The sequence below is a fragment of the Microbispora sp. GKU 823 genome, from assembly GCF_002027145.1.
GTDB classification, from domain to species: Bacteria; Actinomycetota; Actinomycetes; order Streptosporangiales; family Streptosporangiaceae; genus Microbispora; species Microbispora siamensis.
In genome coordinates, this window is the sequence record NZ_MWJN01000041.1 from 1 (window position 1) to 56,773 (window position 56,773).

The 56,773-nt window shown below is 72.1% G+C and carries 51 protein-coding genes and 5 pseudogenes (1 of these 56 cut by a window edge); 17 read left to right on the top strand and 39 right to left on the bottom strand.

What is annotated here, in order from left to right:
• The 4 genes and pseudogenes from B1L11_RS21870 to B1L11_RS21885 form a co-directional block, all read right to left on the bottom strand.
• Positions 1–410 (bottom strand): annotated as a pseudogene (locus B1L11_RS21870) (glycosyltransferase family 2 protein); the annotation flags it as partial.
• Between the two features lie 76 nt (positions 411–486).
• Positions 487–1,482, bottom strand: a complete 996-nt coding sequence (locus B1L11_RS21875; RefSeq protein ID WP_179155268.1) for a glycosyltransferase family 2 protein — start codon at positions 1,480–1,482, stop codon at positions 487–489.
• Complete coding sequence (locus B1L11_RS21880) at positions 1,479–2,423, bottom strand: glycosyltransferase family 2 protein (protein ID WP_079316208.1); 945 nt, start codon at positions 2,421–2,423, stop codon at positions 1,479–1,481. Before B1L11_RS21880 ends, B1L11_RS21875 begins: the two co-directional genes overlap by 4 nt.
• Before the next feature lie 13 nt (positions 2,424–2,436).
• Positions 2,437–3,339, bottom strand: coding sequence for a hypothetical protein (locus B1L11_RS21885; protein ID WP_079316209.1), 903 nt, complete (start codon positions 3,337–3,339; stop codon positions 2,437–2,439).
• A gap of 185 nt (positions 3,340–3,524) precedes the next feature.
• On the opposite strand from B1L11_RS21885, the gene B1L11_RS21890 reads away from it, so the two are divergent.
• Positions 3,525–4,295, top strand: coding sequence for a polysaccharide deacetylase family protein (locus B1L11_RS21890; protein WP_079316210.1), 771 nt, complete (start codon positions 3,525–3,527; stop codon positions 4,293–4,295).
• Here B1L11_RS21890 and B1L11_RS21895 read toward each other — a convergent pair.
• On the bottom strand, positions 4,234–5,454 hold the full coding sequence (locus B1L11_RS21895) for an acyltransferase (RefSeq protein WP_239108587.1): 1,221 nt from the start codon (positions 5,452–5,454) through the stop codon (positions 4,234–4,236). The genes B1L11_RS21890 and B1L11_RS21895 overlap by 62 nt on opposite strands.
• A 78-nt stretch (positions 5,455–5,532) precedes the next feature.
• Positions 5,533–7,080 carry a glutamine-hydrolyzing GMP synthase gene (guaA, locus tag B1L11_RS21900; protein ID WP_143737445.1) on the bottom strand — a complete coding sequence of 516 codons (1,548 nt, stop codon included), beginning with the start codon at positions 7,078–7,080 and terminating at the stop codon, positions 5,533–5,535.
• Between the two features lie 147 nt (positions 7,081–7,227).
• Here guaA and B1L11_RS21905 point away from each other — a divergent pair, with 147 nt between their 5' ends.
• Complete coding sequence (locus B1L11_RS21905) at positions 7,228–7,758, top strand: MarR family winged helix-turn-helix transcriptional regulator (protein WP_079316213.1); 531 nt, start codon at positions 7,228–7,230, stop codon at positions 7,756–7,758.
• A 5-nt stretch (positions 7,759–7,763) separates the two neighbouring features.
• Here the strand turns inward: B1L11_RS21905 and B1L11_RS21910 are convergent, their stop codons facing one another.
• Positions 7,764–8,621, bottom strand: coding sequence for an SAM-dependent methyltransferase (locus tag B1L11_RS21910; RefSeq protein ID WP_079316214.1), 858 nt, complete (start codon positions 8,619–8,621; stop codon positions 7,764–7,766).
• 39 nt (positions 8,622–8,660) lie between these two features.
• Positions 8,661–9,029: a hypothetical protein gene (locus B1L11_RS48510; RefSeq protein WP_218671248.1), complete on the bottom strand. Its 369-nt coding sequence runs from the start codon at positions 9,027–9,029 to the stop codon at positions 8,661–8,663.
• A 190-nt stretch (positions 9,030–9,219) separates the two neighbouring features.
• Here B1L11_RS48510 and B1L11_RS21920 point away from each other — a divergent pair, with 190 nt between their 5' ends.
• A complete protein-coding gene (locus B1L11_RS21920) occupies positions 9,220–10,893 on the top strand; it encodes an ATP-binding domain-containing protein (protein WP_179155267.1) in 1,674 nt (557 codons plus the stop codon).
• Here the strand turns inward: B1L11_RS21920 and B1L11_RS21925 are convergent.
• The 9 genes and pseudogenes from B1L11_RS21925 to B1L11_RS21960 all read right to left on the bottom strand — a co-directional run bounded on the left by B1L11_RS21925 (position 10,829) and on the right by B1L11_RS21960 (position 21,204).
• The gene (locus tag B1L11_RS21925) at positions 10,829–11,611 is read right to left on the bottom strand and encodes a tyrosine-protein phosphatase (RefSeq protein ID WP_306291689.1); all 783 of its coding nucleotides are present in this window, start codon (positions 11,609–11,611) and stop codon (positions 10,829–10,831) included. The genes B1L11_RS21920 and B1L11_RS21925 overlap by 65 nt on opposite strands.
• Positions 11,608–13,221: a beta-N-acetylhexosaminidase gene (locus B1L11_RS21930; protein WP_079316216.1), complete on the bottom strand. Its 1,614-nt coding sequence runs from the start codon at positions 13,219–13,221 to the stop codon at positions 11,608–11,610. Before B1L11_RS21930 ends, B1L11_RS21925 begins: the two co-directional genes overlap by 4 nt.
• Before the next feature lie 34 nt (positions 13,222–13,255).
• Positions 13,256–15,253, bottom strand: coding sequence for an NPCBM/NEW2 domain-containing protein (locus B1L11_RS21935; protein WP_079316217.1), 1,998 nt, complete (start codon positions 15,251–15,253; stop codon positions 13,256–13,258).
• A gap of 11 nt (positions 15,254–15,264) precedes the next feature.
• Positions 15,265–16,302 carry an alkaline phosphatase gene (locus tag B1L11_RS21940; protein WP_256862778.1) on the bottom strand — a complete coding sequence of 346 codons (1,038 nt, stop codon included), beginning with the start codon at positions 16,300–16,302 and terminating at the stop codon, positions 15,265–15,267.
• 154 nt (positions 16,303–16,456) lie between these two features.
• Positions 16,457–16,813 (bottom strand): annotated as a pseudogene (locus tag B1L11_RS48515) (PhoD-like phosphatase N-terminal domain-containing protein); the annotation flags it as partial.
• A gap of 4 nt (positions 16,814–16,817) precedes the next feature.
• Positions 16,818–18,152: a sugar ABC transporter substrate-binding protein gene (locus B1L11_RS21945; protein ID WP_079316218.1), complete on the bottom strand. Its 1,335-nt coding sequence runs from the start codon at positions 18,150–18,152 to the stop codon at positions 16,818–16,820.
• A gap of 15 nt (positions 18,153–18,167) precedes the next feature.
• Complete coding sequence (locus B1L11_RS21950) at positions 18,168–18,977, bottom strand: carbohydrate ABC transporter permease (RefSeq protein WP_079316219.1); 810 nt, start codon at positions 18,975–18,977, stop codon at positions 18,168–18,170.
• 8 nt (positions 18,978–18,985) lie between these two features.
• A complete protein-coding gene (locus tag B1L11_RS21955) occupies positions 18,986–19,894 on the bottom strand; it encodes a carbohydrate ABC transporter permease (RefSeq protein WP_218671249.1) in 909 nt (302 codons plus the stop codon).
• Entirely contained in the window at positions 19,891–21,204 is a 1,314-nt protein-coding gene (locus tag B1L11_RS21960; protein WP_079316220.1) for a glycoside hydrolase family 36 protein, read from the bottom strand. The genes B1L11_RS21955 and B1L11_RS21960 overlap by 4 nt, the downstream gene beginning before the upstream one ends.
• 171 nt (positions 21,205–21,375) lie before the next feature.
• Here B1L11_RS21960 and B1L11_RS21965 point away from each other — a divergent pair, with 171 nt between their 5' ends.
• On the top strand, positions 21,376–22,560 hold the full coding sequence (locus B1L11_RS21965; RefSeq protein WP_079316221.1) for an ROK family transcriptional regulator: 1,185 nt from the start codon (positions 21,376–21,378) through the stop codon (positions 22,558–22,560).
• Here the strand turns inward: B1L11_RS21965 and B1L11_RS21970 are convergent.
• Together B1L11_RS21970 and B1L11_RS21975 are read right to left on the bottom strand one after the other, a co-directional pair.
• Entirely contained in the window at positions 22,557–24,269 is a 1,713-nt protein-coding gene (locus B1L11_RS21970; protein ID WP_079316222.1) for a GMC oxidoreductase, read from the bottom strand. The two genes, B1L11_RS21965 and B1L11_RS21970, sit on opposite strands and share 4 nt — an antisense overlap.
• Positions 24,270–24,282: 13 nt before the next feature.
• On the bottom strand, positions 24,283–25,839 hold the full coding sequence (locus B1L11_RS21975) for a succinic semialdehyde dehydrogenase (RefSeq protein ID WP_079316223.1): 1,557 nt from the start codon (positions 25,837–25,839) through the stop codon (positions 24,283–24,285).
• A 108-nt stretch (positions 25,840–25,947) separates the two neighbouring features.
• On the opposite strand from B1L11_RS21975, the gene B1L11_RS21980 reads away from it, so the two are divergent.
• Positions 25,948–27,894 (top strand): beta-propeller domain-containing protein, encoded by a 1,947-nt coding sequence (locus B1L11_RS21980; protein WP_079316224.1) that lies wholly within the window; start codon positions 25,948–25,950, stop codon positions 27,892–27,894.
• Positions 27,895–27,897: 3 nt separating this feature from the next.
• On the opposite strand, the gene B1L11_RS21985 is transcribed toward B1L11_RS21980, so the two are convergent.
• Positions 27,898–29,658 (bottom strand): glycerol-3-phosphate dehydrogenase/oxidase, encoded by a 1,761-nt coding sequence (locus B1L11_RS21985; RefSeq protein WP_079316225.1) that lies wholly within the window; start codon positions 29,656–29,658, stop codon positions 27,898–27,900.
• A 193-nt stretch (positions 29,659–29,851) separates the two neighbouring features.
• Between B1L11_RS21985 and nagA the strand changes: the two genes are divergently transcribed.
• Positions 29,852–30,997 (top strand): N-acetylglucosamine-6-phosphate deacetylase, encoded by a 1,146-nt coding sequence (gene nagA / locus B1L11_RS21990; protein WP_079316226.1) that lies wholly within the window; start codon positions 29,852–29,854, stop codon positions 30,995–30,997.
• Between the two features lie 56 nt (positions 30,998–31,053).
• Here nagA and B1L11_RS21995 read toward each other — a convergent pair whose 3' ends face one another.
• From B1L11_RS21995 to B1L11_RS55050, 3 genes and pseudogenes are all read right to left on the bottom strand, one after another.
• Positions 31,054–32,172 (bottom strand): GuaB3 family IMP dehydrogenase-related protein, encoded by a 1,119-nt coding sequence (locus B1L11_RS21995; protein ID WP_179155270.1) that lies wholly within the window; start codon positions 32,170–32,172, stop codon positions 31,054–31,056.
• Positions 32,173–32,205: 33 nt separating this feature from the next.
• Positions 32,206–32,781: an IMP dehydrogenase gene (locus tag B1L11_RS55045; protein ID WP_372974709.1), complete on the bottom strand. Its 576-nt coding sequence runs from the start codon at positions 32,779–32,781 to the stop codon at positions 32,206–32,208.
• Positions 32,769–33,686 (bottom strand): annotated as a pseudogene (locus tag B1L11_RS55050) (IMP dehydrogenase); the annotation flags it as partial. The gene B1L11_RS55045 and the pseudogene B1L11_RS55050, both read right to left, overlap by 13 nt.
• A gap of 573 nt (positions 33,687–34,259) precedes the next feature.
• On the opposite strand from B1L11_RS55050, the gene B1L11_RS22005 reads away from it, so the two are divergent.
• Together B1L11_RS22005 and B1L11_RS22010 are read left to right on the top strand one after the other, a co-directional pair.
• Positions 34,260–35,264, top strand: coding sequence for a helix-turn-helix transcriptional regulator (locus B1L11_RS22005; RefSeq protein ID WP_079316257.1), 1,005 nt, complete (start codon positions 34,260–34,262; stop codon positions 35,262–35,264).
• 84 nt (positions 35,265–35,348) lie between these two features.
• Positions 35,349–35,726 (top strand): DUF5319 domain-containing protein, encoded by a 378-nt coding sequence (locus tag B1L11_RS22010; RefSeq protein ID WP_030508386.1) that lies wholly within the window; start codon positions 35,349–35,351, stop codon positions 35,724–35,726.
• Here B1L11_RS22010 and B1L11_RS45470 read toward each other — a convergent pair.
• The 6 genes from B1L11_RS45470 to B1L11_RS22035 form a co-directional block, all read right to left on the bottom strand.
• Entirely contained in the window at positions 35,687–35,902 is a 216-nt protein-coding gene (locus B1L11_RS45470; protein WP_143737446.1) for an anti-sigma-D factor RsdA, read from the bottom strand. The genes B1L11_RS22010 and B1L11_RS45470 overlap by 40 nt on opposite strands.
• Positions 35,899–36,525, bottom strand: coding sequence for a sigma-70 family RNA polymerase sigma factor (locus B1L11_RS22015; RefSeq protein WP_139573620.1), 627 nt, complete (start codon positions 36,523–36,525; stop codon positions 35,899–35,901). The genes B1L11_RS45470 and B1L11_RS22015 overlap by 4 nt, the downstream gene beginning before the upstream one ends.
• 311 nt (positions 36,526–36,836) lie before the next feature.
• On the bottom strand, positions 36,837–38,462 hold the full coding sequence (gene groL, locus B1L11_RS22020) for a chaperonin GroEL (RefSeq protein ID WP_079316228.1): 1,626 nt from the start codon (positions 38,460–38,462) through the stop codon (positions 36,837–36,839).
• A 67-nt stretch (positions 38,463–38,529) separates the two neighbouring features.
• Positions 38,530–38,844, bottom strand: a complete 315-nt coding sequence (groES, locus tag B1L11_RS22025) for a co-chaperone GroES (RefSeq protein WP_111699864.1) — start codon at positions 38,842–38,844, stop codon at positions 38,530–38,532.
• Between the two features lie 264 nt (positions 38,845–39,108).
• Positions 39,109–39,702 carry a hypothetical protein gene (locus B1L11_RS22030; RefSeq protein WP_079316229.1) on the bottom strand — a complete coding sequence of 198 codons (594 nt, stop codon included), beginning with the start codon at positions 39,700–39,702 and terminating at the stop codon, positions 39,109–39,111.
• Positions 39,703–39,866: 164 nt separating this feature from the next.
• On the bottom strand, positions 39,867–40,709 hold the full coding sequence (locus tag B1L11_RS22035) for an NAD-dependent epimerase/dehydratase family protein (RefSeq protein ID WP_079316230.1): 843 nt from the start codon (positions 40,707–40,709) through the stop codon (positions 39,867–39,869).
• Between the two features lie 138 nt (positions 40,710–40,847).
• Between B1L11_RS22035 and B1L11_RS22040 the strand changes: the two genes are divergently transcribed.
• The 4 genes from B1L11_RS22040 to B1L11_RS22055 all read left to right on the top strand — a co-directional run bounded on the left by B1L11_RS22040 (position 40,848) and on the right by B1L11_RS22055 (position 43,647).
• Entirely contained in the window at positions 40,848–41,393 is a 546-nt protein-coding gene (locus tag B1L11_RS22040) for a MarR family winged helix-turn-helix transcriptional regulator (protein WP_079316231.1), read from the top strand.
• 44 nt (positions 41,394–41,437) lie between these two features.
• Positions 41,438–42,631 (top strand): class I SAM-dependent methyltransferase, encoded by a 1,194-nt coding sequence (locus tag B1L11_RS22045; RefSeq protein ID WP_218671250.1) that lies wholly within the window; start codon positions 41,438–41,440, stop codon positions 42,629–42,631.
• 156 nt (positions 42,632–42,787) lie between these two features.
• Positions 42,788–43,141 (top strand): hypothetical protein, encoded by a 354-nt coding sequence (locus B1L11_RS22050; protein WP_079316232.1) that lies wholly within the window; start codon positions 42,788–42,790, stop codon positions 43,139–43,141.
• Complete coding sequence (locus tag B1L11_RS22055; RefSeq protein WP_143737447.1) at positions 43,075–43,647, top strand: hypothetical protein; 573 nt, start codon at positions 43,075–43,077, stop codon at positions 43,645–43,647. The genes B1L11_RS22050 and B1L11_RS22055 overlap by 67 nt, the downstream gene beginning before the upstream one ends.
• Before the next feature lie 40 nt (positions 43,648–43,687).
• On the opposite strand, the pseudogene tsaD reads toward B1L11_RS22055, so the two are convergent.
• The 10 genes and pseudogenes from tsaD to B1L11_RS22105 form a co-directional block, all read right to left on the bottom strand.
• Positions 43,688–44,726, bottom strand: a pseudogene (gene tsaD / locus B1L11_RS22060) (tRNA (adenosine(37)-N6)-threonylcarbamoyltransferase complex transferase subunit TsaD).
• Positions 44,723–45,211 (bottom strand): ribosomal protein S18-alanine N-acetyltransferase, encoded by a 489-nt coding sequence (rimI, locus tag B1L11_RS22065; RefSeq protein ID WP_256862779.1) that lies wholly within the window; start codon positions 45,209–45,211, stop codon positions 44,723–44,725. The pseudogene tsaD and the gene rimI overlap by 4 nt, the downstream one beginning before the upstream one ends.
• Positions 45,212–45,230: 19 nt before the next feature.
• Positions 45,231–45,954: pseudogene (gene tsaB / locus B1L11_RS22070) on the bottom strand (tRNA (adenosine(37)-N6)-threonylcarbamoyltransferase complex dimerization subunit type 1 TsaB).
• A gap of 133 nt (positions 45,955–46,087) precedes the next feature.
• Positions 46,088–46,642, bottom strand: coding sequence for a class F sortase (locus tag B1L11_RS22075; protein ID WP_079316234.1), 555 nt, complete (start codon positions 46,640–46,642; stop codon positions 46,088–46,090).
• Between the two features lie 2 nt (positions 46,643–46,644).
• Positions 46,645–47,283 (bottom strand): hypothetical protein, encoded by a 639-nt coding sequence (locus B1L11_RS22080; RefSeq protein WP_143737448.1) that lies wholly within the window; start codon positions 47,281–47,283, stop codon positions 46,645–46,647.
• A 234-nt stretch (positions 47,284–47,517) separates the two neighbouring features.
• Positions 47,518–47,979, bottom strand: a complete 462-nt coding sequence (gene tsaE, locus B1L11_RS22085; RefSeq protein WP_079316236.1) for a tRNA (adenosine(37)-N6)-threonylcarbamoyltransferase complex ATPase subunit type 1 TsaE — start codon at positions 47,977–47,979, stop codon at positions 47,518–47,520.
• Positions 47,976–49,028, bottom strand: coding sequence for an alpha/beta fold hydrolase (locus B1L11_RS22090; RefSeq protein WP_079316237.1), 1,053 nt, complete (start codon positions 49,026–49,028; stop codon positions 47,976–47,978). Before B1L11_RS22090 ends, tsaE begins: the two co-directional genes overlap by 4 nt.
• A 24-nt stretch (positions 49,029–49,052) precedes the next feature.
• Complete coding sequence (alr, locus tag B1L11_RS22095) at positions 49,053–50,198, bottom strand: alanine racemase (protein ID WP_079316238.1); 1,146 nt, start codon at positions 50,196–50,198, stop codon at positions 49,053–49,055.
• Positions 50,199–50,252: 54 nt separating this feature from the next.
• Positions 50,253–51,755, bottom strand: coding sequence for an NAD(P)H-hydrate dehydratase (locus B1L11_RS22100; protein ID WP_079316239.1), 1,503 nt, complete (start codon positions 51,753–51,755; stop codon positions 50,253–50,255).
• 61 nt (positions 51,756–51,816) lie between these two features.
• The gene (locus B1L11_RS22105) at positions 51,817–52,197 is read right to left on the bottom strand and encodes a holo-ACP synthase (RefSeq protein WP_256862780.1); all 381 of its coding nucleotides are present in this window, start codon (positions 52,195–52,197) and stop codon (positions 51,817–51,819) included.
• Positions 52,198–52,290: 93 nt separating this feature from the next.
• Between B1L11_RS22105 and coaA the strand changes: the two genes are divergently transcribed.
• From coaA to B1L11_RS22130, 5 genes are all read left to right on the top strand, one after another.
• Positions 52,291–53,232: a type I pantothenate kinase gene (gene coaA / locus B1L11_RS22110; RefSeq protein ID WP_079316240.1), complete on the top strand. Its 942-nt coding sequence runs from the start codon at positions 52,291–52,293 to the stop codon at positions 53,230–53,232.
• Positions 53,233–53,241: 9 nt separating this feature from the next.
• Positions 53,242–54,177, top strand: coding sequence for a DUF389 domain-containing protein (locus B1L11_RS22115; protein WP_079316241.1), 936 nt, complete (start codon positions 53,242–53,244; stop codon positions 54,175–54,177).
• Positions 54,178–54,254: 77 nt separating this feature from the next.
• Complete coding sequence (locus tag B1L11_RS22120) at positions 54,255–55,181, top strand: ABC transporter ATP-binding protein (RefSeq protein ID WP_079316242.1); 927 nt, start codon at positions 54,255–54,257, stop codon at positions 55,179–55,181.
• The gene (locus B1L11_RS22125) at positions 55,178–56,044 is read left to right on the top strand and encodes an ABC transporter permease (protein ID WP_079316243.1); all 867 of its coding nucleotides are present in this window, start codon (positions 55,178–55,180) and stop codon (positions 56,042–56,044) included. Before B1L11_RS22120 ends, B1L11_RS22125 begins: the two co-directional genes overlap by 4 nt.
• On the top strand, positions 56,041–56,773 hold the 5' portion of the coding sequence (locus tag B1L11_RS22130) for an ABC transporter ATP-binding protein (RefSeq protein ID WP_256862781.1). 221 nt of this gene lie beyond the right edge of the window; 733 of the gene's 954 nt are visible here — the first part of the coding sequence; it begins with the start codon at positions 56,041–56,043; its stop codon lies beyond the right edge, outside the window. The genes B1L11_RS22125 and B1L11_RS22130 overlap by 4 nt, the downstream gene beginning before the upstream one ends.

A 56,773-nucleotide genomic window follows, 5' to 3' on the forward strand; every position in this document is an offset into this window, starting at 1 on the left:
GCCTCGCCGGAAGCGCCCGTCCAGGCGCGGCCGGGCACCGGCGGGGCGGTCGTCGCGGCGAGCGCCGCGGGCAGGAACCCCCATTTGTCGCCCGCGTCCCACACCGTGCCGTACATCTCGTGGACCAGGTCATCGAGGTCGTCCCCCGGCCCGGCGCACCGGCGGGCCCGGCTCATCGCGGCGGTGCGCTCCAGCCGGGCGTGCACGACGCGGCCGTCCTCGCGCTCGTCAAGCGCGAGCGAGACGATCCCGAGCCGCTGCCGGTCGGCGTGCTTGATCACCGAGCCGATGGTGCCGCGCGACGGCACCCACCCCGGCGGGCAGTGGAAGCGGAACGGCACGGGGAAGCAGTCGTCCGGCACGGCCTCGCGGAACCGCACGCGCGGCTCGCCCTGATAGCAGGCGAGCACCAGGCGCAGGTCGAGCGAGGGGTCGCGAGCGGGTCGCGGCCGCCCGCCGCCGAGCCGTCCCCAGGGCCCGACGACCTCACCCGCACGTCGGCAGCCGTCCGGCGAGCACGGCGTCGACGGTCGCCCTGACCTCCTCGAACGACGCGTCCCCCACCTCGACCACGACATCGACGTACGGCACGAGGTAGGTGCGGTGGGGGTGCCTGCGCAGCCAGCGGAAGCTCGGGACGCGCTCGGCGAGGTGGGGCCAGTTGTGCCGCTTCACGTCGGGCTCGCGGCGCATGACCGTGGACCGGCCGAGGTGCCAGCACCGGCTGCGGCGGTCGGGCACGAACACCGCTCCCGCCTGGGCCAGCCGGTAGCCGAGCTCGGTGTCCTCGCCGAGCACCAGCGAGGCGTCCAGCCCCCCGGCGGCGCGCAGCAGGCGGGCCGGCAGCGACGCGGTGGCCCCGACCATGACGGAGAACGCGCCGAAACCGGCCGTCCGCAGGTCGTCGGTCTGGTCCCAGCGGCGCTCGGTCCACTGCGGCGTGGCGTCCTCCTCGGCGAAGAGCTTGTGTACCGCACCCGCCTCGACGGCCGCGAGCACCTCGCTCGCCGGCACCTCGTCGAGGCCGGGCACGAACCGCAGGTGCCCGAGCACGACCAGGTAGTCGGCCAGGTGGTGCCAGCGCATCTGGGCCTCCACGTGCTCGGGGAACACCACGAGGTCGGCATCCAGGTAGAGGATCACCTCACCCTCCGCCGCCTCGGCCCCCGCCGCGCAGGCGCTCGCCCTCCCCCACGCACCGCCGCGCGGGCGGACCACCCGCAGCCGCTCCGGGAGCGGCCCCGCCGACGACTCGGGCGGCGGCTCCATGGGCCGCTCGCCGTCGTCCACCACCACGACCTCCATGAGATGGGCCGGGTAGGTCTGCCGGGCCAGGCCGGCCAGCGTCAGCGGCAGCGTGCGCTCCGCGCGGTAGGCGGGGATCACCACGCTCACCGTGAGCGTGGGGGTCCACTCCCCCGGCGCGGGCGGCTCTCCGAGCACCCCGTAGTCGTTGAGCGGGATGCGCGCAGCCCCCGTCACGTCCTCACCTCCGCCCGCCATCGGGCACCGTCCTCCATCAGTTCGTTGAAGACCAGCCCGCGCCACTGCTCCTGATAGGAAGCGAGGAACGACTGCACGGGCTGGCGCCAGGTGTGGCCGTACGCGCTGCGGCGGCGCAGCACGTAGCCGAGGCCGTGTGTGCGGTAGATCCGGCCGCCGACGGCCTCCACCGCCTGCAGCAGCTGGCCGTCCACGGTCCGCGCCAGGGGCCGGAAGCCGCCGGCCGCCTCGAACGCCGCCCGGGTGACCAGCATCGTGCCGCCGGCCACCAGCGGCGCGAACCGCTCGGTGCCGATGCACCTCCTGATCGTCACGTCGAGCGGCTCCAGGTAGACGAACTCCGCGGCCGACCCGACGAGGTCGGCGCCGCTGTAGCGCCGGGCGAGCAGGAGGTCGGCGAGGTGGTCGGGCCCATACCAGTCGTCGTCGTCCACCTTGGCGAGGTACGACCCGGAGGCGACGGCCGCCATGCGGTTCAGGACCTCCCCGAACGGCGTCGCGGCGGAGGCCTCGATCACGGTGACCGGCAGCCGCGTGCGGGGGATGGCCGCCTCCCGCGCGGTGAAGCCGTGGAGGCCCACGATCAGCTCGGCGGTCACGCCGCGCTGGCGCTCCATCTGCTCGACCGCGAACGGCACCATCTCCGGGCGGCGCGTGCACAGCAGGATCGAGACCCTCGGGTGCGGCGGCACCGGCAGGCCGGCGGCCAGGGCCAGGCCCCGCCAGCGGGCGGCGGCCCCGTGCTCGCGCAGCGCGGCCCTGCGCAGCCGGATGCTCAGCTCCTCACGGCGCAGGTCGGACGCGAGCGCCTCGCCGGTCACGGCGGCCAGCGCGGCGGCGAGGCCAGGACCCAGCGCCCGGTCGCGGGCGGGGTCGGGCGCGGCGAGCACCGGGATCCCGGCGGCCGAGAAGGCGGCCACGACGCGGGCGACCTCACTCGCCCGCCCCGCTCTGCCTGTGGGTCGAGCGCGGGCACCTCGATCCCGCGCACGTCCCGCAGCCGGGCGACGTCCACGTCCGTGACCCGCCCGCAAGCCGGGAGCCGTACGAGCCTGTCGCCGCCGAGGGTGACGACGAACCAGTCCCGGTGCGCGGCGAGCGCCGCCAGCCCCTGCGCGGGATGCTGGCGGAATCCGATGGGGTTGACCACGGCCTCGTCGAGCGGCGGCAGCAGGCCGTCCGCACCCGCGCCGTCCACCTCCACTCGCCGCAGTGGCAGGTCGCAGCCGGGGGGCGTCGCGGCGGTCCGGCATGGGGCCCGCCGGGCGGCGACAGCGTCACGTTGGGGTCGCCGGGCCGCCAGTCGGCCGTGCCGCCGCCCTCGATCCCCGCGACGGGAGTGGTCGCCGCGCATCCGCCGAACAGGCCGTTCGCGACGTGGGCCACGACGTCGCCGGCCGGCACCGGCTCGGTGAAGGCGGCGTCCAGGTGCCAGCCGCGGCCCCGGCGTACGATCCGCATCTCGGTCAGGTGCCGCCAGCAGGCGCCGGGTGCGGCGACCGGCAGCGGCTGGGCCGCCCAGGACGGCGCGTCGGCGAGGGCGATCCGCACCCGCGTCGCGATGGGCAGCAGGCCGCGCAGCGGTACCGCCCTGCGCAGGTCGGCCGGCGATCGCGCGGCGAGCACGACGCATCCGATCGCGCCGGCCGTCTCCCGCGCCGCGTCCGGGCTCGCGTCCGCGTCGCCCACCGGAGCTGTGGCGGGATCGGGGACGGGAACGTCCTGCAGCGGGGTCCAGGGACCGGCGAAGCCCTCGACGAGGCGGCCGAGCAGCGTGGGGCAGGACTCGAACCCGATCCACGTCCCCCACGCCGACCGGGTGGCGGTTCGCGTCACCCGCCCTCCTCATGCTGCCCGGTTCCTCTTCCGACGGGCCCAGCATCGCGAACCCCACTCGTGAGGGGGCAGCCTTAGTCCCTTCCTTGGCCGAAGGTTTAATCGCTCCCGTCCCAGGTGGACGGAGGTTTCCGGTCGGTACCAAAACGGACTGACGAGGAGGAAGTGACGCGAAGCACGTTACGATGCCGCGTTATAGATCCCCCCGAGGAGTACCCCATGGCTGTACGTCGTCTGATCCCTCTGGCCGTCGCGTGCGCCCTCGCCGCGGCCGCCGCCACCCCTGCGCAGCTCGCGGGACCGATGAACCGTACTGCGCGACCCACAAATGCATCGCCCTGACCTTCGACGACGGTCCGGGGCCGTACGCCCAGACGTTGCTGAAGACCCTCTCCGAATACAAGGCGAAGGCGACGTTCTTCGTCATCGGGACGGAGGTGAAGAAGCATCCGAAGCTCACCGCCCAGATCGCGAAGGCGGGTCACGAGATCGGCAACCACTCGTGGGACGCCAGCTATCTGACCGAGCTCACCTACGCCCAGATCAACAAGAAGATCGGCGACACCCAGCGGCTGATCCAGAAGACGACCGGGAAGGCGCCGAAGCTCTTCCGCGCGCCCGGCGGGCTGCGCAACGGCGGCGTGGAGGAGATCACCGCCAAGTTCGGCCTCATCCAGGTGCCCGGCACGACCGCCACGAAGGACTACATCAAGAGCTACCGGCACGTGGACCTTCTCACCACCCGGGCCCTCGACGTGGCCGGGGAGGGCGAGGTCGTCCTGATGCACGAGACCGTCAAGGAGACCGTGCAGTCGATGCCCGAGGTGCTCCAGACGCTGACCGCGGAGGGCTACAGCTTCGTGACGGTGTCCACTCTGCTGGAGGGCCAGGAGCTCACCCCGGGACAGGTATATCCCGACCGGTCGGGGACGGAGACGACGACCGACGTCTACTGATCCTGCGGCCCAGCGCCTGGGCCGGCGCCTCCACGAAGCGGTAGGTGAGCCAGCTCAGCGTGAGCAGCGCCACGAGGTAGCCGAGCGCGACGGCCACCTGGCCGGTCGGCGTGAGCGACCGCAGGTCGCCGGCGAGCGCGTTCAGATACTTGAGCAGCGGGTGGTGCACCAGGTAGACCGAGTAGCTGATCAGGCCGAGCCAGGTCAGCACGCCGGGGACGCGCCGCCCGCGCAGCGCCATGCCGAGCGCGAACGTCCCGCCGGCGAGGACGATCGTGACGATCCACACGTCGGGCTGCACCCACCACCAGCCCGCCTGGATCGACCACACCGGCGCGGCGGCCACCAGGGCCGCCGCGGCCACGACCGGGCCGAGCCCGGCCGTGCCCCGCTCCCAGCGGTACAGGGCCGTCCCCGTGAACATCACCGCGAGGATCGCCGCACCGAACCACGGCACGAAGCTGCCGAACACGAGCAGCACCAGCGCCATCAGGCCCAGCGCGTACGCCGCGACCGCGCGGAACCGGCCGGTGATCAGGCAGGCCAGGCCCGCGACGAACAGCACGCAGGCGGCGATGGCGGGCCACGGCCCCGGCAGCAGCGGCGCCGACAGCACCAGCCCGGCGGCGACCGCCACGACGCCGAAGGCGATCGCCAGCGTCCCGCTGCGCCGGTGCACCCCGCCCACGAACAGCGCGGTCACCAGCAGGTAGAACACCATCTCGTACGACAGCGTCCACATCGGGTCGGCGAGGGCGCCGGTGTGGACGACGTCGAGCAGCATGCTCACGTGCGCGGCCACGGCCGACGGGTGCCGGGGCACCTCCTGGCGCACCGGAACCCAGAACGCCATGACGAGCACGACGGCGATCACCAGCAGGTAGAGCGGGTACAGCCGGAAGACCCGGCTGACCCAGAACGCTCCGACGTCACCCCTGTTCTCCAGGGACGCGGGGATGATGTAGCCGCTGACCAGGAAGAAGACCAGCACGCCGTACATGCCGAGGCTGAACCAGTAGGGACGCAGCGACGGCATGAGCCAGGGCAGCGCGTGCTCGGCGACCACCGCCATCGCGCCGATCCCCCGCAGTGCGTCGAGCCACGCGAGGCGGCTGACTTTCGCACCTGACCGATCGGCGACGGGGTGAGTGGCAATCACACCGCGCCACTCTATCCGGCACGGCCGGGATCATTCCGATTGATCCCCACTCATTGATCCCCGCTCACAGATCCCGGGTCACTCCCACTCGATGGTGCCCGGCGGCTTGCTCGTCACGTCGAGGACCACCCGGTTGACCTCCCGGACCTCGTTGGTGATCCGGGTGGAGATGCGCGACAGCACGTCGTACGGCACCCGCGCCCAGTCGGCGGTCATGGCGTCCTCGGAGGTCACCGGCCGCAGGACGACGGGGTGGCCGTAGGTGCGGCCGTCACCCTGCACGCCGACGGAGCGGACGTCGGCGAGCAGCACGACCGGGCACTGCCAGATGTCGCGGTCGAGACCGGCGCGGGTGAGCTCCTCACGGGCGATGGCGTCGGCCTCGCGCAGCAGGTCGAGGCGCTCGCGGGTGACCTCGCCGATGATCCGGATGCCGAGGCCGGGACCGGGGAACGGCTGGCGCCACACCATCGCCGCGGGCAGGCCCAGCTGCTCGCCGGCCCGCCGCACCTCGTCCTTGAACAGCGTGCGCAGCGGCTCGACCAGTTCGAACTTGAGGTCCTCGGGCAGCCCGCCCACGTTGTGGTGCGACTTGATGTTGGCGGTGCCGGTGCCGCCGCCGGACTCGACCACGTCGGGGTAGAGCGTGCCCTGCACGAGGAAGTCCACCGGCCCGTCGGCGAGGATCGCGCGCTGCTCGTCCTCGAAGACCCGGATGAACTCGCGGCCGATGATCTTGCGCTTCTCCTCGGGGTCGGTGACGCCCGACAGCGCCTTGAGGAAGCGCTCCGAGGCGTCCACGACGCGCAGCTTGACGCCGGTCACCTCGACGAAGTCGCGCTCGACCTGCTCGGCCTCGCCCTTGCGCAGCAGCCCGTGGTCGACGAAGACGCAGGTCAGCCGGTCGCCGATGGCCCGCTGCACGATCGCGGCGGCGACCGCGGAGTCGACGCCGCCCGACAGCGCGCAGATCGCCCGGCCGTCGCCCACCTGGGCGCGCACGGCCTCCACGGCGTCCTCGACGATGTTGAGCATGGTCCACGAGGGGCGGCAGCCGGCCGCCTCCAGGAAGTGCTTGAGCACCTGCTGCCCGTGCTCGGAGTGGAGCACCTCGGGGTGGAACTGCACGCCGTACAGGCCGCGCGAGGGGTCCTCCATCGCGGCGACCGGGGTGGCGTCGGTGGCCGCGGTGACGGCGAACCCGGCCGGGGCGCCGACCACGGAGTCGCCGTGGGACATCCAGACGGTCTGCGCGACGGGCAGGCCGGCGAACAGCAGGCCCTCTTGGAGGACCTTGAGCGCGGTCCCGCCGAACTCGGCGGAGTCGGTCCTGGCGACCTCGCCCCCGAGCGCCCGGGCCATGGCCTGGAAGCCGTAGCAGATGCCGAAGGTCGGCACCCCGGTCTCGAACAGGCCCTCGGGAACCGGCGGCGCGCCCTCGGCGTACACCGACGAGGGGCCGCCGGACAGGATGATCGCCTTGGGCTTCCTGGCCAGCATCTCCGACACCGGCATCGATGACGGGACGATCTCGGAGTAGACGTGGCACTCACGCACCCGTCGCGCGATCAGCTGCGCGTACTGCGCGCCGAAGTCCACGACGAGGACCGTGTCGAACTCAGACACTGGAAAGGACCCCCATGAAGGCAGCGAGGCGGTAACGCCAGTCTATCGGCGCGGTGATGCTGCCCGCCCGGACCTGCCGCAGCAGCCGGCGCTCGAAACTTGGCCGACCAATTACAGCGGGTACGATGACCGGGTAAGGAGGTCCCCATGGTGGAGAGGGTGGAGTCGCCGGCCCAGGACGCCCCGGCGTGCCCCGCGGACGCCCCGGCATGTCCCGCGCTGCCCACGGACGTCGAGGACTCGCTGGGCTGCCTGATGGCCAGGGCCTCGCTGGGGCACCGGAGCCTGCTGGGCGCTCTGCTGGCGGAGATCGATCTCTATCCGGGACAGGACCGCGTGCTCAACGTGCTGTGGACGCACGGCCCGCAGTATCAGAACAAGCTCGCGGCGAAGCTGGGCATCGACATGTCCACGATGACCAAGAGCCTCCAGCGCCTGGAGCGCAGCGGCCTGGTGAGCCGTTCGCCCTGCCCCACCAACCGGCGCCTCAGCATCGTGAGCACGACGCCGAAGGGCGACGCCCTGCGCCCGCGGCTGCGCGGCATCGAGGAGGAGGTCCACCGGAGACTGGCACGCGGCCTGACGCCGGAGCAGGTGGAGACGCTCTGCTCGCTGCTCGCCGTGGTCCGGGACAACACCTGCCGCGAGGACCTGCGCTCACCCGGCGCCGGGGGCTGACCCCGTCAGGCCCTCCGGCGGGCGTGTGTGATCACCGAGATCCCGCTCCCGGCCAGGGCGTCCGCACGCTCCCGGAGGGCGGGGCCGGCGGCGTCGCACTCCGGCACCTGCTCGACCACCTCGAAGCCGTGCTCCTCCAGCAGGTCCGCCACCTCTCGCGGGCCGAGGAACGTCAGCCACGGCTCACCGCCCTCCGCCACCAGCGGCATCAGGGTCTCGGCGTACGCCCGGGCACGCGGGCCGCGCAGGGCCTCGGGCAGCAGGTGGTCCACGACGATCTCGCTGCCGGGGGCGAGGCGGCCGAGCCCGGCCAGTGTGCGCGCGACGGCCTCGCGGGTGAGGTAGACGGTCACGCCGAGCCAGCTCACGAACGCGGGCCGGGCGAGGTCGAACCCGTGCGCGGCCAGCCGGTCGACGGGGCACTCCCCCGTCTCCATGTCCGCGGGGACGTACGTGAGGCGGGGCGGCGGCGGGAGGCCCGCGCGCGCCATCGCCCGCCGCTTCCAGCGCTGGGTGCCCGGATGGTCCACCTCGAAGACCTCCACGGGCCCGGAGGCCGACCGCCAGGCATAGGTGTCGAGACCCGCGCCGAGGATCACGTACTGGCGGACGCCCCGCCGTACGGCGCCGGCCAGGCGGTCCTCGGCGTAGCGGCCTCGGGTGACGACGGCCGCGCGCAGCCCGGCGAGTACGGGGTGGTCCGCCATCTCGCGGTGCGGGCGCACGTATTCCTCGGCGCACTCGCCCAGCAGGGCGTACGCGAACGGGTCGCGGAAGACGATCGGCTCCCCGTCGACGATCAGGTGGGCGGCACGCGCCGCCGCCGTGTGGAGCGCGGTCCCGCTGGGCCCCTCGGTCTGCACCCGTCGAGCGTAAACCGCCTCGGCGATCTTGACGATGGGTCAGAGGCCGTGCGCCCGCGCGCCCTGCCGCAGCAGGTCGAAGGCGATGCCGGCGGCGGCGACGGCCTCGCCGTACACCTCGCCTGCCGTCCGGCCGGACGCCAGCGCCGCGTAGTTGTCCCTGGCCAGGATCTGCCGGACGGCGACGTACTGCGCGGCCACCAGGCGCGACGTCAGGCGCGGCACGGGCCGGGAGGCGGAGTTCGCCGCCTCGCTCATCGCCTCCGCCAGGGCCTCCGTCTCCGCCGCGGCGTACTCGGCCACCCGGGACGCCAGGCTTGGGGTGTCGAAGACGAGGCGGTGGTAGGCCATCACCGCCGGATGGTCGCACAGGCCGGTGGTCGGCTCGCGGGCGTCCAGTCCGGCCATGAAGGCGTCGTGCAGCGCGTCCAGCGGCGTGCGCCCGGCCGGGCGGGCGCACCACGGCCGCCGCCTCTCCCCTGTGGTCGGCGATCCGATCCAGGACCAGATCCTCCTTGGAGGGGAAATACCGGAACAGCGTGGGCTTGGAGACCTCCGCCGCGGCCGCGATCTCGGCCACGCTCACCCGGTCGAAGCCGTGCTCCAGGAACGGACGTTCTACCAGGCGTCGGCGCGCGACCCGCGGGGCGTGTCCGTACGGCGGCGCTTCGGCTGGGCCGGCGGGGAACTGACCGGCTTCGAGGACGAGCGCCTCGACCTCGGCGTGGATCTGGGCGGCGCGGGCCAGATCCTGACGGCCGAGATCGAACGCCCCCGGGTCGGGCCGATGCGCGACATCGTCGCCACCATCCAGCCTGAGCAGGACGACCTGGTCCGCGCCGACCTGGAGGACTCCCTGTGCGTGCAGGGCGGGCCGGGCACCGGCAAGACCGCCGTCGGCCTGCACCGCGCCGCCTACCTGCTCTTCACCCACCGCAAGCGGCTGTCGCGCGGCGGTGTGCTCGTGCTCGGCCCGAACCGGGCCTTCCTCGGCTACATCTCCGCGGTGCTGCCGGTCCTGGGCGAGGCCGACGTCGAGCAGACCACGCTGGACGCGCTCCTCGCCCGGGTGCCGGTCAGGGGGACCGACGGCACGGACGCCGCCGTGGTCAAGCACGACCTGCGCATGGCCGAGGTGCTGCGCAGGGCGCTCCACGGGCGCGTCCGCGAGCCTGCCGAGCCGCTCGCCGTGGCCGACGGCTCCTCCCGCTGGCGCGTCTCCGAGAACGAACTGCGCCGCGTGGTCGAGGAGACCCGCCGCGAGGCGATGCCGTACGGCGTGGGCCGTGAGCGCGTCATCGCCCGCGTGGTGTCACTCGTGCGGAGCCGGGCGGAGGCCCGCGGCCGGACGATCGACACGGCGTGGACGCGCCGGGCCACCCGGGCCGTCACCTCCGCCGTGGACGCCTTCTGGCCGGCCGTACGCCCCGAGGAGGTGCTGTTCGAGGTGCTCCGCGACCCCTCGGAGGCCGCCGGGGGCGTGCTCACGGCGGCCGAGCGGGGGGCGATCACCTGGGCGAGACCGCCGCGCACCTACCGGAGCGCCGCCTGGACGGCCGCCGACCTGATCCTGCTCGACGAGCTCGCCGGTCTGATCGAGCGCCCGCAGGGATACGGCCACGTGATCGTCGACGAGGCGCAGGACCTGGCGCCGATGCAGTGCAGGGCCGTCGCCCGGCGCAGCGAGCACGGCTCGCTGACCGTGCTCGGCGACCTGGCGCAGGGCACGACCCCGTGGGCCGCCCGCGACTGGGGCGAGCAGATGGCGCACCTGGGCAAGCCGCACGCCAAGGTCATGGCGCTCACCACCGGCTTCCGCACGCCCGCCGCCGTCGTGGAACTCGCCAACCGCCTGCTGGCGGAGCTCGCGGTGAACGTGCCGCCCTCCCGCTCCTTCCGGCGGGACGGCCGGCTGCGCACGCTGCGCGGGGACGACCCGGTGGTCGTGACGGCGGTGCGCGAGGCGCTGGACCACGAGGGCTCGATCGGCGTCATCGCCGCCGACGTGTCGGCCGGCCGCCTGCGCGCCGCGCTCACGGACGCTGGGCTTGCCGTCGCCGGCGGCCCCACGCCCGACCCGTCCGCACGGATCTCCGTGGTGCCCGCCACCCTGTGCAAGGGCCTGGAGTACGACCACGTCGTGCTGGCCGAGCCCGCCGAGATCGTCGAGGCCGAGGAGCGCGGGCGCCACCGGCTCTACGTGGCGCTCACCCGCGCGGTGTCCCATCTCGACGTGGTGCACCGCCGTCCGCTGCCGTCCCCCCTGACGTGATGCCCCACGACCAGGTCGAGGTCAGCCGGGCGCGCAGCGCGGCGACGCCCGTGAACCCCGCCCGCGTGAGGTACGACTCCGGCCCGCCGTACCGGGCGTCGAGGTAGGCGAGGGTGCGCAGCATGGTGGCGGGGGTGACCTCGGCGAACAGGCGGCGTGACCGCAGCCGCGCCGCCTCGTCGGGAAGAGCGGCGAGGTGGTCGTCGAGGCTCAGGCAGCGGGCCGTCTCGGCGTAGTCGGCGGCGATATGGCGGGCAGGAACACCGGCCAGTGCGAGCGCGAGGGCGGCCACCACACCGGTGCGGTCCTTTCCCGAGTGACAGTGCAGCAGCACGGGACCGGGAGGCGCGGCGGCGACGGCGGTCAGGACGGCGGAGATCCGGGCCGTCCCCCGGTCGAGCATGGCGCGGTAGATGCCCGTCAGTGTGTCAGCCATGCGCTCCAGCACCGGGTCGCCGGGCCCGAGAACGGAGATGTTGCGGTAGGCGGGATGGGCGGAAAGCGGGCTGGGCAGCGTCTCGCACTCCGCGGGGAGCCGGAGATCGACGATCAGACCCGGCCGGAGCGCCGAGATCGCCTCCGCCGCCGAGGCCGGGGGAAGCTCCGAGCGCAGCAGGGCGCCCGGGCGGATCCGGCGGCCCCCGGCGGCCGGAAGCCCGCCCAGGTCGCGTGCGTTGACGCAGCCGGGCCAGGACGGGCCGGGGATCGCCCGGCTCACACCCGCCCCCTCAGGTTTCTGGTCCAGCCGGCCACCGTGGCCCGCCATTCGTCGGGATCCTCGGGCCGTCCGGGTACGCCGGGCCGGGTCTGCCACGGCCGCGGACCGTCCTCACGGCGGTACTCCACCCCGATGGCGTCGAGACGGGGCAGGTGGGCCTGCAACCTGTCGCGGAACTCCGCGAAGTCCCGCTCGGGCGGGCTCCAGACGGTCTCCGCGAAGGCACACAGTCGAGGGAACGTCATGTAGTCCACCTGGCGGTTCGAGTCGATCAGCTCGGTCCACACGGCGCACTGGGATCCGATGACATGCGCTTCCGCCGGATCGCCGCGCAGGCCGGCGGGGACGGGCTCGAAGGCGTACACGTCCGCCAGCGTGAGGACGGTGCCGAACGGGACGGGCTCGCGCGGGCCCTCGTCCTGCCGGTAGTCGAAGTAGACCGAGGTGTTCGGGCAGGTGACAACCTCGTGCCCGGCCCTGGCGGCGATCACGGCGGCGAGGTCGCCTCGCCAGGAGGCGACGATCGCGCCGGAGACGTGGCCGCCCTCGAGGATCTCGTCCCAGCCGACCAGACGGCGTCCGCGCGCCGTGAGGTAGTCGTCGAACTGTTTGATGAACCAGCTCTGCAGCTCGTCCTCATCGCGCAGGCCCAGCGCGGCGATCCTGGCCTGTGCGGCGGAGCTGGTCTTCCACTGGTCCTTGCGGCACTCGTCCCCGCCCACGCAGACGTAGGGACCGGGGAACAGTTCGAGCACCTCGTCGAAGACGTCCTTGAAGAACGCGATCGTGGCGTCCTCCACGTTGAGCACGTTGTCGCCGATCCCCCAGGTGGTGCGGACCTCCAGCCGTGTGCCGACGTTGCCGAGCTCGGGATAGGCGGCGATGGCGGCCTGGGTGTGGCCGGGCAGGTCGATCTCGGGGACGACGGTGATGTACCGCCGCGCCGCGTATGCGACGATCTCGCGAATGTCGTCGTGGGTGTAGTAGCCGCCGTGCGGGCGGCCGTCCATGGCGCCGTTCCAACCGGTCTGGCTCTCCCGGCGCCAGGCTCCGACCTCGGTGAGGCGCGGGTGGCGCTTGATCTCGATCCGCCATCCCTGATCGTCGGTGAGGTGGAGGTGCAGGACGTTCAGCTTGTGCATCGCCAGAAGGTCGATGAAACGCAGCACGTCGGCCTTGGTCATGAAGTGCCGTGCGACGTCGAGCAGGCAGCCGCGCCAGGCGAAGCGCGGCCGGTCCTCGACCCGTACGGCGGGCAGCGACAAGGGGACGCCGGTCGCCGCCCGCCGGAACGCCGCGGCGGGAAGGAGCTGCCGGAGGGTCTGTGCGGCGTAGAAGGCCCCGGCCGCTCCGCCCGCTTCGACGCGCACTCCGTCGGCGCCGACGGTGAGCAGGTAGCCCTCGGGATGCATGCCGTCGCGCAGGGCAAGGGTGATCGTTCCCGGGCCGGTCCGGCCTGGCAGCAGAGCGCCGCCGGTGACCGGGCTCAGCTCCCCCCGTAGCCAGGCGGCCACCTCGCCGAGCTCGGGATCGGCGGCGAGCGCGGTGTTCCGGTCGAGGACGAAGCGGCCCTGTCGGGCCTCAACCCGGACAGGCCTCGGGATGATCATGGGGGTTCCTCCTGGTTAGGGTGGTGATCCTCGGCTAGTCGCAGGTGATCGTCGCGTCCGCGAGGTCGGCGTGGTCGAAGTAGGCGTTGTCACCGGCGTTCGTGACGACCAGGCGGACATAGCGGGCGCCCCGTACCGCGGCGCTGACCCTGACGGCCGGCTGGGAGCCGGTGATCACGCCGGAGCGGGCCACCCGCTCGCCGTCGGCCCAGACCTCGAACTGAACCGAGCCGTTCGCCCCGACCTCGTCGTCGACACCGCCGAGGAACCGCACCTCGGAACAGCGCCGTGCCACGTAGAACTCGATGTCCGCCGGCGCGTGCGCGCCGAGGCCCTGGGCGTAACGGACGCCCTCGATCGTGATCGGGCGGCCGTCGCCCGCCGCCGCGTCGCCGTTGCTGGTGTCCCGCTCGACCGGGCCGAGATGGCTGGTCGCCCGGGTCCAGCCGAGGTCGCTGAGCGCGGTGGTGCCGCGAGCGGGCGCCTCCGCCACCTGGACCACCGCGTGGCCGCTCACCTTTGCCGTACGCCCGCGCCAGCCGAAGGCGGCCCTGCCGCCGATCTCGAACGCGGTGCGCGGGGCGCCGGCGGGCGGGGTGACCGCCCAGCGCACGGTGAAGATCTCACCCGCGCCGAGGCGGCCGGACGACCGGGCGGGAGTGAGCGCCCTGGCCTGCCATCCCTCGGGCACGTCGAGCGTCACCTCGACGTCGTCGAGCCGGTCGGTGCCGCCGGTGTCGGTCACCCGGGTGACCAGCTCGTTCTCCCGCCCGGGCTCCAGGGCCGAGGGCCGGTCGTCGCCGAGGAACGTCGCGGGGTCCACCTCGAACGTCACAGCGGGCGGCGCCTGTTCACGCCCGGCGCCGATCCGGTACATCACCACCCCGTGCGCGGGCACGGCCGCGGCCAGCCGGCCCTCGGTGAGGGTGACCTCGCCCGTCCACAGATCCTCGACCCGATAGGCCGACGCGTGGGGCAGCTTCAGCCGGGAGGCCGTCGTGGAGATCGTCGTCTGCCGGTCGCTCTCGTTGAACAGCGCGACGGCGCGGTCGCCGTTCTCCAGCGGTTTGACCAGCACGTGGTACCAGCCGTCCGTGGCGGCGAAGTGGGCCTGCACCCCCAGCGGGTCCTGGTCGACCGCGATCACCTTGGGGTTGGCGACGATCGCGGCGGGCGCCTTGACCGGGTCGGCCATGAGGACCAGCGGCGCGGCGCCCATCGCCCACAGGCTGAACTGGCTGCGGTATTCGGCCTCGGTCATCCCGCCCCCACCGGCCAGGATCAGGTCGGGGTCGGCCCAACTGCGCGGACCGGGGTAGTCGGCGCGCAGCATGTCGGTCTCCCAGATGCCGACCATCGCCGCGTAGTTGTCGGTGATGGGCCGGTTGTAGACGTTGGTCCGCCACGTGGTGGCGACCTGGGCCCCCCAGAGCCAGGGGACGCTGTTGCCGTCCTCGTTGTTCATGGCGAACGCGATCGTGTCGCCGAGGGCCTGCCGCATGCGGGGGTAGAGCGTCTGGGCGATGGCCTGGGAGTTCTTGCCGGGGAAGTCGGCCGTGGGGATGGAGCACCAGTCGTACTTGAGATAGTCGACGCCCCAGGACCGGATCAGCGCGCCGTCGGCCGCCTCGTTGTCGTAGGAGCCGGGGCCGCCGCCGGCGCAGGCCTTGGTGCCGGCCGACAGGGCGAGGCCCAGCTTGAGCCCCTTGTCGTGGACGTAGTCGGCCAGTGCCGTGATCCCGGAGGGGAAACGGGTGCGGTCGGCGACGAGGGCCCCACCGTCGCGCTGCGGCGCCAGCCAGCAGCCATCGATGATCACGTAGCGGTAGCCGACCGCGGCCAGCGCGGCGAGGCCGTCGGCGGCCTGCCGCACCGAGGTCTCGGAGACCGAGCAGCCCTGGCTGCGGCTGCTCCAGCCCATGGGCGGGGCGTCGATCGCGGGGGGCGACGTGGCGCGGGCCGCGGCGCCCGCGGCGGGTATGGCGAGCATGCCGAGGAGGACCGCCGTGAGGGCGGCCGAGCGTATGCGCATGGGTGGTCCCGTCAGGCTGAGTGGAGGCGCGGGTCTCCGCGCTCGATGGCGAACGAGCCCGAGGTGTAGGCGGGGGCGTAGGGCTCGGTGACCCGGCTGAGCGAGCGGAAGTCGACCTGCATCTCGTCCTGCGTCAGCCGCGCCCGCACGTAGCCACGGCGTCCGTTGAAGAACTTGACGTGCGGGTTCTCGGCCAGCAGCTGCTTGGTGTTCGGGTATTCGTCCATGCCGTCACCGGCGGAGGTGACCGACGTCGTGACGAGCTCGACCGCGACAGACGGCGACTCGGGGTCCTGGTAGTCGCGCTTGATCTCGCCGGCCCAGTGGGAGTGCACGTCGCCGGTGAGCACGACCCCGTTGCGCCGGTTGTCGGCGATCGCGGCGGCCAGCCGATTCCGGGACGCGACGTACCCGTCCCAGCCCTCGTTGCTGTAGCCCTTGCCCTCGCCGGTCGTCCAGTCCATCTCCATGAGGAAGACCTGCTGGCCGATCAGGTCCCAGGTGGCCTCGGACGTGCGCAGCCGGTCGGTCAGCCAGGCCTCCTGTTCCTCGCCGAGGATGGTGCGGTTGGGCGCGAACCGCTCGGCGCAGTCGGGTCCCACGGTGCCCGACTTGCCGGTGCAGGGGTAGAGGTCCCGGTATTGGCGGGTGTCGAGCAGGTGCAGGTTGGCCACCCGGCCCCAGCGCAGCGAGCGGTACAGGTGCAGCGCGGCGCCCTGCGGCCGCTGTGCCCGGCGCAGCGGCATGTTCTCGTAGTACGCCTGGAAGGCGGCGGCGCGGCGCTGGAGGAACGGCGGGTCCGGCTGCTCGGGGACGTCGCCCGCCCAGGCGTTCTCGATGTCGTGGTCGTCGAAGACCACCGTCCAGGGGGCGACGGCGTGCGCCATTTGCAGGTCGGGGTCGGCCTTGTGCTGGGCATGCCGCAGCCGGTAGCCCGCCAGGTCGAAGCATTCCCCGCCCGCCTGGTCGCGCACCGGGTACTTGTAGTCGCCGTACTCGTAGATGTAGTCGCCGAGGAAGGCGACGAGGTCCGGCTCGTCCTCGGCCATCCGGCGGTACGGGGTGAACCAGCCGACCTGGTAGTCCGCGCACGAGGTGAAGGACAGGTTGAGGGGGCGGCCGAGGGTTCCGGGGGGCGGGCGCGGTCAGGGTACGCCCGGCCGGCGATGTCTCCGTGCCCACCCGGAAGCGGTAGAAGTACTCGGCGCCCGCGTCGAGGCCGTCGACCTCCACATGGACGCTGTGCGCCGCCTCGGGCCGGGCGATCTCGGTGCCGTGCCGTACGACCTTGGTGAAGCGGTCGTCCTCGGCGACCTGCCACTGGACCGGGACGGGCCGGTTCGGCATGCCGCCGAGACCGTCCGGGGCGACGGGGTCGACGGCGAGGCGGGTCCACAGCACGAAACCGCCGGGGTCGGGCTCGCCGGAGGCGACACCCAGTTGGAAGACGTCGGACAGGGGGGACTGGCGGGCGGCCGCGCGCACGGGCGGGACGCCCAGCGCCGCCGCGGCGGCCACGCCGGCACCCCCGGCGAGGAAGCTACGCCGGTTGATCATCATGCTCCTACTTGATGCTCGCGTTGCCTTCGGCGACGGCCTGGTCGGCTGCCTGCTTCGGAGTGATCTTGCCGAGGTACATCTCGTTGAAGATCTGGTTGAGCTTGGGCTCGAAGCCGGTGAACCCGGTCGTGACGGGCAGGCTGAAGGTGTCGCCCTTCGACTCCTCAAGGAACGGCGAGACGTCGATGCCCTCGGTCTTCTGCCAGTAGTCGAGGTAGCCCTGGGCCAGGCCGTTCAGCGCCGGGAACACGTATCCGCCGTCCGCCATGACCTTCTGGGCCTGCTCGGAGGCCAGGAAGGTCGCCAGCTTCATGGCCTCCTTCTCGTGCTTGCTCTTGGCGTAGACGGTCTCGGACAGCCCGTTGATGTTCACCGATCGCCCGGTGGGCCCCTGCGGCATCGGCGCCACGCCGACCTTGAACTTCGCCTCCGGCACCACGAACGGCAGCAGCGCGTTGTTGGCCGGGAACATCGCCACCTCGCCCCGGGTGAACATGTCGGTGACCTTGCCGGTGGGCGGGTTGGTCCGGGTCGCGGGCGGCGAGACATCGTACTTGTTGACCAGGTCGACGCCGAACTGGAGCGCCTGCACCGACGCCTCGTCGTTGAAGGTGTATCGGCCGAACGGCTTGTCCAGCAGTCTGCCGCCGTTGGAGTTCACCCAGTTCATCCACTGGGTCTGGTAGTGGTTCCAGGACGCGAAGCCGTACGTCTTGACCTTGTCCTTGTCGAATCCGGGATCGCCGGGGTGGCGGCCCTCCTCGTCGGCGGTGAGCTTGCGCGCGGTCTCCAGCAGCGTGCCTGAGCCGTCCGGCGCCCAGGTCAGCGTCTCCGGCATCTCGACGCCGGCCTTCTTGAAGAGGTCCACGTTGTACAGCAGGCCGACGATGCCCCAGTCCTTGGGCACGCCGTACAGCTTGCCGTTGTAGGTGTAAGCCTCGACCACCTTGTTGTTGTACTTGGACGTGTCCAGCTTGAGCGGGGTCAGGTCCGCGAGCACTCCCTTGGTGACGAACTCGGGGAACTGACTGGTCTGCATCCAGAAGACGTCCGGCGCCGTGCCGGCCACGGCGTCGGCGGTCAGCTTGGTCCAGTACTGGTCGTACGGCAGGACCTCGATGGTCACGTCGATGTCCGGGTTGGCCTTCTCGAAGGCGGCCATCACCTTCTCGTAGCCGGCCTTCTGCTGTTCGTCCCAGAGCCGGTAGGTGAGGGTGACCGGGTCACCCGGAGAACCGGAACCGGAACCGGAACCGCCGCAGGCGGTGACGGTGGCGGCCGCGGCGAGCAGTGCGACGCCGGCGAGCGGCTTGGCCCAGCGAACTCGGGGGGCTTGCATATTCGCTGACCTTTCTCATTTGAGGCCGGTGAGAACCACCGACCGGATGATGTACCTCTGGAAGAACACGAAGATCGCCACCATCGGGACCAGGGCGATCAGACCGCCGGCCATCATGAGGTTGTAGTCGACGCCGATGCCGCCCTTCAGCCCGGCGATGGCCACCGTGATGACCTTGGTGTCGTCACCGCTGGTGATGATCAGCGGCCACAGGAAGTTGTTCCAGGACGAGATCACCGTGATGATCGCGAGGGTGCCGAGCGCGGGGCGGGACAGCGGCAACAGGATGCGCAGCAGGATCGTCAGCGGCCCGGCGCCGTCGATGCGCGCCGCCTCCTCCAGGCTCGCCGGCAGCCCGCGGAAGAACTGCCGCATGAGGAAGATCCCGTACGGCGTTCCGAGGAGGTACGGCAGCAGCAGGCCCCACCAGGTGTTGACCAGGCCCAGCTGCCGCATGATGAGGAAGAGCGGGATGACGGTGACCGCGCCGGGCACCATCATGGTCGCTACGTAGAGCCAGAAGAGGACCTCTCGCCCCCGGAAGCGCAGCCGGGCGAAGGCGTAGGCGGCGAATGTGGTGAACACGAGCTGGCCCGCGGTGAGCGCGGCGGTCATCAGCAGCGTGTTGGCGATGTAGTGGGGGAAGTCGCCGCCGAGCAGCTCGGCCAGGTTGGCCGTGGTGGGCGGCATTGCGGGCAGCCACGGCGGCGTGGAGTTGAGCTGGGTCCGCGTCTTGAACGCGGTCAGGACGACCAGCAGGTAGGGGAAGACGGAGAGGAAGGCGCCGACGGCGAGGGCGGCGTACAGCAGGGTCCGCTTGGTCATCGTGGCTCTCAGCTGAGGTCGTAGGTCGTGCGCTTGCCGAAGAACCGCACCTGGGCCAGCGTCACCACGAGGATGATCACGAAGAGCAGCATGGAAAGCGTGGAGGCGTAGCCGAAGTCGAAGTCCTTGAAGGCCGTGTTGTAGATCCGGAAGTTGATTACGTCGGTGCTGCCGCTGGGACCACCGTCGGTCATCACGAAGATGGTGTCGAAGATCTGGAAGGCGCCGATCAGGTTCGTCACCGTGACGAAGAACATGGTGGGATTGAGCAGCGGCAGCGTCACCCGGAAGAACCGCTGCACGGGCGTCGCCCCGTCCGTGGCCGCGGCGTCGTGGAGTTCGCTCGGGATGCCCTGCAGGCCGGCCAGGAAGAACAGCATGTTGTACCCGGTGTGCTGCCAGACGTTCACCAGCGCGACCGCCGGCAGCGCCCAGGCGGGATCGGACAGCCAGTCGGGACCGGTGACACCGATCAGGGAGAGGGCGCCGTTGAGCGCGCCACCCCGCGGATCGAAGATCCAGTTCCAGGTGAGGCCCATGACGATCGGCGTCGCCATCCACGGCACGACGAACAGCGCGCGGTAGTAACGCATGCCCCTGACCCGCTGGTTCAGCAGGAGGGCGAGGATCATGGCGAGGACCGTCTGCAGCGGGACGCACAGCAGGACGTAGAGGACCGTGACCCAGACCGAGTGCCAGGCGGCGCCGTCTTCGGCGAGGCGCCGGTAGTTCTCCAGCCCGGCGAACATCGGGTCGGACAGCAGCTTCCAGTCGAAGAAGCTCAACCCGAGCACGATCAGGACCGGCAGCAGCAGGAACGCGGCCACGCCGAGGAGGCTGGGGGTGACGAACAAGTAGCCGTACCAGGCGCCGGATCGCCCGGTGCGGCCGGTGCGGCCGGCCGGGTCCGCTGTCACGACGGGTTCGGGCGGGTGGGGACCATCAACCGCCGGGTCGTGTCCAGGCCCCACTCGTCGAGAGCGGCGATCGGGTCGCTCGACCCGCGCAGGCCGCCCGTGCGGTGGACGTGCTCCGCCCACTCCTCGCGCGCCTCCATCTCCGGCCGGGCGATGACGCAGTCGGGGTCGTTCACCCACCACCGGGCGTGGAGGAACTCGCGGGCCGCGCCGGTGAGCCGGGCGCCGAGCTGGGAGGGCTGGCTGATGTCGCCCGACCTGGGCAGCACCCGCAGCGCCACGTCCGGGCTGACCCGCATGATGTCGACCAGGCCGATGCTGGGCAGCATGGGCGCCCCGCAGCCGTGCAGGACGGCGTCGTCCCCCGCGCCCTCGCGGATCAGTTCCAGCCCGCGGCGGTAGGCGGCGATCGGATCGACGTCCTCGCTCCGCCGGCCCGGAAGGGCGCCGGCGTAGAGGTAGTCGAGCTTGAAATGCGTGATGCCCTTGGCCCGCAGGGTGCGGAAGACGTCGACCAGGTGGGCGGCGGCCTCCGGGTGCGTGACGTCGAGGACGGCGAGGTCCTGGTCCCACATCGTCCCGGCGTGGGCGCCGCCGACCAGCCACTCGGCGTGCTCGCGGAAGACGCGGCTGCGGTGCCCGGCCAGGAAGGGCGCCACCCAGATGCCGGCCCGTCTGCCCGCCTGCGTGACCTCGCCGACGACCCGGTCGAGCGAGCCGAACCCGGGGCGCGGCTCCAGCCAGTCGCCGATCTCGGCCTCGTAGCCGTCGTCCAGCAGGAACATGTCGGCCTCGATTCCGTGGCGGGGCGCGAGGCGGAGGTTTTCCAGGATGTCGTCGTCGGTGACCTTGTCCCAGTAGCCGTACCAGGAGCACCACATCGGCGGCACCGCGGGAAACCGGTCCGGGGCGAACCCCGCGGCCATCGCCGTGGCCCAGCCGCGGAGCGCGGCGTCGAGTCCGCCCTCGATCCGCTCGTGCCGTACCGGCCCGTCGGCGGAGACGACGAGGCGGCCGCCCTCGGCGCGCAGGCGGATGGACGGGACCCGCAGCGGGTCGGGCGCCGACCAGAGGAAGATCGGTGCGCCCTCGCCAGGGTCCACCGCCAGGAGGCCCTCCCCCTGGTAGGTGTCAGCGGGGACGGGCGTCTCCGGGCGGTAGCAGAGGACCTGGATGTTGGCGTCCGCGGCCCGGGGAGGAGTCTGGCCGAAACGATAGGTGCCGGTGGGACTCCAGGACTGCCACCCATGCTCGAAGACCAGGGCCTTCGCGGGGTCGCACACGATCTCGCCGATGTCAGTGAACGACATCAGACTTCATTCCTCTCGCTCACTTGTGATGGAGTCCTTCATTAGTAACAGTGGGGTGTTGACGGGTCAATAGCCGCTTGCGGCGAACTCCGAGGACCTGACGGGCAGCAAGATCCTCCACCGTCTGTCATAATCGGTACTTCTGGAGGTTTCCTACGTTAGGGACGGTTCATGGGGAACCCGCCGCTCGGCGGTGACCTGTCGCGGCTGCGACAGCTCAACGCGCTTTCCACGATCAGGGCGCTGCGCGGAAGCGCACCCGCCACGCTGTCGGCGCTCTCCGCGCGGACCGGCCTGTCACGCCCCTCCTTGAAGGAGGTCGTCGGCGAGCTGACCAGTCTCGGCTGGGTGGAGGAGGTTCCCCCCACCTCGGGCGGAATGGGGCGGCCGGCCCGCCGCTACCGCTTCCGGGCCGACCGCGGTCACCTGGTCGGGATCGACATCGGGGCGCACAACGTCCGCGCCGCCCTGTCCAATCTCGACGGGACCGTCCTGGCCGAGACCAGGCAGGCCGTCGTCCCGGAAACGCCGGTACGGGAACGGATGGAGGCGATCGGACGCGCGGTCGGCGGCTGCCTCGCCCTCACCGGCCTGACCATGGCGGACGTGTGGACCGTGGCCGTCGGAACCACCGGCATCGTCACACCGGAGGGCGTCGTCACCTACTCCGCGGGGATCCCGGCGTGGACCGGTCTCGACCTGGCCGGTCTGCTCGGCGCCATGTTCCCGTGCGAGGTGCTCATCGAGAACGACAGCCGGCTCGCGGCCCTGGCCGAGGCCAGGCGAGGGGTGGCCCGCGGCGCGCGCGACGTGGTGTTCCTGCACGTCGGGCGGCGCATGGGCACCGGACTGATCATCGATGGGAAGCTTCATCGTGGGTTCGGGGCGGCGGCGGGAGAGATCGTCATGCTTCCGCAGGCCCGCTGGTTCGACGCGCCCGACCATCTCAACAACTGCCCGGTGGTCCCGGAGGGCACCCCTGTGGAGGACGCCGCCAGCCACACGCTGGCCGCCGCCAGAGACGGCGACCCGGCGGCGCTGGCCGCCGTCGAGCGTTACGTCGACGATCTCGCCGTCGGGGTCGCCGCGATCGTCCTGGTGCTCGATCCCGAGATCGCCGTGCTCGGTGGCGGTTTCTCCCGCTCGGCCGACGTGCTGCTCCCGCCGCTGCGCCGCCGCCTGGAGGCGGTCTGCCTGCGCATGCCCGAACTGCGCGCCTCCACGCTCGGCGACGAGTGCGTGGTGTTCGGCGCCATCGACCACGCGGTCGACCACCTCGACCGGCAGTTGTTCACGGCGGACTCCGGCACGTCGCTGCCCGTCCCCCTCACCCGGGACGCCGTCTCGCGATCCTAACCGGCGCGCCCTTCCGCGTCCGGTGTGGTGGCGGCGCCGTGGGTGATGCCCACGATCGGCAGGCGCAGCGCGCCCGGCGCCGACGCGGGGACGACCGGCCGCACGGGCGCGACCGGCCCGAGCCGCACGTACGCGGAGCCGAGGGCGGGGCGCGGGTCCGGCTCGCCCTTGTTCGGCCACAGCGCCATCGCGCGCTCGGCCTGGGCAGTGATCGTGAGCGAGGGGTTCACGCCGAGGTTGGCCGACACGGCCGAGCCGTCCACGATGTGCAGGCCCTCGTGGCCGTAGACGCGGTGGTAGGGGTCGATCACGCCGGTCTCGGGCGAGTCGCCGATCGCGCAGCCGCCGAGGAAGTGCGCGGTGGCCGGGATGTCGAACAGGTCGAGCCAGGAGCCGCCGGGCAGGCCGCCGATCTCCTCGGCCGCCAGGCGGACGGCCTCGTGCCCGGCGGGGATCCAGGTGGGGTTCGGCTCGCCGTGGCCCGGGCCGGCCCGCAGCTTCCCGCCCTTCAGCGAGAGCGTGATCGAGTTGTCCTTCGCCTGCATGACCAGGGCGATGACCGTGCGCTCCGACCACCTGCGGTGGTTGAACAGCCGGGGCAGCAGGTGCGGCCGCCGCAGGGCCGCCCCGAGGAACTTGAGCCAGCGCGGCGCCCGCCCGCCGCCGTCCACGAGCAGCGTGCGCAGCAGTCCCATGGCGTTGGAGCCGTCGCCGTACCGGACCGGCTCGATGTGCGTCTCCGGGTCGGGATGGATCGAGGAGGTGATCGCCACGCCGTGGTTGAGTTTGGCGCCCTTGGCGGTGAGGCGTTCGAAGCCGAGCAGGGCCTCGGAGTTCGTCCTGGTCAGCGCGCCGAGCCGAGGTGAGATCCGGGGCAGCGTGGTCGCCCTGAGCCGGTGGAGCAGGTGCTGCGTGCCGTACGTCCCGGCGGCGAAGACCACCTGCCCGGCGGTCAGCGTGCGGGTGGGGCCGAACGGGCCGGTGCGCCTCACTGTGATCTCGTAGCCGCCCTCGATCGGCCGCACGCCGGTGACGGTGGTCTCCGGGTGGACCTTCGCCCCGGCCTTCTCGGCCAGGTAGAGGTAGTTCTTGATCAGCATGTTCTTGGCGCCGTGGCGGCAGCCGGTCATGCACTCGCCGCACTCGGTGCAGCCGCGGCGGCGCGGCCCAGCCCCGCCGAAGTAGGGGTCGTCCACCTCGACGCCGGGCTCGCCGAAGAACACCCCGACGGGGGCGAGATGGAAGGTGTGGCCGACGCCCATCCGCTCCGCGACCTTCTTCATCACCTCGTCGGCGGCGGTGACCGTGGGGTTGTCCACCACGCCCAGCATGCGCCTGGCCTGGTCGTAGTAGGGCGCGAGCTCGGCCTTCCAGTCGGTGATGTGCGCCCACTGGGGATCGCGGAAGAACGGGTCGAGCGGCTCGTAGAGGGTGTTGGCGTAGACGAGCGAGCCGCCGCCCACCCCCGCGCCGGCCAGCACCATCACGCCGTTGGCGCCGCGCAGGACGTGGATGCGCTGGATGCCCTTCAGGCCCAGGGCGGGCGCGAACAGGAAGTCCCTGGCCCGCCAGGAGGTCTTCGGCAGGGTCTTCTCGTCGAACCGCCGACCGGCCTCCAGGACGCCGACCGAATAGCCCTTCTCGGTGAGCCGAAGCGCGGTCACGCTCCCGCCGAACCCCGACCCGATCACCGCGACGTCGTAGTCCAACGCCCCGCCTTCCTTACTTGAGGTGTAGCCGCTTCATCGTCTTGAGCAGCCCCGCGAGCGTGTCGGCGTACTTGTCGTAGGTCATGCCGAGGATCGGCTCGAAGCCCAGCCACGTGGCCTGGCTGGCCACCGTCTGGACCTCCGTGTACTTCAGCAGGCCCTCGGTCCCGTGGCGGCGGCCGAGCCCGGACGACTTCATCCCGCCCATCGGCGCGTCGTAGGAGGCGTACGCCGAGCCGTACCCCTCGTTGATGTTGACCGTGCCGGCCTTGATCCGGGCCGCGAGGCGGCGGCCCCGCGCGACGTCCCTGGTCCAGATCGAGGCGTTCAGCCCGTACGCGGTGTCGTTGGCCGCGTGAACCGCCTCGTCCTCGTTCCTGAAGCGGTAGAGCGACACGACCGGTCCGAACGTCTCGTCCCTGCAGACGGCCATGTCCTCGCCGACGCCGTCGAGGATGGTCGGCTCGTAGAAGAACGGGCCGAGGTCGGGGCGCGGCCTGCCGCCCGTCAGCACCGTGGCGCCCTTGGCGACGGCGTCCTCGACGTGCGCCGCGACCCCGTCGAGCTGCCGCTGCGAGGTGAGCGAGCCCATCTGCACGTCCCAGTCGAGACCGGGGCCGATCCTCATGTTCTCCACCGCCCGGACGAACTTGTCGCGGAAGGCGTCGGCGATCGCCTCGTGCACGTAGAGGCGCTCGATCGAGATGCACAGCTGGCCCGCGTTGGTGAAGCAGGCCCGGATCGCGCCCTGGGCGGCCACGTCGAGGTCGGCGTCGTCGAGCACGATCATCGGGTTCTTGCCGCCGAGCTCCAGCGAGCAGCCGATGAGCCGCTTGGCCGCCTCCTCGGCGATCTTGCGCCCGCCGCGCGTCGAGCCGGTGAACGCGACGTAGTCGGCGCCGTCGATCAGCGGGTCGCCGACGTCCTCCGGATCGCCGAGCACGACCTGCCAGATGTCGCGCGGCATGCCCAGCTCGGCCAGCAGGTCGATCGTCCAGAGCGTGGACAGCGGGGTCTGGGTGTCGGGCTTGTGCACGACCGCGTTGCCCGCGATCAGGGCGGGGACCACGTCGGTCACGCCGAGGGCCAGCGGGTAGTTCCACGGGCTGATCACCGCGACCACGCCCTTGGGGTGGCGCAGCTCGGCGGCCCGGGTGGCGATCGGGAAGATGCCCTGCCTGCGCTGCGGCTCGAGCAGCCCGGGCGCCCGCCGCGCGTAGTAGAGCGTGCAGCCCGCCACGTCCGCCACTTCCTCGTACGCGTGCCGCCGTGCCTTGCCGGTCTCCCACTGCACGATGTCGAGCAGCTCCCGGCGGCGGTCGAGCAGCGCGTCGTGGAGCCGCAGGAAGGGCCTGATCCGCTCCCGGACCGGCAGCGCCGCCCAGGCCTCCTGCGCCGCCCTCGCCCTGGCGTACGCCGCGCGGACGTCCTCGGGGGTGGAGATCGGGACCTCGGCCAGGACCTCGCCGGTGAACGGCGCGAGGATCTCCCTCGTCTTGCCCTCGGAGGAGACGTGCGTGAGGATCCGGTCGACCACGGCCGCGTCGAGCGTCCGATTCATGGCACCCATGGCGGAAGAATATTCCGGAGCCCCGCTCATGGCTACCGGTAAGTAATGCCTGGAGCCCCGACCGCCGCGGCCGTCGAACCGGGACGGGACGTGATCCGTCTTGGGGGCATGAGGACATCGATTCGTACGGCGGGCATTCTCGCCGCGCTGCTGGCCACGGGAGCCACGGGCTGCGCGGGTGGCCGTACGACACAGGACTTCCCGCCCCCTGCCACGGACCTGACCGGCAAGGTGCGGCTCGTCGCGTACGCCGACTGCGACGAGATGACGGAGGGGCTGCGGCAGGCGGCCGCGCGGAACGTGACCCCCTGGGGCTTCGGGGACGCCATGCTCTACGCGGCCCGCTCCGACGTCGCCGCCGCCAAGCAGGCGACGCCCGAGCAGTCGTACTCGACCACGAACACGCACGAAGCGGGCGTGGACGAGCCCGACCTGGTCAAGACCGACGGCGACCGGGTGATCACGGTCACCCGGGGCGTGCTGCGCGTCGTGGACGCGAAGACCCGGAAGGTCACCGGGACGCTGCGGCTCGTGGCCGAGGACCAGTCGTGGGCCCAGGCCGACCTGCTGGTGCACGGCGACCGCGCGCTCGTGCTGTTCCAGGGCGGCGGGATCATCCCGTTCGGGGCGACGGCCAAGATCCGGGCCGGCTCCGGTGGCCCGAGGTACGTCCTCGTGGACCTGTCCGGCGAGCCGCGCGTCCTCGGCGCGATGACCGTGCACGGGCAGCACATCGACGCCCGCCAGGTCGGCTCCACGGTGCGGCTCGTCGTCCGGTCCCAGCCGGAGATCGCCTTCCCCGCGCCGGAGCAGGACGAATCGGAGAAGGAACTGCTCGAAGGCAACCGCAAGGCCGTGCTGTCCGCCCCCGCCGACGCGTGGCTGCCGTCGTACGACGTCGAGTCGGGCGGCGCGAGCCGCACCGAGCGGGTCGGCTGCGGCCAGGTCAGCCACCCCGACCAGTTCACCGGCACCTCGATGCTGACCATCCACACGATCGACCTGGCCGCCGCCACGCCGTTCGGCTCGCTCACGCCGATCGCGGTCGCGGCCGACGGCGACACCGTGTACGGAACGGCGGGCAGCCTCTACGTCACCAGCAATCCCCGCTGGTGGGCGGCGCGCCCGATCGACGTGGTGCCGCTGCCCGATTCACCGGCAGCGCCCACGGCCACGCCGGAAGCACCGCCCGAGCGCACGGAGGTGCACCGCTTCGACGTCTCCGCCCCCGGCGCCCCGCGCTACGTCACCTCGGGGTCGGTGCCGGGACGGCTGCTGAACCAGTACTCCCTGTCGGAGTACGACGGCCATCTGCGGGTGGCGACGACCAGCGGCGCCGAGGTGTTCGGCGCGAGCCCGGGCACGAGCGAGAGCGGCGTGTACGTGCTCGACGCCGGCACGCTCGCGCAGACGGGCTCGGTCACGGGCCTCGGCAAGGGCGAGCGGATCTACTCGGTGCGGTTCATGGACGGCCTCGGCTACGTGGTGACGTTCCGCCAGACCGACCCCCTGTACACGCTGGATTTGCGGGACCCGGCCGCGCCGAAGGTCACCGGCGAGCTGAAAATCACCGGTTTCTCCGCCTATCTCCACCCGGCGGGCGAGGGGCGGCTCATCGGCATCGGCCAGGAGGCGAGCGAGAAGGGCCGGGTGCTCGGAACGCAGATCTCGCTGTTCGACGTCTCCGACCCGGCCGCGCCTGCGGTGCTGTCGCGGTTCCACCAGGAGAAGTCCGGCTCGGAGGCCGAGTGGGACCCGCACGCCTTCCTCTACTGGCCCGCCACCGGGCTGGCCGTGCTCCCGCTCCAGAACTGGTCCGACGGCGGGATCGCGGGCAGCGCGGCCCTCGCGCTGCGCGTCGGCGACCGCGAGATCACCAAGCTGGGCGTCGTGACCCACCCGCGGCCGACCGCGAAGAGCGACTTCGCCCCCGCCGACCAGGGCATCCGCCGTTCCCTCGTCATCGGCGACGACCTGTGGACCGTGTCCGACACCGGTCTCAAGGTCAGCGACGCCGCCACGCTGGCCGACCGGGCGTGGATCCCCTTCGCCTGACGATCAGTTGCCGTTTCCCCCCGCCTTGGCGAGATCACGCGGGGGCGCGACGGGGACGATCTCCGGCGCGCCGAGACGGATCGCGTCGGCCTCCTGGTCGGTGTCCTGCTCCTGGGAGGCGCGCTCCGCCTCGACCCGCTTGGTGTAGTACTCGACCTCGCGCTTGACCTGATCGGCGTCCCAGCCGAGCGGGCCGGCCATGAGCTCGGCGGCCTCCTGGGCGACCGCGGTCCCCCGGTGGAAGGTCTCGATCGAGATGCGGGTGCGCCGCGTGAGCGCGTCGTTGAGGTGCCCGGCGCCCTCGTGCGTCGCCGCGTACACGATCTCCGCGCGCAGGTAGTCGTCCGCGCCGTCGAGGGGCCGGCCAAGCGAGGGGTCCTCCTGGATGAGCGCCAGCACCTCGTCGATGAGTGAGCCGTACCGCTCCAGCAGGTGCTCGATCCTGGCCACGTGCAGCCCGGAGGAGCGCGCCATGCGGTGGCGGGAGTTCCACAGGGCCTGGTAGCCCTCCGCGCCCGCGAGCGGCACCTGGTCGGTGCAGGACGACGGCACGCGCTGGTCGAGGCCGTGCGCGACCGCGTCGACGGCGTCGGCCGCCATTACCCGGTACGTCGTGAACTTGCCGCCGGCCACCATGACCAGCCCGGGCACGGGGTGGGTGACGACGTGCTCGCGCGAGAGCTTGGAGGTCTCCTCGGACTCGCCGGCCAGCAGCGGCCGCAGCCCGGCGTACACGCCTTCGACGTCGTCCCTGGTCAGCGGCACCGAGAGCACCGAGTTGACCCGGTCGAGCAGGTAGTCGATGTCCGCCCGCGAGGCCGCGGGGTGCGCCTTGTCGAGGTTCCAGCGGGTGTCGGTGGTCCCGATGATCCAGTGCCGGCCCCAGGGGATGACGAACAGCACCGACTTCTCGGTGCGCATGATGAGGCCGGTGAGGGAGTGGATGCGGTCGCGCGGCACCACGAGGTGGATGCCCTTGGACGCGCGCACGTGGATCTGCCCCCGGCCGCCGACGAGTTGCTGGATGTCGTCGGTCCACACGCCGGTCGCGTTGACGACCTGGCGGGCCCGCACGTCCAGCTCGGCGCCGGTCTCCAGGTCGCACACGCGCACCCCGGTGACCCGCTCCCCCTCACGCAGGAAGCCGACCGCCTGCACCCGGGAGGCGACGTGCGCGCCGTACGTCGCGGCGGTGCGCAGCGTGGTCATCACGAAGCGGGCGTCGTCGACCTGGGCGTCCCAGTACTGCACGGCGCCGGTGAACGCCGACCTGCGCAGCGAGGGGACGACCCGCAGCGCCTGGCGGCGGGTCAGGTGGCGGTGCCCCGGCACGCCCCGGGTGAGGCCGAAGGACAGCCCGAGCGTGTCGTAGAGCGCGAGCCCCGCCCCGATGTACGGCCGCTCCCAGCCCGCGTGCGTGAGCGGGAAAAGGAACGGCACCGGCCTGACCAGGTGCGGCGCGATCCGCTTGAGCAGCAGCGACCGCTCCCGCAGGGCCTCCCTGACGAGGTCGAAGTTGAGCTGCTCCAGATAGCGCAGCCCGCCGTGGATCAGCTTGGACGACCGGGACGACGTGCCCGAGGCGAAGTCGCGCGCCTCGACCAGGCCCACCGAGAGCCCGCGGGTCGCCGCGTCGAGCGCGACGCCGGCGCCGACCACGCCGCCGCCGATCACGACGACGTCGAGTTCCTGCGCCTCCATCCGCGCCAGGGCGGCGGTACGTTCTGCCGGGCCGAGCCGTGCCGTCCCCATCCTCGCCGTCATAAGGCTCCTTCTGTACCGCTTTCGCCATTGCCGAGTAAATCTACCCGTGAGTAGCTACCCGGGAATCCATCGTTTCCGTCGCCTTTCCCAAGGATCTCCGGAAATGTCGGTGAACAATCCTGAGGAGCCGCGCCCCGGTCCGTCATCCCGCCCCGGGGCGGGAGGCGGGCGCCGTACGCGGAAGGATGGCGGCATGAGCGTGACTCTCTCCGATGCCCGCGTCGTCACTCCCGACGGCGTCCACGACGGCTGGCTCACCATCGAGGACGGCAGGATCACCCACATCGGGCGCGGGCAGGCCCCGCGCGACGGGCTCGGCCTGGGCGGGCGCACCGTCGTCCCCGGCTTCGTCGACATCCACAGCCACGGCGGCGCCGGCGGAAGCTTCCCCGACGGCGACCCGGAGACCGCCGCCGCGGTCGCGGCCTTCCACCTGAGCCGCGGCTCGACCACCCTCATGGCGAGCCTCGTCACCGCCGCGCCCGACACGCTCGCCCGGGCCGCCGCGACGCTCGCCGACCTGTGCGAGCAGGGCCTGATCGCCGGCATCCACTTCGAGGGGCCGTACATCGCCAGGTCGCGTTGCGGCGCGCACGAGCCGACGCTGCTGCGCGAGCCCGACGTGGCGGAGTTCCGGGCGCTGGTGAAGGCCGGGCGGGGCCACGTCCGCATGCTGACGATCGCGCCCGAACTGCCGAACGCGCTCGACGTGATCAGGGACGCCGCCGCCGAGGGCGTCGTCGCCGCGCTGGGTCACAGCGACGCGACCTACGAGCAGACGATCGAGGGGATCGACGCCGGGGCGACCGTGGCCACCCACCTCTACAACGCGATGCCGCCGCTCGGCCACCGCGCGCCGGGACCGATCGCCGCCCTGCTCCAGGACGAGCGGGTGACCGTCGAACTGATCAACGACGGCGTCCACGTCCACCCGGCGATGCTGCGCCTGGCCATGCACGCCGCGGGCGCGGGCCGTACGGCGCTGATCACGGACGCGATGGCGGCGGCGGGCATGGGCGACGGGCGCTACCCGCTCGGCCCGATGACCGTCGACGTCGTGGACGGGGTGGCCCGGCTCGCCTCCGACACTCCCGGAGGCGGGTCGATCGCCGGCAGCACGCTCACGATGGACGTGGCCTTCCGCCGCACCGTGCGGGAGGCCGGGCGCTCCCTGGTGGACGCCGCGCTGATGGCCTCGCTCACCCCCGCCCGCGTGCTCGGCCTGGACGGCGAGATCGGGTCGATCACGGTCGGCAAGTACGCCGATCTCGTGGTGCTCGACGACGACCTGGGCGTCGGCGGCGTGATGAAGCGCGGCGCGTGGGTCCGTCACCCCTGACCGGTCCCCGGAAAGCCGAAGGCCGGGCCCGGCGGGCCGGCCTCCCCGGCGGCGGCTCAGCGCTGCGGCGGGGCGACGACCACCTCGACACGCTGGAACTCCTTGAGATCGGAGTAGCCGGCGGTGGCCATCGTGCGGCGCAGCGCGCCGAGCAGGTTCATCGAGCCGTCGGCCAGCGACGACGGGCCGTGCAGGATCTCCCGCAGCGTGCCGATCGTGCCGAACTCGACCCGCTTGCCGCGCGGCAGCTCGGGGTGGTGGGCCTCAGAGCCCCAGTGGAACCCGCGGCCGGGGGCCTCGCTGGCCCGCGCGAGCGGCGAGCCCACCATGACGGCGTCGGCGCCGCAGGCGATCGCCTTGGCGATGTCGCCGGAGCCGCCCATGCCGCCGTCGGCGATGACGTGGACGTAGCGGCCGCCCGACTCGTCCATGTAGTCGCGGCGGGCCGCGGCCACGTCGGAGATCGCGGTGGCCATCGGCACGACCACGCCCAGCACGTTGCGGGTGGTGTGCGAGGCGCCGCCGCCGAAGCCGACCAGCACGCCGGCCGCGCCGGTGCGCATGAGGTGCAGCGCCGCCGTGTACGTCGCGCAGCCGCCCACGATTACCGGGACGTCGAGCTCGTAGATGAACTGCTTGAGGTTGAGCGGCTCGGCCCGGCCGGAGACGTGCTCGGCGGAGACCGTCGTGCCGCGGATCACGAAGATGTCCACGCCCGCGTCGATCACGGCCTTGTGGTGCTGCACGGTGCGCTGCGGCGACAGCCGTACGGCGGTCGTGACGCCGGCGGCGCGGATCTCCTCGATACGCCGGCCGATCAGCTCGTCCTTGATCGGCGCGGTGTAGATCTCCTGCAGCCGCCTGGTCGCGGCCTCCCGGTCGAGGGTGGCGACCTCCTCCAGGAGCGGCGCCGGGTCCTCGTAGCGGGTCCACAGCCCTTCGAGGTCGAGCACCCCGAGGCCGCCCAGGCGACCGATCTCGATGGCCGTCTGCGGCGACACGACGCTGTCCATCGGGCTCGCCACGAGCGGAGAGTCGAACCGGTAGGCGTCGATCTGCCAGGAGATCGACACCTCCTCCGGGTCGCGGGTGCGCCGGGAGGGCACGATGCCGATCTCGTCCAGCGCGTAGGCACGCCGCCCGCTCTTGCCGCGCCCGATCTCCACCTGTGTCATATCGCCTGTTCTTTCCGTTTCTTCCGCTACGAGCTAGCGCCCGTGGTAGTTCGGGGCCTCGACCGTCATCTGGATGTCATGCGGGTGGCTCTCCTTGAGCCCGGCCGCGGTGATCGGCATGAGCTGCGCCTTCTCGTGCAGCTCCTGGATCGTCCGGGAGCCGGTGTACCACATGCCCTGCCGCAGACCGCCGACGAGCTGGTGGGCCACCGCCGCGACCGGGCCGCGGTAGGGCACCTGGCCCTCGATGCCCTCGGGGATGTACTTGTCCTCCCCGGACACCCCGGCCTGCGCGTACCTGTCCTTGCTGAACGACGCGCCGCCGCGCTCGCGGTTGCGCACCGCGCCCAGCGACCCCATGCCCCGGTACGACTTGAACTGCTTGCCGTTGATGAAGATCAGCTCACCGGGCGACTCCTCGCAGCCGGCCAGCAGCGAGCCGAGCATGACCGTGTCGGCCCCGGCGGCCAGCGCCTTGGCGATGTCGCCCGAGTACTGCAGGCCGCCGTCGCCGATGACCGGGACGCCGGCGGGCCACACGCCAGCGCGGCCTCGTAGATGGCGGTGAGCTGCGGGGCGCCCACGCCCGCGACGACCCGGGTGGTGCAGATAGAGCCGGGCCCGACGCCCACCTTGACCGCGTCTGCGCCCGCGTCGACCAGCGCCTGCGCGCCCGCGCGGGTGGCGACATTGCCGCCGATGACGTCCACCCGGCCGTTGGCCTTGATCTTGGCGATCATGTCGCACAGGCCGCGCGAGTGCCCGTGCGCGACATCGACGATGATGACGTCCACGCCCGCCTCGATCAGCGTCATGGCGCGCTCCTCGGCGTCGCCCGCGACGCCGACCGCCGCGCCGACCATCAGGCGGCCGTCGGCGTCCTTGGTCGCGAGCGGGTACTGCTCACTCTTGGTGAAGTCCTTGACCGTGATGAGGCCCTGCAGGCGACCGGCCTCGTCCACGAGCGGAAGCTTTTCGACCTTGTTCTGCCGCAGCAGCCGGAACGCCTCGTCGCGGTCGACCCCCACCGGCGCCGTCACCAGCGGCATCGGGGTCATGACGTCGCGCACGGCCCGGCTCTGGTCGCTCTCGAACCGCATGTCGCGATTGGTGACGATGCCCACGAGCACGCCGTCCGCGTCGGTGACCGGGACCCCGGAGATCCGGTAGGTCGCGCACAGCCGCTCGACGTCGGCGAGGGTGTCCTCGGGAGAGCAGGTGACGGGGTTGGTCACCATCCCCGCCTCCGACCGCTTGACCAGGTCGACCTGCTGCGCCTGCTCCTCGATCGAGAGGTTGCGGTGCAGGATGCCGATGCCGCCCTGCCGGGCCATCGCGACCGCCATGCGCGCCTCGGTGACCGTGTCCATCGCGGCCGACACCAGCGGGATGCGCAGCGTGATGGTGCGGGACAGCCGGGTCGTCGTGTCGGCCTCCCCCGGCTGCAGGTCCGAATAGGCGGGAACGAGTAGCACGTCGTCGAACGTGAGTCCCGGTTCGGTGAACTTGGCCATCTGCTGCACCCCTCCTGCGCTGTGGGTCCTCGCGCGTGGGTCCCTCGCCAGACCCGAGGTCAGTCTAGTGGGCGCCCCAAACCGCTTCCGGCAGACCTGTCAAGGGGGAGGGCACAAAAAGTGGGGGGACCGGCTTCCGGTCCCCCCACTTCCCCGCGTCGCGCCCGCCACGCCCGTCGAGCCCCCCTCCGCGCCCGGCAGACGCGGCGTTCCCGGCTAACGCTGGGTCAAGAATGCGTCACGGAGCGTCCACGCGCAATAGCGTAACGTGCAACTGCACAAAGATGCATTTCCTGTCTCTCGAAACTCCGCCCGAAACAAATGCGAAACCTCACTTCGATACAAAAGCCGCCACGGCTCAGCCCTGCCGAATGTGTGAACGGGACGGACAGCGCGGAAAATCCGAGATATTCTCGCGACCCGAAGCGAGTCGGGGATGGGGCGCACGTCGGTGCGCCGGACGCCGGGAAACGTTTTCTCCCAGGGACCAGTGAGCCAGTGGACAGTGAGCCAGTGGGACCGGTGCGCCCAATGCGCCGCGGCGCGACCAGTGTGACCACCGACGGAGCGAGCATGAGTACGACGCGTAACGCCGCCTCCCGGGCCGACCCGTTCGAAAGCCTCGGCCTCTCCCCCGACCAGGCGGCCCTCTACACGGCCATGCTGCGGCTGCACCGTGCGACGCTGACCGAACTGGCCGAGGCGGTCGACCGGCCCGCCGAGGACGTGCTCGACGCCCTGGACGGACTCGTACGGCTCGGCGCGGTGAACCGGCGGCGGGAGGAGTTCCTCGCCCGCCATCCGGTGGCGGCGATCGGGCGGCTGGTGGCCGAGAGGCTGGACCGCATGGCCAGGGAGACCCGCCAGATCGACGAGGTGCTCGCGGCGGCCGGCCGTCTGGCCCATCACTACGACGCGGGCCGCGACTGGCGCAGCGGGCGGTTCTCGGTCGAGCCGGTGAGCGGCGCGGACGAGCTCTGCGAGAGCGTGATCGGCCTCGCCCTGCAGGCGCCCCCCGCCGAACTGGTCATGGCCGTGCCGGACCGCCGCACCATGGCCAGGTTCGCGGACGGGTACGGCGGCCAGTGGATCCAGGCCGCCGAGGACGGCATCCTGCGCCCGCGCATGGTCGTCGCGCTCGACGCCGTGTCCGAGCCCGCCCTGCGAGAGGTGTGCGCGCGGTTCTCCGCGGCGGGCGCGGGGCTGCGCGCCCTCGACACGGTGCCGAGCTGGTTCTTCGCGCTCGGCCACGGCACCGCCGGGCTGCCCGCGGAGTGGGGCGTCCCGCTGCCCGAGCACTCCTACAACTGCTACCTGGTCCACGCCCCGGTGGCGGTGGGGGCGCTACGGGCGCTGTTCGAGGAGCTCTGGGCCCGGGCCGCGCCGATCTCCCCGCACACCAACGCGCTGCAGGTGCTCCGGCTGGCCGCGCACGGCCTGTCCGACGACGCCATCGCCCGCCACCTCGGAGTCTCCGTACGCACGGTGCGGGCCAGGTTCGCCGAGGCGATGTCGGAGCTGGGGGCCCAGTCCCGCTTCCACGCCGGGGTGGAGGCCGCCCGCCGCGGCTGGCTGTGACGCCCGCGTCCCGGGGCGCGGCCCGACGAGCAGATGAGGCGCACTTATCCTCGTGGAGGGGGCCGTGGTCATAAGGTGGGATGCGTGCTGGAAGACGTCCCCCGCGACCCGTTCGCGGATGACCCCAACGACCCCGCGGCGGAGCTTGGAGCGCCCGACGACGTGGAGCCGCTGACGCTCGCGGAACGCGACGAGGCGCTGACCGATCTCGCCGACGTGGAGGTCTTCCGTTCCCTGCTCGAACCCCAGGGCGTGCTCGGGCTCGTCCTCGACTGCCCGGAGTGCGGCGAACAACACTACTTCGACTGGGACCTGCTGCGCGGCAACCTGCGCCAGATGATCGACAACGGCCGGCCGCAGGTGCACGAGCCGGCCTACCAGCCCGATCCGGCCGACTACGTCAGCTGGGAGTACGCCCGGGGCTACGTGGACGGCGTGATCGACACGGAGGAGAGCCGCTGACTGTCCACGTCGGCCACGAGCGCGCCGAGCAGCCGGATGGCGGCGTCCGTACCGCCGACCGGCTCGCGGCGGGCGAGCGCGTCGAGGACGGCGTCCGTCCGCATTACGTCGCCCTCCACGTCGGCATCGCCGTACGACCCGAGGTGGCGAGCCGTACGACGACGTTTCGTGGTCACGCAATCGACTCCAGCTCGGCCAGCTGCCGGAGCCTGGCGAGCGCACGATGCTGCGCGACCCGGACGGCACCTGGTGACATGCCGAGTACATTACCCGTCTCCTCGGCGGACAGGCCCGAGACCACCCGCAGAATGAGAAGCTCGCGCTGCGTGTCCGGGAGCCGGGCGAGCAGGTCGCGGGCGTGCTGCGCCTCGATGTAGCGCACCACCGTCTCCTCCGGCCCGGGGCCCTCGTCGGGCCCGTCCGGCAGGTCCTGCGTCGGCACGGCCGAGCGGACCGAACTGCGCAGCGCGTCGGCCACCTTGTGGGAGGCGATGCCGAAGACGAACGAGGCGAACGGGCGGCCCATGTCGCGGTAGCGCGGCAGCGCCGACAGCACCGCGATGCACACCTCCTGGGCCACGTCGTCGGCGATGTGATACTGACCGGACACCCTGCCCAGTCGAGCCCTGCAGTAGCGGACCACCATCGGGCGCAGGTGTCCCAGCAGTGATTCGATCGCGGTGCGATCTCCCTTTACGGCAAGGCTGGTCAGTTCCCTGAGGTCGGGCTCATCCGATCTCGTCGCAAGCCTTACCCCAGTTGCGGCGTCGGCGACGCATCCCTCGGTCACGTTAGGCATGATGCCCGTCGCGATCGTTCATGTCGTCATGGTTAACGGCTACGGATTGGTCACATTGACGCGGCGATAACGTTCGGTAATCACCTGATCACTCTTCCGTTGGAACATTCCAACCGGAATGCCCAAAAAGAGAGATATACGCCGGACGGCTTGACAGGGAAAAAGAAGCGTGCCGGTCGTTCGCATTGCCTTCGGCCCGGCTTCGCCCGCGACGGCCCGTCCGCGCGGAACGGGCAAAGGGCGGAAAAGCGGTGCGCCCCGCGGTCCACCCTTGCGGGCGGGCGCGGGGCGCGATGCGCGGAAGGCGCGGATCAGTGGCCGTGACCGTGGCCGTGGCCGTGACCGCCGTTGGCGGCCGGAGCCTCCTCCTCGGGCTTGTCCACGACGAGGGCCTCGGTGGTGAGCAGCATGCCGGCGATGGACGCGGCGTTCTGCACGGCCGAGCGGGTCACCTTGACGGGGTCGATGACGCCCTGGCCCACCAGGTCGCCGTACTCGCCGGTGGCGGCGTTGAGGCCCTCACCGACGTTCATCGCGGCGATCTTGGTGGTGACGACGTAGCCCTCCATGCCCGCGTTCTCGGCGATCCAGCGGGCGGGCTCGATCAGCGCCTTGCGGACGATCGAGACACCGGTGGCCTCGTCGCCGGTCAGGCCCAGGTCGTCGAGCTCCTTGGACACGTGCACGAGCGCGGAGCCACCGCCGGAGACGATGCCCTCCTCGATCGCGGCGCGGGTCGCGGAGATCGCGTCCTCGAGGCGATGCTTCTTCTCCTTCAGCTCCACCTCGGTGGCGGCGCCGACGCGCAGCACGCACACACCGCCGGCCAGCTTCGCGAGACGCTCCTGCAGCTTCTCGCGGTCCCAGTCGGAGTCGGACTGCTCGATCGCGACCTTGATCTCGCGGACGCGGTCCTCGATCGCCTGGGCGTCGCCGGCGCCGTCCACGATCGTGGTGGTGTCCTTGTTGACCACGACGCGGCGGGCCGTGCCGAGCACCTCGAGGCCGACGTGCTCCAGCTTGAGGCCGACCTCCTCGCTGACGACCTGGCCGCCGGTGAGGATGGCGATGTCCTGCAGCATGGCCTTGCGGCGGTCGCCGAAGCCGGGGGCCTTGACGGCGACGGAGGTGAAGGTGCCGCGGATCTTGTTGGTCACCAGGACGGCCAGGGCCTCGCCCTCGACGTCCTCGGCGATGACCAGCAGCTGGCGCTTGCTCTGGGCGACCTTCTCCAGCAGCGGCAGGAAGTCCGCGATGGAGGAGATCTTGCCCTGGGTGATGAGGATGTAGGGGTCCTCGAGGACCGCCTCCATGCGCTCGGAGTCGGTCACCATGTAGTGCGACAGGTAGCCCTTGTCGAACTGGAGGCCCTCGGTGAACTCCAGCTCCAGGCCCATCGCGTTGGACTCCTCGACGGTGATGACACCGTCCTTGCCCACCTTGTCGAACGCCTCGGCGATCAGGCCGCCGATCTTCGCGTCCTGCGCGGAGATCGTCGCGACGTTGGCGATCTCCTTCTTGTCCTCGACGTGGCGGGCGCTGGCGAGCAGCCGCTCGCTGACGGCCTGGGCGGCCTTGTCGATGCCGCGCTTGAGCCCCAGCGGCTGCGCGCCGGCGGCCACGTTGCGCAGGCCCTCGCGGACCATGGCCTGGGCCAGGACGGTCGCGGTGGTGGTGCCGTCGCCCGCGATGTCGTTGGTCTTGGTCGCCACTTCCTTGGCGAGCTGGGCGCCCAGGTTCTCGTACGGCTTGTCCAGCTCGACCTCGCGAGCGATGGTCACACCGTCGTTCGTGATCGTCGGGGCACCGAACTTCTTGTCGATGACGACGTTGCGGCCGCGGGGGCCGAGCGTCACCTTGACGGCGTCGGCGAGAGCGTTCACACCACGCTCGAGAGCGCGCCGCGCGTCCTCTTCGAACTCCAGGATCTTCGGCATTCAGGTCTCCTTGTGAGCGCGCGGAGCCCCGGGCGCATGGTCCCGGGGCTCCACAAGCCGGCGCGGCCTACTTCTCGATGATGGCGAGCACGTCGCGGGCCGAGAGCACCAGGTACTCCTCGCCGCCGTACTTGACCTCGGTGCCGCCGTACTTGCTGTAGAGGACGACGTCGCCCTCCTTGACGTCGAGCGGGATGCGCTTCTCGCCGTCCTCGTCCCAGTTGCCCGGGCCCACAGCGAGGACACGGCCCTCCTGCGGCTTCTCCTTGGCGGTGTCCGGGATGACCAGGCCGGAGGCGGTGGTCTGCTCGGCCTCAAGCGGCTGGACCACGATGCGGTCGCCAAGCGGCTTAACGGGAACCTTGGTGGCGGTCGTCACGATCGGACCTCCCCTTCAGATTGCGATGAATGAGCTGAAGAGGCGACCAGCGGCCTGCCGTCGCGGGTGTCAGACCTGTCTCGTCGCTGTTGGCACTCTCGATGGGAGAGTGCCAACACGAAACAGTATGCAAGTGGCGCGTGACAGTCAACACGAACCGGCATCGCAGGTCAGACGCATCCGGCGGCAACGCGCCCGAGATCGCCCGTTCAGCCGTCCGCCGCGCCGGCGTCACCATGGCGCCCTCCGGAGGGAGCGAGGGGGCGACTACGCGGAACAGGTGACGTAGAGGGTGGCCGAGGCGGTGTGCAGGAAGTCGGTGTTCTGGTAGCCGACGAAGTACGTCGGCCCGTTCTGCTGGACGTCGACGACGTCGACCCCGGTGGAGTGCCGCTCCTCGTAACGAGTGACATGCGGATAGGCCGGCGGGCAGCTCACGGTGACCGCTGCGTCGACGCCCGGCGCGATGTCGGCGCGCTGCATGAGTTCCAGGCCTGTCGGGGGCTCGTGCGGCACGTCCGAGCAGAGCACCTCGACCTTCACCGGAATGTTGACCGAGTGCGCGTCCCTCTTCGACTGGGAGTTGGTGAAATTCACCTTCACCTCACGCCCGGCGACGGCGATCTCCTTGTAGTTCAGATACTGGGAGTTGTACGAGTCCTTGACGGAGGACGAGGCCCGGATCGTGACCGGATACGGGATCGTCGAAGGGCACTGCACCTTCACATAGCCCTGGCTCTCCGGGAGGACGGAGGTCGAGTTCGTCATCACCGTCGTCGTCTCGGCCAGCGCCGGGCCACCGAAGGCCGTCAGCGCGGCGGCCACCGCCGCGATCGCACCCAGTCGCATGATCCTGTGCATGCTCGTCTCTCCTCGTTCGTCGTGCTGTGCTTGTGCCGACGACGTTAGAGAGCCGGTCTTGGGGTGCTCTTGGCATGATCGCGTTCGGAGCTTAAAGGACGCTTGGCCCGGACCCCGCCCCGGCGGGATCCGGACTTCGACGTCACGGGCCGGTCCGGCGGCCCTCAGTCTCGGGAGGCGTACGAGCCGGAGCGGACGTCGTCGACGATGCCGGGGCGGCTCGGCTCCCAGCCGAGGACCTTCCTGGCGAGGTCGCCGCTCACCACCTGGCTCAGGGCCAGGCCCTCGGCGAACGGGCGGCCGAGCACCTCGCTCGCCTCGTCGATCGGCCACGGCACGGCCTTCCCCGTACGGCCCGCGGCCGCCGCCACGTCGGCGACGCTCACCGCCTCCTCGGCGACGGCGTGGAAGAGGCTCCCCGGCGCCGCGTTCTCGATCGCGAGCACGAGCAGGTCCGCCAGGTCGTCGACGTGCACGGTCGCCCAGGTCGGCACCGGGCCGCCCGCGTGGACGTACCGGCCGTCCTCCTGCCCGGGGGCGGTGAGCACCGTGGGAATGCCGGCGCCCCGGCCGTACACGATGCCGGGCCTGACGACGACGCCGCCCGCGTCCAGCACGAGCCTCTCCACGCGCGGCCGGTAGCGGGAGGCGGTTATGGGGTTCACCGGCGCGTCCTCGCCCGCCGCCTCGGTCGTGGTGCCGAGAACCCAGACGCCGCTGGTGTAGACGAGCCGCGCGCCCCCTCCGGCCAGCGCCTCGATCGCCGCGACATCCACCTCCTCGTCCCCGACGGGGTTGGCGGCGTGCACGACGACGTCGATGTCCGGCGTCACGGCCTTCCTGAGCGTCTCGGGTTCGTGGAGGTCGCCGTGGCGCACCTCACCCGGTACGGCGGTGTCGCGGGCCCTCGGCCGGACGAGCGCGACCACCTCGTGGCCGCGTTCGGCGAGGCGCTCCGCCAGCGCGGAACCGATGTACCCCGTCGCACCGAGCACCAGGACCTTCATCTCTTTCACCTCGAATACTTCGATGCCTTACTGTTCGACGGAGAAGGTACCCCACGCCCGGCTCACATTTCAACGTCGAAGTGTCGGTTACGATGACGAGGGGAGGAGGAGCGGCGTGGAGGACCCAGGCCGCGCGCTATGAACGACACCCTCACGAACGACGACCTCACGAACGCCACCTGCGCGAACGACGCCGTCGACCAGATCCTCGGCCAGTGGGCGCGGGCGCGTCCGGACGTGGACTGCTCGGCGATGGGAGTGGCCGGGCGGATCTCCCGCGCGTCCCGGCTGCTGGAGAAGGGCATCAAGGAGTACTTCGCCGGGCACGACCTGGAACCGTGGGAGTTCGACGTGCTCGCGACTCTCTTCCGGTCCAACCCCGATCACCGGCTCTGCATGAGCGACCTCGCCACGGCCGCGATGGTCAGCTCCGCGGCGCTCACCAACCGGGTGGACCGCCTCGTCGCCAGGGGCCTGGTGCACCGGGAGGTCTCGCCCACCAACCGCCGCATGGTCCTGATCACCCTCACCGACGAGGGCCGGGAGGTCGTCGACGCGCTGCTGGAGGGCCACGTGGCCAACGAGGAGCGGCTGCTGTCCGGCCTCACCGACGAGGACCGGGAGCGGCTGTCCGGACTGCTCTGCAAGCTGCTCACCTCGCTCGGCGACGTCGGCTCCTGCTGACCGCCCACCGACGTGCGCGCCGGGCAGGCGGTAGCGTCGCGGGCGTGGACCTGGACGCCTTCCGCATGCTGATCACGCCCGCAGGGCGCGGGGCCCTGGACGAGGCCGTGAAGATACTCGCCGACGGCGCCGACCCGGTGGCCGCCGCGAGCGCGTTGCGCAAGAGCCACCCGGCGGACCTCGCGGCGGCGGCGCTCACCCAGGCGTCGCTGCGGCGGCGGGCCGAGGTCAAGTTCGGCCCCGACGCCGCGGTCATGTACTTCACCCCGCACGGGCTGGAGCAGGCCACGCGCCCCGAGGTCGCCGCACACCGCGCCACCAGGATCCGGGCCGCCGGAGGGCCGGAGGGCGGCCCTGCCGTGCTGGACGTCTGCTGTGGCATCGGCGGGGACCTCCTCGCGCTGGCCAGGGCGGGCTGCCCGGTGGACGCCGTGGACCTCGACCTGCTGACCGCGGAGATCGCCCGGGCCAACGCGGCGGCGCTCGGCCTGTCCTCCCTGGTCGGCGTACGGACGGGCGACGCCGCGCTGGCCGACCCCGGCGGATACGGCCTGCTGTTCGCCGACCCCGCCAGAAGGGGGGCGAGGGGACGGACCTTCGACCCGATGGCGTACTCCCCCACGTGGCCGGTCGTGCTCGACCTGGTGGCCCGCGCCCCGGCGGCCTGCCTGAAGGTGGCCCCCGGCATCCCGTACGAGTTCATCCCCGAGGGCGCCGAAGCCGAGTGGGTGTCGTACCGCGGCGAGGTCAAGGAGGCGGCGATCTGGACCGGAATGGGAGCGGGCGGCCGGCGCGCCACCCTGCTGCCGTCCGGGGCCACGCTCACGGCGTCCGGCGCGGAGGCGGAGACCGGGCCGGTGAGCCGCTATCTCTACGAACCCGACGGCGCCGCGGTGCGGGCCCACCTGGTCGCCGAGGTCGCCGCCCTCGTGTCGGGGCACCTCCTCGATCCCCGGATCGCCTACGTCACGAGTGACCGTCTCGTACGCACGGATTGGGCGCCCTGCTACGAGGTGACCGACGTCATGCCGTTCTCGCTCAAACGGCTGAGAGCGGCGCTGCGCGAACGGCGCGTCGGCGCGGTCACCATCAAGAAGCGCGGTTCCGCCGTCGACGTCGAACGGCTGCGCAAGGATCTGCGGCTTTCCGGCGACGATTCCGCCGTGATCGTGCTCACCCGCATCGAGGAACGGCCGTTCGCCCTGCTCTGCCGGCCCGTGACCAGTGCGAACGGGTGAAACAGGAACAATTCACCAGCAATTACCGCCTTTCTCATTCCACGCCTGATGGCCGCGGGTCAGGGCCTAAAGTTGGCCGTCGGGCGTGCCGCCTGTTCGTTCATCTGCGCGAGACCGGGCCGAACCGACGTTTCGGCGAGTGAAGGAGCATTCTCGGTGGAGCATTCCAGCCACAACCTCCTCCAGGCGGGCAGCCAGACCGCCATCTCCGACCGGATGCGTGAACTGCTCGCCCGGGCGGCCCAGGACCACGTCTACGAGCAGCGGACGCAGGGCGCCGTGCTCGACGAGATCCGCCAGCGGCTGGAGGGCATGGAGTGGCTCCTGCGCGAGGTGCGCGAGCGCGAGCTGGGCGGCCTCGGCGTGGCACTCGAGGCGATCACCCAGCGGCTCGACGACATGGCGGTCAGGCGCCCGCCTGGGCGGAGGGGCTGGCCCAGCACATGGAACTGCTGCGCGACCACGTGGACGAGGTCGGCGGCCGGACCCAGGGCCTCGCCGACCGGATGACGGACTTCGCGCACCGGCTCGGCAAGTTCCAGGGGAGCATGGAGGCCGCAGCCGGGCGGTTCACCAGGATCGACAAGGCCCTCGCCGCGCTCACCGAGCGCACCGAGCGGCTGGAGGCCGTCGTCGTCGAACGGCTGGACTCGGTCGGGGGCCGGATCGAGGCCGTGGAGAGCGGCGTGGGAGCCGCCGTGGACGGCATGAACGCGACCGTCGCCGGGCTGAGCGCCGGCATCGGGGACGTCGCCGCCGGGGTGGACGAGATGAGCACCACCATCGCGGGCATGAACGCCGACCTCACCCTGGCGGCGGGGGCCGTCGTGCCCCTCGCGGACGCGGTGCGCAGCAGGCCCGACCGCGAGCAGATCGCCGAGACCGTCTCGGACGCGGTCACCCGCGCCATGGAACCGGCCAGGGGCGACGTGGCCCGGCGGCTCGCCGCGCTGGAGGAGACCATGCTGGCGCTCGCCGAGGTCCTCCTGCGCCCCGCCCGCGGCCACGCCGACTGAGGAATCTCCCTGTCGCCGGCGAGGGCGAGCGGGGCGGCGATCAGACGTTGACGACGGTGATCGGGAGCGACGAGTCGGCCGGGATCTCCAGGGTGGAGGGCTTCGCGCCCGCCGACACCAGGTCCGCGCCGAGCGCCGCCACCATCGCGCCGTTGTCGGTGCACAGGCCGGGCCGCGGCACCCGCAGGCGCACCCCGGCCGCGTCGCAGCGCTCCTGGGCCAGGGCCCGCAGCCGGGAGTTGGCGGCCACGCCGCCCCCCGATCAGCAGGTCCTTCACGTCGTAACGGGCGCACGCCTGCAGGGCCTTGCGGGTGAGCACGTCCACGACCGCCTCCTGGAACGACGCGGCGACGTCGGCCACGGGCACCGCCTCGCCCGCCGCCTCACGGGCCTCCACCCACCGCGCCACGGCCGTCTTCAGCCCCGAGAAGGAGAAGTCGAGGGTGCCGTCGTCGTACTTGCCGCGCGGGAAGGCCACCGCCGCGCCCGAGCCGTCGCGGGCGGCCCGGTCGATGTGGGGCCCGCCGGGGAACGGCAGCCCGAGCACCCGGGCCACCTTGTCGAACGCCTCCCCGGCCGCGTCGTCCACGGTGGACCCGAGCGAGATCACGTCCTGCGCCACGTCGGGCACCAGGAGCAGCGAGGAATGTCCTCCCGACACCAGCAGCGCGATCGAGGGCTTGGGCAGCGGACCGTGCTCCAGTTGGTCCACGGCCACGTGCGCGGCGAGGTGGTTGACCCCGTAGAGCGGGACGCCGAGCCCCAGCGCGTACGCCTTGGCGGCGGCCACGCCGACGAGCAGCGCGCCCGCGAGACCGGGGCCGGCGGTGACGGCGACCGCGTCGATGTCGGAGAAGCGCAGCCCGGCGGCGGCCAGCGCGCTCTCGACCGTGGGCGTCATCGCCTCCAGGTGGGCCCGCGAGGCCACCTCCGGCACCACGCCGCCGAAGCGGGCGTGCTCGTCCATGCTGGAGGCGATGGTGTTGGCCAGCAGCGTGTGGCCGCGGACGATGCCCACGCCCGTCTCGTCGCAGGACGTCTCGATTCCCAGCACGATCGGCTCGTCACGCCTGCTCATGCTCCGCCCCCCAAATCTTCGTGTCCTGGCCCGAGGTCCTTCACCATGGTGATGGCGTCGGTGCCGTCCTCGTAGTAGCGCCGCCGCAGGCCCAGCCGCCGAAAGCCGAACCGCTCGTACATCGCCTGCGCGGGCGGGTTGTCGGCGCGCACCTCCAGGAACACCGAGACCGCGCCGCGCCGTGCGGCCTCGGCGAGCAGTGCGTCCATCAGCGCGGTCCCGACGCCGGCGCGCCGGTGATCGGCGAGGACCGCGATCGTCTGGACGTCGGCCTGGTCACCCGCCGCCGCCAGCCCGGCGTACCCCACCACGCGGTCGCCCACCTCGGCGACGACGTAGTGCCGGGTGCGCGGCTGGTCGGCCAGCTCGCCACGCAACATGGCCTCGCTCCAGGCGTCCGCGGGGAACGTGGTCCTTTCGATGTCCATCACGACCGGCAGATCGTCGTGGGTCATCTGGCGCAGCACGACCTCGGCCTGCCTCATGGGGTGTCCCCGCGGCGGGTCACGCCGTCACCCGCTTCGGCGCCCCGGGCACCTGCGCGTCGGGACGCCGCAGGTAGATGGGCCGCGGCGGGCCGAGCACGGCCAGCTCCCGCGCCTTCTCGACCGAATCCACGCGTCCCTCGGGCACCCGCGCGATCTCGGCCGCCTCCTCCTCGCTCAGCGTCGCGAGGTGCTCGGCCGCCAGGGCCGCGAGCGCTCCCGCCGAGGGAAGTTCCGGACCGCGCACCCGGTCGGCGCCGATCACGTCGGCGTACATGGCGCCGCCCGCGCCGATCACGGGCAGTTCCCCGGGCAGGTCGTGCGGCCGGTCCACGCGCGGCCCGTCGAGCCGCGTACGCGGATCGCCGTACCGCGCCCAGAAGACCTCCCTGCGGCGCGCGTCGGTCGCGACGAGGAACGGCCCGCTCTCCCGCGCGGCGTACGCGAGGGCGTCGAGCGTGCAGACCCCGAACGCGGGCACACCGGCGGTCATGGCCAGCGCCGTCGCCGTCATCAGGCCGACCCGCAGTCCGGTGTACGGCCCGGGGCCGGTCCCGGCGACGATGGCGGTGACGTCCTTGAGCGCTCGCGCCGGACTCGCGCAGGACCTGCTCGACGGCGGGCGCGAGGAGCTCACCATGCCGCCGCGCGTCGATCGTCGTCGACTCCGCCACCACGCGCTCGCCGTCGTACAGCGCGGCGGTGACGGCGGGAGTGGCGGTGTCGAAGGCCAAGACAAGCACGAAGGTCAAGCGTAGTCGCTGTGCGGAGGCGGACGACCACACCCGGGGTCCGGCCCCGGACCCGTTCGTCCTCGTCGCCGCGACGTATGCGGCCCGCGCGCCCGCCGGACGGCCTTGCGGCAGGCGGCGCGGATCAGGCGGCCCGGATCAGGGAGGCGTAGACGATGATGTTGTCGCGGTACTCGTGCCGCGACCAGTCGAAGTTCCCGCCGCAGGTGATCAGGCGCAGGCCGTCCTCGGTGTAGACGCGCTCGGCCGGGAACTCGTCCTTCGGCACGCGCTCCACCGAGTCGACCCGGTAGGAGGCGGTCTTGCCGTCGCTGCGCACCACCTTCACGACCGCTCCCTCACGCAGGTCGCGCAGCCGGTAGAAGACGGCGGGAGCGGTCTTGGTGTCCACGTGGCCGATGATCACGGAGGCGCCGGGGTCGCCCGGCACGGCGCTTCCGGTGTACCAGCCCGCGGTGGACGGCTTGTCGAACGGCGGCAGTTCGACGTCGCCCTCGTCGGACAGGCCGAGCTTCATGAGGGGGGCCTTGAGGTGCAGCGCCGGGATGTCGATCCGCTTGGGGACGACGGAGGACCTGGCGGCGGGCTGGTCCGTCATCCCCTTGCCGCCGGCGACGGCGGCGAACGCGAGCCCGGTGACCACCCCGGCGATGATCACCCCCCGGGTGGACAGCGCCAAGGTCAGGCTCCGGAGCGCCTGCGGGCCACGCCGATGCCGACGCCGAGCGCGGCCAGCAGCACGACGACGGTGACGCCCGTCGGCAGGCCCGAGTCGTCTTCGGGGCCCCCGGCCGCCGTGCCGCCGCCGCCCGCGTGCGGCGCCCGGGTGGGAATCCTCGTGTGGTCCTCGGTGTGGTCGGGTTCCGGCGCGACGATCCTGAACGACGCGCTGCCGATGTCGTTGGTGGCCTCGCAGCGCACCTGCACACGGTAGCCGCCCGCCTTGGCCCCGGCCCTGATGGTCGCGCTGCCGCGCACCATCGGCACGGTCGCGGTCGGGGAGGCCGACGGTGGCGCCGGGGCGACCAGCGTGACGAGCCCCGTGAAGGCGTCGGAGCGGGCGGTCGCCCGATACTCGGTGCCGCCCTGGGGCAGCGGGCACCTGGCGGTGATGTGGATGCTCTTGGTCGACCCGCCGACGATCCGCTTCGGATCGACCTCCACCCGCACGTCCTGCCGCGAGACCGAGACGAGCGGCGTCGGCAGGGCCGGTGTCAGCGTCATCGTGGGGTCGGTGGAGACCGTCTCGGCCGACGCGGTGCAGCCCAGCGCGCCGAACAGTAAGGCTCCTCCGACGGCGACCTGCGTGATCCTGCTCAACGGCACACCTCTTCCACGCCGGTCCCTTACCCAGAAAATCCTTACCGACTCATGGCCGAGGATCTTCCTTGGTCTCGATGATCCACAGGAACGCGGACAGGCGTCAAGGACTGTGCGGCGGACCGGTCTGGATCGCGTACGAACGACGCCCGGCTTGTCCCCGCAGGTCCTTGTCGCACGTCAGAGTCCGTGTTGCGGCCCTTTATGTGGCTCCGTGCCTCAGGGGGAGGGTGCTCAGGTGAGGGAGAGCTCCGACCAGCGCGGGCCCACGCCCGTCACCCGTACGCGGCGCTCCTCGCCCTCGGCGTCCCGCTCGAGGTGGACCTCCAGGCGGTCCTCGGACAGGCCCTCGACCAGGCCCTCGCCCCACTCGACCACGGTCACCGACTCCTCCAGCGAGGCGTCGAGGTCGAGGTCGTCCACCTCCAGCGTGCCGCCCAGCCGGTAGGCATCCACGTGCACGAGCGCCGGCCCGCCGGACAGGGACGGGTGGACCCGGGCGATCACGAACGTGGGGGACGTGATCGGCCCGCGCACCTTCAGGCCCTCCGCGACGCCCTGCACCAGCGTCGTCTTCCCCGCGCCCAGCGGCCCGCTCAGCACGACCAGGTCTCCGGGAGCGAGCAGCGTGGCCAGCCGCGCGCCCAGCGCCCGCGTCTCCTCGGCGGTCGCGGCCCGGAACTCGGCCGTGGTCACGCGTTTCCCCTCTCCGCCCGCTTCAGCAGCTCGCGCAGCGCCTCGTTCACCGCGTCGGGCCGTTCGAGCTGCACGAGATGCGACGTCTCAGGCACGATGGTGAGCTGCGCGGTCGGCACGGCCGCCGCGATCGCCCTGCTGTGGTCGAGCGGCGTCAGCCAGTCGCGCTCCCCCACGATGATCGCGGTCGGCACCTTGTTGAGCACGTCGAGCGCGGTGAGCTTGTCGTGCGACATCAGCGCCGGGTAGAAGTCGGCGATCACCTCCGAGGGGGTGGCCCTGATCATCGACTCGACGAAGTCCACGACGGTCGGGCTGACGTTCTTGGAATCGCCGAACCCGAGGTGACGCAGCGCCAGGAACGACAGGTCGGTGCCGGCCTCACGGCCCCTGTCGACCAGCGCGCCGCTCCTGCGCATGATCGAGACGGCGGGCGGCACCGCGAGGTTGACGAGCTTGGAGACCAGGGCGGGCAGGCCCAGGGTGAGCTCGGCGAGCTTGCCCGCCGAGGTCGCGATCAGCGACACCCCGCGGATCTTGTCGCCGAACAGCTCGGGCCGCCGCTCCGCCAGCGCCATGATCGTCATGCCGCCCATGGAGTGGCCCACCACCACGCACGGCCCGGGGACGAGCTCGTCCAGCACGAGCGCGAGGTCCTCGCCGAGGCGCTCGATCGTGCAGTCGCTGGACATCGCGCGGGCGGACTGGCCGTGGCAGCGCTGGTCCCACAGCACCAGCCGGTAGGAGTCGCGCAGGTCGCGCCGCTGGTAGTGCCAGGAGTCCGAGCACAGGCAGTAGCCGTGGCAGAGCACCACGGTCAGCGGGGCGTCCTCCACGCCGTCGATCTCGGCGTGGATCTTCACGCCGTCCGAGGTCGTGAGCGTCACCGAACGTCCGTGCAGCTCGCCGAAGGGCTCACTCGCCTCCAGGTCCGGCCGCAGGCGGATGCGGCCGACGGCGTACCTCTTGGCGAGCGTGGCCGCCGCCACTCCCGCCGACGCCGCACCGAAGACCGCTCCGGCGATCCCGACCTTGCGACGTGTGCTCATGCCTGCCCTCCTCGCAGCCGCGGCTCAGCGTCCGTCCGTATGGACGCGAGGCACGCGGGATCCGATCCTCGTCACGATCTCATGGGTAATCGTGCCGAGGGAATCCGCCCATTCCTGACAGGTGGGCTCGCCATTGTCCCCCGGGCCGAAAAGGATCACCTCGTCCCCCGCTTCCGCCGGATCGTCACCGAGGTCGATGACGAACTGGTCCATGCACACCCGCCCGGCGATCCGCCGCCGCCGGCCCGCTGCCAGCACCTCCGCCCGGTTGGTCCCGTTTCGCAGGATGCCGTCCGCATACCCGAGAGGGACGAGACCAAGCGTGGTCTCACGCTCCGTGACGTACAGGTGCCCGTACGACACGCCCGAGCCCGGGGCGGCCCGCTTGACCTGCGCGAGCCTGGCCGTCAGCGTCATGGCGGGGCGCAGGCCGAAGTCGCCCAGCTCGGGAATCGGGCTCAGGCCGTAGACCGCGATGCCCGTGCGGACCATGTCGTACCTCGCCCTCGGCAGCGTGACGGTCGCGGCCGAGTTGGCGAAATGACGGATCGCGTCGCTCGGCACGCCCGCCTTGTCGGCGACGGCGAGCGCCTCCTCGAACGCCGCGAGCTGGCTCTCGATGGAGGGATGGCCCGGGATGTCCGCGCAGGCGAAGTGCGACCACAGGCCCACGATCTCGATGGCCCCGCTCGCCCGCGCGGCGAGCGCGTGCTCGACCAGAGACGGCCAGTCCGCCGCCGTCGCGCCACCGCGGGAGTTGCCGGTGTCGGCCTTCAGGTGCACGCGGGCGGTGCGCCCGGTGCGCCGGGCGGCCTCGGCGATGTCGTCGACGACCCACGTCGCGCCGGCCGACAGCTCGACGTCCGCGAGCAGCGCGGCGTCCAGCGGCTCTCCGGGCGTGATGAGCCACGACATGACCGGCGCGGTGACCCCCGCCTCGCGCAGCGCCAGCGCCTCGCGGACGAACGCGGTGCCGAGCCGGGTCGCGCCCGACTCCAGGCACGCCTTCGCCACCGGCGCCGCGCCGTGGCCGTACGCGTCGGCCTTGACGACGGCCATCATCTCGGCGCCGGCGGCCGACTCGGCGAGCAGCCGTACGTTGTGCGTGATGGCGGACAGGTCCACGCGTGCCTCGGCCGGGGTCGCGGAGCGCACCGTTGAGAAGCTCATTTTTCCAGTGTGTCAGGTGGACCCGGGTGGATGCGCCCAACCTGACACCGCACGTCAGAGCGTGCGGAGGGCTTCGGGCAGCGCCTGGGCGACGTCGAGGGCGGCGATCGGCGCCTGTCCGCGTGCCGCGTCGCCGCCTCCGGCGGCCGTCCGCGCCGCGAGCCCGTGGACGTACGCCGCGCACGAGGCCGCGTCGTAGCCGGTCAGCCCGGCGGCGAGCAGGGCGCCCGCGATGCCCGACAGGACGTCGCCCGTGCCGCCCGTGGCCAGCCAGGGCGTGCCCGTGGTGTTGACCCGCACCGGCCTGTCCTCCTCCGCCACGAGCGTGGTCGAGCCCTTGAGCAGCACCGTCGCCCCCAGCTCGGCGGCGGCCCTGCGCACGTGTTCGAGCCGCCCGGCCTCGATGCGCTCGCGCGGCACGCCGAGCAGCCGCGACAGCTCCCCCGCGTGCGGCGTGAGCACGGTGGGGGCGGCCCGGCGCAGCAGCGTGCGGTCCTTGGCGACCAGCGTCAGCCCGTCGGCGTCCACCAGCACGGGCACCCCGGTGGACAGCACGGCGCGGGCCACCGCGTGCGCCTCCGGGCCCGTCCCGAGCCCGGGGCCGAGCACCCACGCCTGCACCCGCCCGACCTCGTCCAGCGAGCTCTTCAGCACCAGCGACGGATCGAGCACGGTCGTGATGGCCTCCGGCCAGCGGGCCCTGACCAGCCGCACCGGCTCGGCGGAGCTCGCGAAGCGGACCAGCCCCGCGCCGGCGCGCACCGCGCCGCCGACCGAGAGCACGGCGGCCCCGGTGTACCTGTCGCTGCCCGCGGCGATCCCGACCACGCCCCGCCGGTACTTGTCGCTCTCCGCGCCCGGCCTGGGCAGCAGGTCGGCCACGTCGTCGCCGGTCAGCGCGGCCACCTCGGGGTCCGGCAGGAAGGGCCCCAGGCCGATGTCCACCAGCTCGACCGACCCCGCGCGGGCGGCGCCGGGATCGACCAGCAGGCCGGCCTTGTACGCGCCGAACGTCACCGTCAGGTGCGCGCGGACCGCCGGTCCCTCGACCCGTCCGCTGCTCGCGTCCACCCCGCTCGGCACGTCGACCGCGACGACCAGGCCGCCGGTCTCGGCGGTCAGCTCCGCCAGCGTCGCGTACGGCTCCCGCAGGGCCCCGCTGCCCCCGATGCCGACGAGGCCGTCCATGACGAGGTCGGCGCCGGCCAGCACTTCGCGCGCCCGCGCGGCCTCGTACGGCTGCGCCCGGCCGCCCGCCCGCCGCAACGCGGCCAGGCCGCCCTCGTGGGTGCGCGAGCCGGCGAGGACCGCCTCCACCCGCGCTCCCCTGCGGGCCAGGCGGGCTCCGGCGTACAGGGCGTCACCGCCGTTGTCGCCGCTGCCGATGAGCAGCGCGACGCGCGAGCCGTACACCCGGCCGCAGGAGCCGGCGAGCAGCTGCGCGCAGACCGCGGCGAGCCCGGCGGCGGCCCTGTCCATCAGCGTCCCCTCGGGGAGCCTCGCCATCAGCGCCAGCTCGGCGGAGCGGATCTGGTCGGAGGTGTAGGCGGTCCGCATGCGTCCGACGGTAGCCTGCCGCGTCGGCGATGGCGATCACCGGCCCGTTGAGGGCTCCCGCTCAGGACTCGGCGACGACGTAGGCGACCGCCATGCCGCCGTCGTGCGACAGGGAGACGTGCCATCGGCGTACGCCGAGGTCGCGGGCCACCTCGGCGGCCCGGCCCGTGATCCTCAGCTCGGGCCGGCCGTGTTCGCCGCGCACGACCTCCGCGTCGAGGTGCCGCAGGCCTGGTGGAGCCCCGAGGGCCTTGGCCACGGCCTCCTTCGCGGCGAACCGCGTGGCCAGCGACTCCAGCGACAGCGCGCACTCGGCATCGGTGAACAGGCGCCCGCGCAGCGCGGGCGTGCGCTCCAGGGCCGCGCCAAGGCGCGCCACCTCGACCACGTCCACCCCGATGCCCACGATCACACCGCCAGCGTACGGCGCGACCAGTGACACGGAGCGAAGGTTCTTCCCCGTCGCGCACCGAAGTAATCCATCGATTTTTGTCCACAGGCTGTGCACGACCCCGGGTGGGGGCGCGGAAAGGCCATGGCTACGCTTGCCGTCGTGGCAGATGGGGACGCGTACGTCGAGCTGAGCCGGGAGCAGTGGCGTGACCTGCGCAAGAACACACCGCTCACGCTCACCGAGGCGGAGCTGGAGGAACTGCGCGGCGTCCACGATCCGATCGACCTGTCCGAGGTCACCGACATCTACCTGCCGCTCACCCGGCTGCTGAACCTGCACTTCACCGGCTCGCGGCAGCGCGGCGCGGCCGTCGGCGCGTTCCTCGGGGAGCAGGACGCGCCCCCGCCGTACGTGCTGGGCATCGCGGGCAGCGTCGCGGTCGGCAAGTCGACCACGGCGCGGCTGCTGCACACGCTGCTCGCCCGCTGGCCCGAGCACCCCCGGGTCGACCTGATCACCACCGACAGCTTCCTGTACCCCAACAAGGTGCTGGAAGAGCGCGGGATCATGCATCGCAAGGGCTTTCCCGAGAGCTACGACCGGCGGGCGCTGGTGAGCTTCGTGGCCGACGTGAAGGCGGGCCGCCACTCGGTGGAGGCGCCGGTCTACAGCCACCTGGAGTACGACATCGTGCCCGGCGCGGCGCAGACGGTGGACCGGCCGGACATCCTCCTCGTCGAGGGGCTCAACGTCCTGCAGCCCGCGCCGCCGGACGCCCTGGCGGTCTACGACTACTTCGACTTCTCCATCTACGTGGACGCCCGGATGGAGGACATCCGCACCTGGTACGTGGAGCGCTTCCACAAGCTGCGCCGTACGGCCTTCTCCGACCCGAAGTCCTACTTCCGGCACATCGCGGCGCTGTCACAGGAGGAGGCGACCACGTTCGCCGAGAACGTGTGGCGGGAGATCAACGAACGCAACCTGGTCGAGAACATCGCCCCCACCCGCCGCCGGGCCGGCCTGATCCTGCACAAGGGTCCCGACCACTCCGTCAGACGGGTGCGGCTGCGCAGAACCTAGGATTCAGCCGTGCTGCATCTGCGGGTCATCGCCCCGTTCCAGCGGACCGACCAGGTCATCGAGGTGCTCGACCGTACGCCGGGGGTCACGAACGTCGTGCTCCTGGCCAAGGCGGCCAGGCGGCCTGAGGGCGACGTCGTGCTCGCCGACGTCGCCAGGGAGGCGGCCAACACGGTCATCGGTCAGCTCAAGGCGCTCGGCCTGGAGCGGGACGGCTCGATCACGGCCGAGGAGATCGAGCTGTCGATCTCCCGAGGCGCCGCCGAGGCGGAGGAGCGGGCACCGGGCGAGGGCGACGACGCGGTCGTGTGGGACCACTTCGAGCAGCGTGTGGCCCTCGACAGCCGCATCACGTGGGCGTTCCTGGCGTTCCTCGCCATCGCCACGCAGATCGCCGCGATCGGCGTGCTCATCCCCTCGCAGATCCTGATCGTCGGCGCGATGGTCCTCGGGCCGGAGTTCGGCGCGGTGGCGGCCGTCTCGTTCGGCCTGCTCCGCCGCCGGTGGCCGCTCGTCGGCACCGCGGCCCGCACGCTCGCCGTGGGCTTCGCGTCCGCGATCGCCGTCACCCTGGCCTGCGCCCTCGTCTCGCGCGGCCTCGGCTGGATCACGCCCGACAGCCTGCGGCACCACGACGAGGTGCGCTTCATCGTGACGCCCGACCGGTGGTCGTTCATCGTGGCGCTGCTGGCCGGCGCGGCCGGGGTGCTGTCGATCACGGCGGGCAAGTCCTCCGCGCTGGTGGGCGTCTTCATCTCCGTCACCACCGTCCCCGCGGCCGGCTACATGGCCGTGGCCCTGGCGCTGTGGCGCTGGGACGAGGTCGGCGGCTCGGCGCTGCAGCTCCTCGTCAACATCGCCGGGATGGTCGTCGCCGGCACGCTGACGCTGTTCCTCCAGCGCTCGCTGTGGTCCCGGTACGGCGGCGGTCGGCAACGGGCGTGAGAGGCATACCTGAGGCGTAGGCGGGTTCCTCCATCAGACGGAGGCCCGGCGGACGTCCCGCCCAGTAGGGTCGGATCATGACAGCGAGCGCGACCCCATGCTTCGCGACCGAGGGGCTGACCAAGCGCTTCCCCCGCGTCACGGCGCTCGACGACCTCACGGTCGCGGCCGGAACCGGCGTGACCGGCCTGGTGGGCGCCAACGGCGCGGGCAAGTCGACGCTTATCAAGATCCTGCTCGGCCTGCTCCCGACGACCTCCGGACGCGCCTCGGTGCTCGGCCTCGACACGGCCACCCAGGGCCCGGAGATCCGGCGCGTCGTCGGTTACATGCCCGAGCACGACTGCCTGCCCCCGGACATGTCCGCGACCGAGTTCGTGGTGCACATGGCCCAGATGTCCGGGCTGCCGCGTACGGCCGCCCGCGAGCGCGCCGCCGACACCCTGCGCCACGTCGGGCTGGACGAGGAGCGCTACCGCCCGATGGGCGGCTACTCCACCGGCATGCGGCAGCGGGTCAAGCTCGCCCAGGCCCTCGTCCACGACCCGAAGCTGGTGTTCCTCGACGAGCCCACCAACGGACTCGACCCGCAGGGCCGCGACGACATGCTCGCGCTGATCCGTCGCGTCGGCACCGAGTTCGGCATCAACGTGCTGGTCACCTCCCACCTGCTCGGCGAGCTTGAGCGGGTGTGCGACCACGTCATCGTCATCGACGGCGGGCGGCTGCTGCGCTCCTCGGCGATCCGGGAGTTCACCCGGGCCGAGCAGACCATCGCGGTGGAGGTCGAGGAAGGACAGCAGCGGCTGGCCGAGCGCCTGACCGCGGGCGGCGAGACGGTCGCCGCGCAGGGCAGGCTGCTGACGGTCCAGGTGTCCGCGGACGACCCCGGCCGCACCTACGACGCCGTACGCGACGCCGTCTGCGACCTCGGCCTCAGCCTCCTGCGGCTGGAGCAGCGCCGGGGCCGCATCGAGGACGTGTTCAAGGAGCCGGTGGCATGACGACAGAGCCGACCGCGGTCATCCACGACATCGGATACCGCCACTACGACGGCGTACGGCTGGGGCGCGGCAGGGCGACGCTCGCCCTCGGCGTGCAGAGCCTGCGCGGCGTGTTCGGGCTCGGCCGCACGATCCGCGCCAAGATCATGCCGCTGCTCCTGGTCGCGATCATGCTGATGCCGACGGTCGTGTCGATCGGCGTGATGGCGCTCGCCAAGCAGTTCGTGATGCCCTATCCGAACTACGCGGTCTTCATGCAGGCGGTGATCGCGGTCTTCCTGGCCGCCCAGTCGCCCTACCTGGTCGCACCGGACCTGCGTTTCCGCGTGCTGCCGCTGTATCTGTCCCGCCCGCTGACCGTGACCGACTACGTCCTGGCGAAGCTGACCGCGCTCGCGGTCGCGCTGTTCGGGCTGCTGGCCGTGCCGCTGACGATTCAGTTCGTCGGCGAACTCCTGGTGGACCTGCCCGGGCCGCCGCACACCGCGGATTACCTCGGCGCCCTCGGCGGCGCGGTCCTCCACGCGGTGCTGCTGTCCTCCGTGGGCATCGCCCTCGCGTCGTTCACCCCGCGCCGCGGTCTCGGCGTCGCGTCGGTGATCGCTTTCTACATGTTCACCGCCGCCGTCTCCGGGATCTTCGCCGGCGTGCTGATCTCGTCGGGACGCGACTCCCTCGCCGGGTGGGCCCTGCTCCTCAACCCGTTCTTCCTCGTCGACTACGTCCAGTCGGCCCTGTTCGGCACCGAGCCCGTCAACACAGAGATGGCTCCGCCCGGCATCGCGTCCTGCCTGATCCTGCTGGCCGTGGTCGCCCTGGCCGTGACGGGCGTCCTCCTGCGCTACCGGAAGGCGGCGTCGTGACCACCACAAGCTCCCCCGTGACCACCCGCCAGGGCGTGCTCGAACTCGCCCAGGTGTCCCGCTGGTACGGCAACGTCGTGGCGGTCAACGACGTCACGATGACGATCGGGCCCGGCGTCACCGGCCTGCTCGGGCCGAACGGCGCGGGCAAGTCGACGCTGCTGCACATGATGGCCGGGTTCCTCGCGCCGTCCAACGGCACGGCGACCCTCGACGGGCGGCGCATCTGGCACAACCACGAGATCTACCGGCAGATCGGCCTGGTCCCCGAGAAGGAGGCCGTGTACGGCTTCCTCACCGGATGGCAGTTCGTGCTGTCGTCGGCCCGGCTGCACGGCCTGCCCTCGCCCGCCGACGCGGCCCGGCGGGCCCTCGACCTGGTGGAGATGACGGACGCCTCCGGCCGCCGCATCGAGACGTACTCGAAGGGCATGCGGCAGCGCGTCAAGGTCGCCGCGGCCCTCGTCCACGACCCCCAGGTGCTGCTCCTGGACGAGCCGTTCAACGGCATGGACCCCCGGCAGCGGCTCCACCTCATGGGCCTCGTGCGCCGCATGGGCGAGGAGGGCCGGACGATCCTGTTCAGCTCGCACATCCTCGAAGAGGTCGAGCGGGTGGCCCACCACATCGAGGTCCTGGTCGCGGGGCGGCACGCCGCGTCGGGCGACTACCGCGAGATCCGGCGCCGCATGGCCGACCGGCCGCACCTGTTCCGGGTCAGGTCGAGCG

What these genes read in the sequence shown, in the direction of transcription:
- alr (WP_079316238.1), bottom strand. Translation starts at nt 50,198, where the DNA reads ATGAGCTTCTCAACGGTGCGCTCCGCGACCCCGGCCGAGGCACGCGTG.
- B1L11_RS22090 (WP_079316237.1), bottom strand. Translation starts at nt 49,028, where the DNA reads ATGAGCACACGTCGCAAGGTCGGGATCGCCGGAGCGGTCTTCGGTGCG.
- coaA (WP_079316240.1), top strand. Translation starts at nt 52,291, where the DNA reads ATGGCTACGCTTGCCGTCGTGGCAGATGGGGACGCGTACGTCGAGCTG.
- B1L11_RS21985 (WP_079316225.1), bottom strand. Translation starts at nt 29,658, where the DNA reads ATGACGGCGAGGATGGGGACGGCACGGCTCGGCCCGGCAGAACGTACC.
- B1L11_RS21945 (WP_079316218.1), bottom strand. Translation starts at nt 18,152, where the DNA reads ATGCAAGCCCCCCGAGTTCGCTGGGCCAAGCCGCTCGCCGGCGTCGCA.
- B1L11_RS21890 (WP_079316210.1), top strand. Translation starts at nt 3,525, where the DNA reads ATGCCGCGTTATAGATCCCCCCGAGGAGTACCCCATGGCTGTACGTCG.
- B1L11_RS22005 (WP_079316257.1), top strand. Translation starts at nt 34,260, where the DNA reads ATGAGTACGACGCGTAACGCCGCCTCCCGGGCCGACCCGTTCGAAAGC.
- B1L11_RS21930 (WP_079316216.1), bottom strand. Translation starts at nt 13,221, where the DNA reads ATGATCATCCCGAGGCCTGTCCGGGTTGAGGCCCGACAGGGCCGCTTC.
- B1L11_RS22040 (WP_079316231.1), top strand. Translation starts at nt 40,848, where the DNA reads ATGAACGACACCCTCACGAACGACGACCTCACGAACGCCACCTGCGCG.
- B1L11_RS22125 (WP_079316243.1), top strand. Translation starts at nt 55,178, where the DNA reads ATGACGACAGAGCCGACCGCGGTCATCCACGACATCGGATACCGCCAC.
- B1L11_RS22100 (WP_079316239.1), bottom strand. Translation starts at nt 51,755, where the DNA reads ATGCGGACCGCCTACACCTCCGACCAGATCCGCTCCGCCGAGCTGGCG.
- B1L11_RS22055 (WP_143737447.1), top strand. Translation starts at nt 43,075, where the DNA reads ATGGAACTGCTGCGCGACCACGTGGACGAGGTCGGCGGCCGGACCCAG.
- B1L11_RS21935 (WP_079316217.1), bottom strand. Translation starts at nt 15,253, where the DNA reads ATGCGCATACGCTCGGCCGCCCTCACGGCGGTCCTCCTCGGCATGCTC.
- B1L11_RS21965 (WP_079316221.1), top strand. Translation starts at nt 21,376, where the DNA reads ATGGGGAACCCGCCGCTCGGCGGTGACCTGTCGCGGCTGCGACAGCTC.
- B1L11_RS21980 (WP_079316224.1), top strand. Translation starts at nt 25,948, where the DNA reads ATGAGGACATCGATTCGTACGGCGGGCATTCTCGCCGCGCTGCTGGCC.
- B1L11_RS21940 (WP_256862778.1), bottom strand. Translation starts at nt 16,302, where the DNA reads ATGGCCGAGGACGAGCCGGACCTCGTCGCCTTCCTCGGCGACTACATC.
- B1L11_RS21905 (WP_079316213.1), top strand. Translation starts at nt 7,228, where the DNA reads ATGGTGGAGAGGGTGGAGTCGCCGGCCCAGGACGCCCCGGCGTGCCCC.
- B1L11_RS22015 (WP_139573620.1), bottom strand. Translation starts at nt 36,525, where the DNA reads ATGCCTAACGTGACCGAGGGATGCGTCGCCGACGCCGCAACTGGGGTA.
- B1L11_RS22030 (WP_079316229.1), bottom strand. Translation starts at nt 39,702, where the DNA reads ATGCACAGGATCATGCGACTGGGTGCGATCGCGGCGGTGGCCGCCGCG.
- B1L11_RS21950 (WP_079316219.1), bottom strand. Translation starts at nt 18,977, where the DNA reads ATGACCAAGCGGACCCTGCTGTACGCCGCCCTCGCCGTCGGCGCCTTC.
- B1L11_RS21995 (WP_179155270.1), bottom strand. Translation starts at nt 32,172, where the DNA reads ATGACACAGGTGGAGATCGGGCGCGGCAAGAGCGGGCGGCGTGCCTAC.
- groL (WP_079316228.1), bottom strand. Translation starts at nt 38,462, where the DNA reads ATGCCGAAGATCCTGGAGTTCGAAGAGGACGCGCGGCGCGCTCTCGAG.
- rimI (WP_256862779.1), bottom strand. Translation starts at nt 45,211, where the DNA reads ATGAGGCAGGCCGAGGTCGTGCTGCGCCAGATGACCCACGACGATCTG.
- B1L11_RS21960 (WP_079316220.1), bottom strand. Translation starts at nt 21,204, where the DNA reads ATGTCGTTCACTGACATCGGCGAGATCGTGTGCGACCCCGCGAAGGCC.
- B1L11_RS48510 (WP_218671248.1), bottom strand. Translation starts at nt 9,029, where the DNA reads ATGGCCGGACTGGACGCCCGCGAGCCGACCACCGGCCTGTGCGACCAT.
- B1L11_RS22120 (WP_079316242.1), top strand. Translation starts at nt 54,255, where the DNA reads ATGACAGCGAGCGCGACCCCATGCTTCGCGACCGAGGGGCTGACCAAG.
- nagA (WP_079316226.1), top strand. Translation starts at nt 29,852, where the DNA reads ATGAGCGTGACTCTCTCCGATGCCCGCGTCGTCACTCCCGACGGCGTC.
- B1L11_RS22035 (WP_079316230.1), bottom strand. Translation starts at nt 40,709, where the DNA reads ATGAAGGTCCTGGTGCTCGGTGCGACGGGGTACATCGGTTCCGCGCTG.
- B1L11_RS21975 (WP_079316223.1), bottom strand. Translation starts at nt 25,839, where the DNA reads ATGGGTGCCATGAATCGGACGCTCGACGCGGCCGTGGTCGACCGGATC.